The 57671-nt window shown below is 40.8% G+C and carries 54 protein-coding genes (2 of these 54 running past the window's edge); 23 read left to right on the top strand and 31 right to left on the bottom strand.

The window, feature by feature from the left end; all coding sequences use genetic code 11:
* Together ACFS5O_RS04625 and ACFS5O_RS04620 are read left to right on the top strand one after the other, a co-directional pair.
* Nucleotides 1-274: the 3' portion of an NAD(P)/FAD-dependent oxidoreductase gene (locus tag ACFS5O_RS04625; protein ID WP_205724888.1), read on the top strand. 941 nt of this gene lie to the left of the window's left edge; the window shows 274 of its 1215 coding nt (coding positions 942-1215); its start codon lies beyond the left edge, outside the window; it ends in the stop codon at nt 272-274.
* Nucleotides 275-522: 248 nt separating this feature from the next.
* Nucleotides 523-1311: a helix-turn-helix domain-containing protein gene (locus ACFS5O_RS04620; RefSeq protein ID WP_205724887.1), complete on the top strand. Its 789-nt coding sequence runs from the start codon at nt 523-525 to the stop codon at nt 1309-1311.
* A gap of 409 nt (nt 1312-1720) precedes the next feature.
* Here ACFS5O_RS04620 and ACFS5O_RS04615 read toward each other — a convergent pair whose 3' ends face one another.
* Nucleotides 1721-2518, bottom strand: coding sequence for an alpha/beta fold hydrolase (locus tag ACFS5O_RS04615; protein WP_205724886.1), 798 nt, complete (start codon nt 2516-2518; stop codon nt 1721-1723).
* A gap of 177 nt (nt 2519-2695) precedes the next feature.
* Between ACFS5O_RS04615 and ACFS5O_RS04610 the strand changes: the two genes are divergently transcribed.
* Nucleotides 2696-3193 carry a YajQ family cyclic di-GMP-binding protein gene (locus ACFS5O_RS04610; RefSeq protein ID WP_066399173.1) on the top strand — a complete coding sequence of 166 codons (498 nt, stop codon included), beginning with the start codon at nt 2696-2698 and terminating at the stop codon, nt 3191-3193.
* A 46-nt stretch (nt 3194-3239) separates the two neighbouring features.
* On the opposite strand, the gene ACFS5O_RS04605 is transcribed toward ACFS5O_RS04610, so the two are convergent.
* The 5 genes from ACFS5O_RS04605 to ACFS5O_RS04585 all read right to left on the bottom strand — a co-directional run bounded on the left by ACFS5O_RS04605 (nt 3240) and on the right by ACFS5O_RS04585 (nt 6948).
* Complete coding sequence (locus ACFS5O_RS04605; RefSeq protein WP_205724885.1) at nt 3240-3464, bottom strand: hypothetical protein; 225 nt, start codon at nt 3462-3464, stop codon at nt 3240-3242.
* Nucleotides 3465-3584: 120 nt separating this feature from the next.
* On the bottom strand, nt 3585-4307 hold the full coding sequence (locus tag ACFS5O_RS04600) for a lysophospholipid acyltransferase family protein (RefSeq protein WP_205724884.1): 723 nt from the start codon (nt 4305-4307) through the stop codon (nt 3585-3587).
* Between the two features lie 12 nt (nt 4308-4319).
* Nucleotides 4320-4694: an SLAP domain-containing protein gene (locus tag ACFS5O_RS04595; RefSeq protein ID WP_205724883.1), complete on the bottom strand. Its 375-nt coding sequence runs from the start codon at nt 4692-4694 to the stop codon at nt 4320-4322.
* A gap of 108 nt (nt 4695-4802) precedes the next feature.
* The gene (locus ACFS5O_RS04590; protein ID WP_205724882.1) at nt 4803-5348 is read right to left on the bottom strand and encodes a hypothetical protein; all 546 of its coding nucleotides are present in this window, start codon (nt 5346-5348) and stop codon (nt 4803-4805) included.
* 19 nt (nt 5349-5367) lie between these two features.
* The gene (locus ACFS5O_RS04585; RefSeq protein ID WP_205724881.1) at nt 5368-6948 is read right to left on the bottom strand and encodes a bifunctional metallophosphatase/5'-nucleotidase; all 1581 of its coding nucleotides are present in this window, start codon (nt 6946-6948) and stop codon (nt 5368-5370) included.
* Between the two features lie 274 nt (nt 6949-7222).
* Here ACFS5O_RS04585 and ACFS5O_RS04580 point away from each other — a divergent pair, with 274 nt between their 5' ends.
* Nucleotides 7223-8806, top strand: a complete 1584-nt coding sequence (locus ACFS5O_RS04580) for a hypothetical protein (RefSeq protein WP_205724880.1) — start codon at nt 7223-7225, stop codon at nt 8804-8806.
* A gap of 205 nt (nt 8807-9011) precedes the next feature.
* Here ACFS5O_RS04580 and ACFS5O_RS04575 read toward each other — a convergent pair whose 3' ends face one another.
* From ACFS5O_RS04575 to ACFS5O_RS04560, 4 genes are all read right to left on the bottom strand, one after another.
* Nucleotides 9012-9959 (bottom strand): TIGR03943 family putative permease subunit, encoded by a 948-nt coding sequence (locus ACFS5O_RS04575; protein WP_205724879.1) that lies wholly within the window; start codon nt 9957-9959, stop codon nt 9012-9014.
* An 18-nt stretch (nt 9960-9977) separates the two neighbouring features.
* Entirely contained in the window at nt 9978-10988 is a 1011-nt protein-coding gene (locus ACFS5O_RS04570) for a permease (RefSeq protein ID WP_205724878.1), read from the bottom strand.
* A 152-nt stretch (nt 10989-11140) separates the two neighbouring features.
* A complete protein-coding gene (locus ACFS5O_RS04565; RefSeq protein ID WP_318300099.1) occupies nt 11141-12010 on the bottom strand; it encodes an NAD(P)-dependent oxidoreductase in 870 nt (289 codons plus the stop codon).
* A 62-nt stretch (nt 12011-12072) separates the two neighbouring features.
* Nucleotides 12073-12387 carry a hypothetical protein gene (locus tag ACFS5O_RS04560; protein ID WP_205724877.1) on the bottom strand — a complete coding sequence of 105 codons (315 nt, stop codon included), beginning with the start codon at nt 12385-12387 and terminating at the stop codon, nt 12073-12075.
* A gap of 436 nt (nt 12388-12823) precedes the next feature.
* On the opposite strand from ACFS5O_RS04560, the gene ACFS5O_RS04555 reads away from it, so the two are divergent.
* Entirely contained in the window at nt 12824-13549 is a 726-nt protein-coding gene (locus ACFS5O_RS04555; protein ID WP_205724876.1) for a hypothetical protein, read from the top strand.
* Between the two features lie 69 nt (nt 13550-13618).
* The gene (locus ACFS5O_RS04550; protein ID WP_205724875.1) at nt 13619-14821 is read left to right on the top strand and encodes a hypothetical protein; all 1203 of its coding nucleotides are present in this window, start codon (nt 13619-13621) and stop codon (nt 14819-14821) included.
* A gap of 21 nt (nt 14822-14842) precedes the next feature.
* Here the strand turns inward: ACFS5O_RS04550 and ACFS5O_RS04545 are convergent, their stop codons facing one another.
* Entirely contained in the window at nt 14843-16189 is a 1347-nt protein-coding gene (locus ACFS5O_RS04545) for an MFS transporter (RefSeq protein WP_205724874.1), read from the bottom strand.
* Between the two features lie 567 nt (nt 16190-16756).
* On the opposite strand from ACFS5O_RS04545, the gene ACFS5O_RS04540 reads away from it, so the two are divergent.
* Together ACFS5O_RS04540 and ACFS5O_RS04535 are read left to right on the top strand one after the other, a co-directional pair.
* On the top strand, nt 16757-19159 hold the full coding sequence (locus ACFS5O_RS04540) for a S8 family serine peptidase (RefSeq protein ID WP_205724873.1): 2403 nt from the start codon (nt 16757-16759) through the stop codon (nt 19157-19159).
* An 89-nt stretch (nt 19160-19248) separates the two neighbouring features.
* Nucleotides 19249-19872 (top strand): NAD(P)-dependent oxidoreductase, encoded by a 624-nt coding sequence (locus tag ACFS5O_RS04535; protein ID WP_205724872.1) that lies wholly within the window; start codon nt 19249-19251, stop codon nt 19870-19872.
* Here the strand turns inward: ACFS5O_RS04535 and ACFS5O_RS04530 are convergent.
* From ACFS5O_RS04530 to ACFS5O_RS04520, 3 genes are all read right to left on the bottom strand, one after another.
* Complete coding sequence (locus ACFS5O_RS04530) at nt 19869-20171, bottom strand: hypothetical protein (protein WP_205724871.1); 303 nt, start codon at nt 20169-20171, stop codon at nt 19869-19871. The genes ACFS5O_RS04535 and ACFS5O_RS04530 overlap by 4 nt on opposite strands.
* Before the next feature lie 70 nt (nt 20172-20241).
* Nucleotides 20242-20775, bottom strand: a complete 534-nt coding sequence (locus ACFS5O_RS04525) for a DUF420 domain-containing protein (protein WP_066399222.1) — start codon at nt 20773-20775, stop codon at nt 20242-20244.
* 394 nt (nt 20776-21169) lie between these two features.
* Nucleotides 21170-22873: a M3 family oligoendopeptidase gene (locus tag ACFS5O_RS04520; protein ID WP_205724870.1), complete on the bottom strand. Its 1704-nt coding sequence runs from the start codon at nt 22871-22873 to the stop codon at nt 21170-21172.
* Between the two features lie 133 nt (nt 22874-23006).
* Between ACFS5O_RS04520 and ACFS5O_RS04515 the strand changes: the two genes are divergently transcribed.
* From ACFS5O_RS04515 to ACFS5O_RS04500, 4 genes are all read left to right on the top strand, one after another.
* The gene (locus ACFS5O_RS04515) at nt 23007-24254 is read left to right on the top strand and encodes a PucR family transcriptional regulator (RefSeq protein ID WP_205724869.1); all 1248 of its coding nucleotides are present in this window, start codon (nt 23007-23009) and stop codon (nt 24252-24254) included.
* 125 nt (nt 24255-24379) lie between these two features.
* Complete coding sequence (ald, locus tag ACFS5O_RS04510) at nt 24380-25510, top strand: alanine dehydrogenase (RefSeq protein WP_205724868.1); 1131 nt, start codon at nt 24380-24382, stop codon at nt 25508-25510.
* A gap of 357 nt (nt 25511-25867) precedes the next feature.
* Nucleotides 25868-27232 carry an alkaline phosphatase gene (locus ACFS5O_RS04505; RefSeq protein WP_205724867.1) on the top strand — a complete coding sequence of 455 codons (1365 nt, stop codon included), beginning with the start codon at nt 25868-25870 and terminating at the stop codon, nt 27230-27232.
* A 79-nt stretch (nt 27233-27311) separates the two neighbouring features.
* A complete protein-coding gene (locus ACFS5O_RS04500) occupies nt 27312-27986 on the top strand; it encodes a DUF4352 domain-containing protein (protein ID WP_205724866.1) in 675 nt (224 codons plus the stop codon).
* Between the two features lie 89 nt (nt 27987-28075).
* Here ACFS5O_RS04500 and opuFB read toward each other — a convergent pair whose 3' ends face one another.
* On the bottom strand, nt 28076-29590 hold the full coding sequence (gene opuFB / locus ACFS5O_RS04495) for an osmoprotectant update ABC transporter permease/substrate-binding subunit OpuFB (RefSeq protein ID WP_205724865.1): 1515 nt from the start codon (nt 29588-29590) through the stop codon (nt 28076-28078).
* Entirely contained in the window at nt 29583-30554 is a 972-nt protein-coding gene (locus ACFS5O_RS04490; protein ID WP_205724864.1) for an ABC transporter ATP-binding protein, read from the bottom strand. Before ACFS5O_RS04490 ends, opuFB begins: the two co-directional genes overlap by 8 nt.
* Before the next feature lie 244 nt (nt 30555-30798).
* On the opposite strand from ACFS5O_RS04490, the gene ACFS5O_RS04485 reads away from it, so the two are divergent.
* Nucleotides 30799-31500, top strand: coding sequence for a queuosine precursor transporter (locus tag ACFS5O_RS04485; protein WP_205724863.1), 702 nt, complete (start codon nt 30799-30801; stop codon nt 31498-31500).
* 261 nt (nt 31501-31761) lie between these two features.
* Here the strand turns inward: ACFS5O_RS04485 and ACFS5O_RS04480 are convergent, their stop codons facing one another.
* Nucleotides 31762-32724, bottom strand: coding sequence for an HD domain-containing protein (locus tag ACFS5O_RS04480; RefSeq protein WP_205724862.1), 963 nt, complete (start codon nt 32722-32724; stop codon nt 31762-31764).
* A 246-nt stretch (nt 32725-32970) separates the two neighbouring features.
* Between ACFS5O_RS04480 and ACFS5O_RS04475 the strand changes: the two genes are divergently transcribed.
* Nucleotides 32971-33795 (top strand): glycerophosphodiester phosphodiesterase, encoded by an 825-nt coding sequence (locus ACFS5O_RS04475; RefSeq protein ID WP_318300145.1) that lies wholly within the window; start codon nt 32971-32973, stop codon nt 33793-33795.
* A gap of 49 nt (nt 33796-33844) precedes the next feature.
* On the opposite strand, the gene ACFS5O_RS04470 is transcribed toward ACFS5O_RS04475, so the two are convergent.
* The 3 genes from ACFS5O_RS04470 to ACFS5O_RS04460 form a co-directional block, all read right to left on the bottom strand.
* Nucleotides 33845-34429 carry a sugar O-acetyltransferase gene (locus tag ACFS5O_RS04470; RefSeq protein ID WP_205724860.1) on the bottom strand — a complete coding sequence of 195 codons (585 nt, stop codon included), beginning with the start codon at nt 34427-34429 and terminating at the stop codon, nt 33845-33847.
* Between the two features lie 83 nt (nt 34430-34512).
* Nucleotides 34513-35013, bottom strand: coding sequence for a hypothetical protein (locus tag ACFS5O_RS04465; RefSeq protein WP_205724859.1), 501 nt, complete (start codon nt 35011-35013; stop codon nt 34513-34515).
* A gap of 91 nt (nt 35014-35104) precedes the next feature.
* Entirely contained in the window at nt 35105-35599 is a 495-nt protein-coding gene (locus ACFS5O_RS04460; RefSeq protein WP_205724858.1) for a Crp/Fnr family transcriptional regulator, read from the bottom strand.
* 85 nt (nt 35600-35684) lie between these two features.
* Between ACFS5O_RS04460 and ACFS5O_RS04455 the strand changes: the two genes are divergently transcribed.
* Nucleotides 35685-36632, top strand: a complete 948-nt coding sequence (locus ACFS5O_RS04455) for an AEC family transporter (protein ID WP_205724857.1) — start codon at nt 35685-35687, stop codon at nt 36630-36632.
* Here the strand turns inward: ACFS5O_RS04455 and ACFS5O_RS04450 are convergent.
* On the bottom strand, nt 36603-37568 hold the full coding sequence (locus ACFS5O_RS04450; protein ID WP_066399259.1) for a YbgA family protein: 966 nt from the start codon (nt 37566-37568) through the stop codon (nt 36603-36605). The genes ACFS5O_RS04455 and ACFS5O_RS04450 overlap by 30 nt on opposite strands.
* Before the next feature lie 95 nt (nt 37569-37663).
* Here ACFS5O_RS04450 and ACFS5O_RS04445 point away from each other — a divergent pair, with 95 nt between their 5' ends.
* A complete protein-coding gene (locus ACFS5O_RS04445) occupies nt 37664-38131 on the top strand; it encodes an NUDIX hydrolase (RefSeq protein ID WP_205724856.1) in 468 nt (155 codons plus the stop codon).
* Here the strand turns inward: ACFS5O_RS04445 and ACFS5O_RS04440 are convergent, their stop codons facing one another.
* Entirely contained in the window at nt 38132-39004 is an 873-nt protein-coding gene (locus tag ACFS5O_RS04440; protein WP_205724855.1) for a GNAT family N-acetyltransferase, read from the bottom strand.
* Between the two features lie 561 nt (nt 39005-39565).
* Between ACFS5O_RS04440 and trhA the strand changes: the two genes are divergently transcribed.
* Complete coding sequence (trhA, locus tag ACFS5O_RS04435) at nt 39566-40204, top strand: PAQR family membrane homeostasis protein TrhA (protein ID WP_066399265.1); 639 nt, start codon at nt 39566-39568, stop codon at nt 40202-40204.
* A gap of 40 nt (nt 40205-40244) precedes the next feature.
* On the opposite strand, the gene ACFS5O_RS04430 is transcribed toward trhA, so the two are convergent.
* The 3 genes from ACFS5O_RS04430 to ACFS5O_RS04420 form a co-directional block, all read right to left on the bottom strand.
* The gene (locus tag ACFS5O_RS04430) at nt 40245-40439 is read right to left on the bottom strand and encodes a hypothetical protein (RefSeq protein ID WP_205724854.1); all 195 of its coding nucleotides are present in this window, start codon (nt 40437-40439) and stop codon (nt 40245-40247) included.
* Nucleotides 40379-41506, bottom strand: a complete 1128-nt coding sequence (locus ACFS5O_RS04425; protein WP_205724853.1) for an MFS transporter — start codon at nt 41504-41506, stop codon at nt 40379-40381. The genes ACFS5O_RS04430 and ACFS5O_RS04425 overlap by 61 nt, the downstream gene beginning before the upstream one ends.
* Before the next feature lie 66 nt (nt 41507-41572).
* Nucleotides 41573-42175: a TetR/AcrR family transcriptional regulator gene (locus tag ACFS5O_RS04420; protein ID WP_205724852.1), complete on the bottom strand. Its 603-nt coding sequence runs from the start codon at nt 42173-42175 to the stop codon at nt 41573-41575.
* A gap of 127 nt (nt 42176-42302) precedes the next feature.
* Between ACFS5O_RS04420 and ACFS5O_RS04415 the strand changes: the two genes are divergently transcribed.
* Entirely contained in the window at nt 42303-42746 is a 444-nt protein-coding gene (locus ACFS5O_RS04415) for an 8-oxo-dGTP diphosphatase (protein WP_205725464.1), read from the top strand.
* 242 nt (nt 42747-42988) lie between these two features.
* Here the strand turns inward: ACFS5O_RS04415 and ACFS5O_RS04410 are convergent, their stop codons facing one another.
* The 5 genes from ACFS5O_RS04410 to ACFS5O_RS04390 all read right to left on the bottom strand — a co-directional run bounded on the left by ACFS5O_RS04410 (nt 42989) and on the right by ACFS5O_RS04390 (nt 50438).
* The gene (locus ACFS5O_RS04410) at nt 42989-44092 is read right to left on the bottom strand and encodes a M24 family metallopeptidase (RefSeq protein WP_205724851.1); all 1104 of its coding nucleotides are present in this window, start codon (nt 44090-44092) and stop codon (nt 42989-42991) included.
* 322 nt (nt 44093-44414) lie between these two features.
* Entirely contained in the window at nt 44415-45797 is a 1383-nt protein-coding gene (locus ACFS5O_RS04405) for a glycine--tRNA ligase (RefSeq protein ID WP_205724850.1), read from the bottom strand.
* Between the two features lie 343 nt (nt 45798-46140).
* A complete protein-coding gene (locus ACFS5O_RS04400) occupies nt 46141-47097 on the bottom strand; it encodes an aminoimidazole riboside kinase (protein WP_205724849.1) in 957 nt (318 codons plus the stop codon).
* A 58-nt stretch (nt 47098-47155) separates the two neighbouring features.
* Nucleotides 47156-47653, bottom strand: coding sequence for a PTS sugar transporter subunit IIA (locus tag ACFS5O_RS04395; RefSeq protein WP_197132936.1), 498 nt, complete (start codon nt 47651-47653; stop codon nt 47156-47158).
* Between the two features lie 412 nt (nt 47654-48065).
* Nucleotides 48066-50438, bottom strand: coding sequence for a M14 family zinc carboxypeptidase (locus ACFS5O_RS04390; protein WP_205724848.1), 2373 nt, complete (start codon nt 50436-50438; stop codon nt 48066-48068).
* A gap of 393 nt (nt 50439-50831) precedes the next feature.
* Here ACFS5O_RS04390 and ACFS5O_RS04385 point away from each other — a divergent pair, with 393 nt between their 5' ends.
* The 4 genes from ACFS5O_RS04385 to ACFS5O_RS04370 all read left to right on the top strand — a co-directional run bounded on the left by ACFS5O_RS04385 (nt 50832) and on the right by ACFS5O_RS04370 (nt 56484).
* Nucleotides 50832-51644 (top strand): aldo/keto reductase, encoded by an 813-nt coding sequence (locus ACFS5O_RS04385; protein ID WP_205724847.1) that lies wholly within the window; start codon nt 50832-50834, stop codon nt 51642-51644.
* A gap of 433 nt (nt 51645-52077) precedes the next feature.
* Nucleotides 52078-53739, top strand: coding sequence for a PTS transporter subunit IIBC (locus ACFS5O_RS04380; RefSeq protein ID WP_318300098.1), 1662 nt, complete (start codon nt 52078-52080; stop codon nt 53737-53739).
* A gap of 3 nt (nt 53740-53742) precedes the next feature.
* The gene (locus tag ACFS5O_RS04375) at nt 53743-54534 is read left to right on the top strand and encodes an endonuclease/exonuclease/phosphatase family protein (protein WP_205724845.1); all 792 of its coding nucleotides are present in this window, start codon (nt 53743-53745) and stop codon (nt 54532-54534) included.
* A 285-nt stretch (nt 54535-54819) separates the two neighbouring features.
* Complete coding sequence (locus ACFS5O_RS04370) at nt 54820-56484, top strand: glycoside hydrolase family 13 protein (protein WP_205724844.1); 1665 nt, start codon at nt 54820-54822, stop codon at nt 56482-56484.
* A 41-nt stretch (nt 56485-56525) separates the two neighbouring features.
* On the opposite strand, the gene ACFS5O_RS04365 is transcribed toward ACFS5O_RS04370, so the two are convergent.
* Entirely contained in the window at nt 56526-56840 is a 315-nt protein-coding gene (locus tag ACFS5O_RS04365; RefSeq protein ID WP_153236776.1) for a hypothetical protein, read from the bottom strand.
* 124 nt (nt 56841-56964) lie between these two features.
* On the opposite strand from ACFS5O_RS04365, the gene ACFS5O_RS04360 reads away from it, so the two are divergent.
* Nucleotides 56965-57671: the 5' portion of a nuclease-related domain-containing protein gene (locus tag ACFS5O_RS04360; protein ID WP_205724843.1), read on the top strand. It continues 277 nt past the right edge of the window; only the first 707 of its 984 coding nucleotides appear in the window; it begins with the start codon at nt 56965-56967; its stop codon lies beyond the right edge, outside the window.

The raw sequence follows: 57671 nt of genomic DNA, 5'->3' as shown, positions 1-57671 counted from the left end.
CGGTGAGCGAATTCTTCAAAAGATCAAAGAACATTTTCCCGATCTCTCGCCAAAAATCTCACATTCTTGGTGTGCGACGTTTGGAGAATCACATGACGGACTGCCCTATATCGGTGAACATCCTAACCGTCTTGGTGAGTACTATTGTTTAGGTTTTGGTGGTAACGGTACTGTCTATAGTATGCTTGGCGCTACGATCATCAAAGATTTAATCACTAAAGGCTTCCACCCCGCATCACGTCTATTCACAATCGCACGCGCTGTAAGTTTGTAAAATTAGCTTCATTCATCTTAAAAGTAGTTGATTTCACTACAAGAAATTCTTGTAATTGAAGTAAATAAGAAGCTATCCAGACCTTATTGACGACCAATCTTTCTTGGTCGTTTTTCTTATGTCTTCACACCTATTTTAGCGGATATTACATACGTGCAACCTCAAGTTGACAGAGTGCACCTGCTAAAATATAGAAAACCATACAATGTTTTACTACAATTAAACTAGTAAATGAAAGGAGCTCATTCATGACATTCAGCGAAAAACTTTTTAAGCTTAGAAAGAAAAAAGGCCTCTCACAAGAAGCGCTGGCCGAACAATTAAATACAACGAGACAAGCGATCAGCAAATGGGAAAACGGTCAGGGTTTTCCTGAAACAGAAAAGCTATTGATGCTCGGTAACATTTTTGAAGTTTCCATTGATTATTTACTGAAAGATACGGTTGAACGAAGTGGTGAAAATGAAAATGGTTATTATGTTAGCAAAGAGATGGCGGAAGGATACCTCCTATATCAAAACAAAGTTTCGAAATACCTTGCCCTTGGATTTAGCCTTTTAATCTTTTCAACGATTCCTTACTTCTTATTTAAAGAAGAGCCGATCATCTTTACACTTTTAACGATTTTAATAGCGGTTTTCGGGATTGGAACCATTACAGCCGGAATCATAAAAGAAGATCGATATAGCTTACTTAAGAAAGAGATGCTGATTTTTGACCAACATTCTTTAAAAGAATTAAAAATGAGATACGAAGAGATAAAAAGTAAATATACTTTGGTAATGATGGTGGGAATTTGCTCTATTGTTGGAGGAGCCATCTTCTTTCTAATCATAAAAAAAGAATGGGTGGAAGTAGACATTTTAACTCCTTACAAGCCGATATTTATCGCATTGATCGGCATCGGGGTCTACATTTTGGTTCGTACTCTATCCATCATTGATGCTTATCGCATTTTGGTCAAAAATGAGGAGCATGTGAACACTATTAATAATAGTTTGATGAAAAAAGTGAAAAAGAAGATCAATGATCTATAAATGAAATTAAAATACCTTAAGTGGAGTTACTACATCACTTCCAGCAGGAGGAACCAGGGCCTTGAACCACGATCAATCATTGACAAAAACTAAACCAAACGCAAAGAAACGACCCACACATTTACGGGTCGTTTCTTTTGTTTTATTTTGATTTATGTTTGTTACTCTTGCAGTTAAAGCGTTCTTTAAAACATCATTGACAGTTGATTGGAGTGTAAGGTGCGTGCCTACTACATGAGATACTTCTTGCAAGGCATGCGACGAGGAAGCTTACTACGTAGTATTAACTTGTAGACGCAGGAGCAAGAAACCTCTAAAGGTGGACAGATGAGACACGTTCGAATGTGGCTCACCGTCTGCCCCGCGGAAAGCGAAGCACCTGAAACGGAAATCAATCACTTTCAATTTTTTATGACGCATTCGGTGCAGCAGCAATCTGGTTGCGAATAAACTCAATCGAATTCTTATTAAAGAGCTCTGGCTGATCTACATTACATACATGTCCGCAATCTTTGATAGTCAAAAGCTTTGAATGCTTCTTCTTATCAATGAACGCCTGAATCGGTGGTAAGAACATATAATCTTCCTCACCCATGATGTAAAGCGTTGGAATCGGAATCTCTTTTTTACGCAGACTTTGCAAGAAAGGGTTGATCTTCAGTGTAAGCTTAAACCATCTCTTGAACTCTTTTTGACAAAGCTTTTTCGCTTCTCCAATAAACAAAGAACGCGAAGCTTCATGTCTCTTTTTCGGCATGATCACCCATGCAAATAAGCTGTAAAGCCACATGTACGGGATGAACGATTTACAAAGGTTACCCATCGCAATCAAGAACCGCGAGCGGAAATTCATTTTTGTAACCGCGCCGCCCAAAGTCATAGAAGCCACACGATCAGGATAAAGCTCTGCGATCGTTTGAATAAGAATCGTGCCTAAAGAGATGCCTACAAAGTGGGCTTTTTGAATCTTTAGATGATCCATAACCTCAAGCACATCAAGGCTGACCTCTTTAAACGAATATTTTTTCAATAAAAATTTATCGGATTGTGATTTGCCATGACCTCTTAAGTCAACAAGCAAAATATTAAAATGTTGTTTAAATTCTCTTAGCTGTTTATACCAAATGGATGAACTGCCCCCAGCTCCATGGACAAAAATCACCCATTGATGATTTTTTTCGTGTGTGTACGTTTTGTAATGAAGCAACAAGTACTCCTCCTAGTGGTTCAAACATTCTGTAAATTTTCCAGCCTTCATTTTAACATAAAACTTATATTTTGTACCCGTTTCCACGGAAAAGAATGTGTACAAACTGGAAACATAACCACAATGTATTTATACTGTAACTATATAAACGAAGTAATCGTCAGGAGGTTTCACAAAATGGCTAAAGAAAGTTCATTTGATATCGTTTCACAGGTAGATCTTTCAGAAGTAGACAATGCGATCAATATCGCAACAAAAGAAATCACAACTCGTTATGACTTTAAGGGGAGTAAAAGTGAGATCACACTAGACAAATCTAGTGAAGAGCTCGTACTCGTTTCGGATGATGAGTACAAGTTAGAGCAGCTAAAAGACGTTTTGATCACAAAGCTGATCAAACGCGGCGTGCCAACTAAAAACTTGGATTACAGCAAAATTGAGCAAGCATCAGGTGGAACGGTTCGCCAACGTGCTAAGTTGGTAACCGGAATCGATAAAGATAACGCTAAGAAAATCAATGTGTTGATCAAGAATTCTGGACTAAAAGTGAAAAGCCAAGTTCAAGATGATCAAGTTCGTGTAACAGCAAAGAGCAGAGACGATCTTCAACAGATTATTGCACTTGTTAGAGAAGCAAACCTGCCGATCGACGTGCAGTTCATCAACTACAGATAAAAAAAGGATGACCCAAAAGCAATTAGCTCTTGGGTCATCCTCTTTATTATACCGATTTCTTCTGATTCGGCGAATCGAGCAGTTTCATCTGTTCGAGTTCAATCCTCATCTTTTGGGTTTCGATTACATAGTTGTCATGCTTTAAACGTTCCAGTTCTATCTCATCTTGTAGCATCTTATGTTTAAGTTTCGTCTGTTGTTGGAAATGACCTAGTACGATTGCAATAATGGGGATCGAGAATATCATAATGACTGTGATTGTTCCTGTCATGGTATTCCTCCTAGAAATTATTACCTTCTAACCCAATAATAACAAATAGTCATGCTGTTCGTACAGGTTATTCGTTAAGCTGTTTTCGCCAACATTCGCACTTCCCTCAATAAGATGCTCTTAAGAAACGGCTTTTTTTACACCGTTCTTGATCATTTCCTCTGACAACCTTGCTAATTCTTTTGCATCTTGATGTTGATCTGGATAGATCGGTGGATGCACGGTAAGGTGAACATCAGCTGGTTTGATCCAGAACTTTTGTTGTTCCATAATTTTATAAGAACCGTTGATCGTAACGGGAATGATTGGCACCCCAGATTTAGTCGCTAGTTTAAAACTGCCGGCTTTAAACTCCGACATATCGTCGCCTTTACTTCTCGTTCCTTCAGGAAAGATCACAAGAGAGGTTCCGTTCTTCAACAGTTTAGCGCCCTCGTTGATCGCTTGCACAGACTGCCTTACATTCTTACGGTCCATGAATAAACAGTTCAACTGCTCCATCCATGTCCCGATAAACGGCATCTTCTTTACTTCGATCTTCGAGATAAAGGCTTTTGGTTTCTGGATATAGCCTAGAAGAATCGGAATATCGAAGTTACCTTGATGATTACTGACAAAAAGAACAGCTGTATCTTTCGGGATGTTTTCCTCACCACTCACCGATACACGCGTTCCACTTAGTTTAACGAGTGAAGTTGACCACTCTTTTACTTTCTCGTCAACCAATCGGTCACGCTCTTCTATCTTTCCGGCATTATAAAACTTTTTCACACGGTTTAATGAAGGGATCAATTTTAATAAAATTCCCCAAAAATAAATAAACCAAATAATCGTTCTCAACACGTTTCCCCCACTTTACTTGATGATTAATTTCCCATACTCTCGAGATGGTTGTTTTCTTAGTGATGCTGCTGGAAAAATAAACGTCCATGGCATACTTGTATCAGGAGAAATTTCCAACGTATAACGGGAAGCCATCTCACTAATCGTATGTTCCTCTTCTGTATACAGCACTTTTTTACCGATTAAAGAAAAAGGCTCTGTTGAATAATTATTTATAAGCACTGTCACTAAAAATTCTTCCTTATGATTATAAGCTGTTTTCAAGATCACAGCCTGCTGTCTCACATGTTCTTCTGAGTGCAATTCAGAAAAGACCCGTTCTATCTCTTCTCTATCTTGGCGGGCTATAGTCTTGTCCCATGCTGATTCAAACTCCAGTTTTTGCAAGATTATCCCCTCCTTTGAACCATATTATCATATTTTCTTGTAAACCACTGAATTTCAAAGATTGAGCCGCAAGAGATCACTCCCTCCACGGCCACATTTTATATAAAATTATTCAAAAACAGAACTTGCTGCTTCCACCAGCTTCGTTTTCTCCGCTTTTCTGTCTGTGTATTCCTTCATCAAATACTCCATCCTGTAGAATAAGCCATCCTTTTTCCAAGCAAGGATAGGAAGATCTGCACTACCTGAAAAATAGGCATCCGTGCCATCACTAAGCTCAACCTCATCTTGCGTTTCTAATTTCTCCGTCTTCGGGAGAAAGTTTGATACTCGATAAGCTAAATAAACATTCTGCCCCTGTTGTTCCGGATAAAAAACGGAGTCTACAAGGATATTTCGTTTTTCACCCCAATCGGAGATCTGATAGGTTGAAAGAGCAACTTTAAACGGCAATTGATCAGGCAGTTCCAATGAGAACGGAACGGCTTTTAACGTTTCTTTCTTAGATACTGGATCGTAATAACGAGGATAAGCGCCTTTTGGATGATCTTGCAGTGTTAAACCTTTATCGTTCAGCGTTCTTTTTTCTTCACTCGAACACCCAGCTAGCAAAACGGCTATGATTACGAATATAAACCAACCCCACTTATTCAACACGCTTCACCTGCTTCTTTTATTTTTGTAAGAAAGATGAAACCTTTACGCGCCAGTTATGATCACACGTTGCTTGTATCGTTCCTCTTTTCAGAATATAGTTTGCCATCAGTTCAGACATATCGATCGAAATATCCTTCACGACGCGTTTTCCTTTAAACATGTGATAATCACCGCCTCCACCCGCACGATAATTGTTCATCACTACCTCGTACAAGGAGTCTTTTTCAATCGGTTTTCCCTTATACATCAAATTCACGATTCGGTGTCCGATCGGCTTTGACAGGTCAATCGTGTAATCGATACCTTCCCACATATCGTAGTTGTAATGTTGAGGCTTAGGAATCGAAAATGCTGGATTTATGATCGGATTTCCCTCTTCATTTACAGAAAAATAAGAAGCTGACCGTTCTAGTGCATCCTTCATATCTTGTCCTGTTAGCTCAATCACTTTTAACGTGTTAGGGTACACATAGTTGGAAACGATATCGCGCATCGTTATATGTTTTGAGAACCCTTCTGAGTGGTCATCGAACAGGGCGGTACTTGAAATATCTACACCCGCTGCATCCATCTGCACTTTATTGATGAATTCAATAAACGGATGATCCTTTAGCCTCGTTAACATCGGATCAGTAATCTTCATATCTCCGTCTACTTGCCCTATAGGTTGATCCAACCATTTCTGTGTTTGACTTTCATAAGGCTGAATAAGACCCAGTACCTGTTGATCAGGTCCGTAGTCACTCACAGAAAGCAGTTTCGCTCGTTTTTCCTTCACTTTCCATGAATCACCCTCACCATCGAGCTTTACTTCTACATACCCAAGCTCAGTTCCTTGTGTTCCAGCCTGAATGATAGTGACTCCGTTCACTTCACCATCAAGCAAGCGATGCTGATGACCTGTTAAAAGCACATCGATTCCTTCAACCTCCATACAGAGCTGATACGCTTGATTCTCTTTCGTGAGCGTTTCTGTTGGTTCTCCAGTTTTAAGATCTCTCTCAAACCCACCATGATAAGAAACAATAATGACATCTGACTTCGATTGTAGATAAGGAACCCATTTTTTTGCCGTCTCCACCGCATCTAGAAAGGAAAGACCTTTAATATGCTCGGGATTCTCCCAGTTCGGTACATATTGTGTTGTTAATCCTAAGAGCGCTACTTTTATCCCACACTCTAATGTTTTAATTACAAAAGGTTTTCCGAATGCTGGTTTCTCTGTTCCTTGGTGCACGATGTTAGCTGAAAGCCAAGGGAATCTAGATTCTTCAATCGTCTTATGTAGATAGGGAAGACCATAATTAAACTCATGATTTCCTATTATTGCAGCATCATAGTTCAGTTCATTTAAAACATGAACCATCGGATTCACGTCACTTTGATCTATTTTAGCGTGATAGTATGTGAGTGGTGTTCCTTGGATGAGGTCTCCATTATCGATGAGGAAGGTGTTGAGGTGGTTAGATATGTTTTCTTTTATTAGTGCTGCAGTTTTTGCCAACCCTATATCTGCATTTTCATTATTAGCGTAAGTTAACGGGAGAACATAGCCGTGAATATCGCTTGTCACATAAATATGAATGGATTGTTTCATACCTTCTCCCCACCTTCTTTATTAACTGTTTATAACCTAAATTATACCACCAGTTTCTAACCCTCACTTTAAAAATTAGTTGATGATATTCGACAATATTTCCAGGGGAATGATTGTTATTCTACAAAAATTTACACAGACCCACTAAGAATAAATTATTTTTATCCAACAAAATCTTTTTATGAAAGATTTGAAATTTTTTACAAGGAAATACGTTTGATATAACGAATAGTATAACTTTGTCGTTTTATAGAAAATAGGGGGATCTATCATCATGAATACGAATGTAAAAACAAAAATTAAAAAGAAAAGAAATCAATCCAATTACAGAGCTTTATTACTTCCTTTTGCAGTTGTTATAATTTTGATCGCAGCAGTGATCTGGAATAACGTAAGACAAGAGACAAAGCTTCCTGATCCTGATTGGAGCCGATCGATAAGCACACCCGCTCAATCCATTAGCGCTGAACCAACTGTTATAAAAAGAGATGACCAATATTATGCTTATACTCATCAAAAAGACGGTTTACAGGTGACAACTTTAGACGAAAAGCTAAATCTACTCTCTGAAAAAAAAGAGAATCTTGCTCTCGATGAAAGAGCGAGCTATTGGACAAACGGGAAACAGATTGCCTTTATCTCTCGTGGTGAGCTCATTCTGTATGAAGATGGAAAACAAACAGTCATAGATAAAGATGTAGATCTTTTAGCTGATGCAAAAGATCGATTTGCTTATTCAAAAGGTAATGAAGTATTTGTTTATATGCCTGAAGATGGAAAGAGTCAATCTATCTTTACAGCTAAAGAAAAGCTATCAGAAATATCAGGTCACCCAGCATCTCAATCATTTATCCTGACTGTTGGTGAAAAAGTAGAAATGGAAGCTTTTTATTTAAAAGAAGCTGACGGAAAATATAGCGCTCAATCTATTACGCGATACAGCAAAACACCGACAGATAAGATCTATAACTTCCGCTTTGCTGAAGCAGATGATCAAGTTCATTTTATGTATACCTTTTATTCTTCTAAACAAGGAACGAAGACGTTTAAAACGTTTTACGGTGCAGCACCAACGGATCAACTTACAGCAATTGATTTCAGCAATGTTAAGCTATACAGCTCAAAGCTTGGTTATGAGATCGAGAATCCTTCCTACCAGCAGTTGAACGTAGAAAATAACAAACCTATCATTTTATTTGCAGCGAAAGGACCGATTTCTACTAAAAAGGAAGCGGGCAACATTTACAAAGCAACCTTAAATGGCGATAAATGGGAAGCAGCCCGAATCAGTACAACGAGTGATTTTTCAGTTTATCCGATACAGGTGGATGAAAAGACGATTGCTTGGTTAAAAGCAGAATCTGTCAGTGATTATAGACTTTATTTAGCAAGCAAAGATTCAGAGATTAAGAGTGCGAGTAAAAAAATAGGGAAACAAGATTTATATACAGCCACGTTTGACGCGTTTACGGCTTTCGTTGTATCGTTCATCGCTATGACAAACGCATTCATTTGGGTAGTGCCATCTGTATTGTTCTTAGGCATCCTCTATTTTGTAAGGATAGACGTTATTGAGGATGAAAAACCTTGGGCAAAATGGACTGCGATCGCACTTTTTGTAATTACTCAGCTTTATGTTATTCAGTCTCTGTTCAACAACACATTCTATACACTAGCACCAAAATACCTTACCTTTACCGGAAGCTCATTCATCATTCCTATGATTGTTTCCGCGATCGCACTGTGGGTGATGCAGGTTGCTAGAGATAAGGATTGGGGATTATTTGCACAAGTCTCTTATTTTATCGGACTTACGGTATTGTTCGAACTCTTTGTTGTTGGAACGTATGTGTACTAGGGCTTGTTCCTGAGTAATTTAGCGGATTGGCCGGATAATCTGTCCAATCCAATAGATTATCTGTCCATTTCACGTATTAATCTATCCAATTGATTCTGTCCAATTGAAGAGATAATCTGTCCAATCTATTTTACTTTGAGTTTACATGCATACATCTGAGAAAAAAGGACCCTGTTGAAGGGTCCTTTTCCGTTATCCTTGTATGTTAATAAGCTCCCAAACTCTCAGGGCTCGGATACACGTATGGATCTTTAATTGGTTTAATTTTTTCTAGAGACTCAACCTGCACTAATGGCAGGCGCACTTTGTTCAATTCTGTTTCGTCGATGATTCCTGTAACGGTATACCATTCATCCGCTTTAAGTTTGGATACGCCATCACCTTCAATAATGGTTCCATATACCACGGCATCCGCGCTACAGCAGTTCATGGAAAAGCGTGCAATAACAGCTTGATTCTCGCTCATCCCGTTTTCACGATACACAAATCCTGTCGTTTCAATTTCTTTTCCCTTGAACTTATCCAGGTAGATATCCAAAACAGTCATCGTATCGAGATAGTGATCAGATGTTACTTTCACTTTATCCTTCGCCAACTGTTCTTTTCCGAACTTTTTATAATACGCCGTAACATCATAAGTCTCGATCGGATTTTCTTCTTTAACGTTCTTTTCCATCTCTTTAATATAACCTTCTGGATCATCTAAATAGGCTTCCACATCAATATTTTGTGTAGTCGTTACTTTACCATCATCCGTTTTCTGAGCTGGTTTAGCATAAAGTCCCGTTCCGTAACGAATGCCACGCTTCTCAGCAACAGAGCTGTCCATCGCTTTTTCAGGGATCATGAACCCTGTAAGAAGAGGAATCACAAAGATCACATAGATAAAGAAATGCTTGAGCGGCCTACCCTTAGGTGTATGATCCACACCACATCCACATGCGTCATCATGCTGTTCATCCGATCGTCTAAAGAACTGCATCACACCTAAAATCCCTAAAATGACGATCGCAAAATAGACGAAGATATGCATTTTCGGTGCTACATAATAATTCAGCTTCCCTGTTGTGATTAATCCGATCAGCAGGAGCATGAAACCGATTAAGATGATACCTCTTAAATACGTATGAAAATCTCGACTCTCTTTATTCATTGTTTCTTCCCTCCCTTTCTATACCACAAATTGATACACCATCGTTACAGCAAAAACAGTTAGCGTTATTAATCCCATTAATACAAATACAAAACGCGTCTTAAAATAAGCGAACATCATAAGCATGTTCTTCACATCAAGCATCGGTCCATAAACCAAGAACGCAATGATCGATCCTACCGTAAACGTACTTCCAAATGATGCTGCGATAAAGGCATCCGCCTCTGAACAAATAGATAACAAGAAAGCAAGTCCCATCATCAGACCTGTTGATGACCACTCATTGCCTCCTAGCGCCAAAAGGTCATTACGATTGATGAACACTTGGAACATACTTGCTAAAAACGCACCGAAAATGAGGAACTTGCCTGTATCAAAGAATTCATCAGATGCATGATACACCGTTTGTTTCCAACGGCTCATCGTAATACCATGTGAATGATCGTGAGCGCCATGCTCTACGTGTAATCTGAGTTGATCTTTATTGCGAAAAACCCAATAGACGATCAATCCAATGATGATTGCCACAAGAAGTGCCAGTCCAATTCTTCCATATACGACTGCCATATTGTTACGAAAGGCATAAAAAGTGGATAGGATAACGACTGGGTTTACGATTGGTACGGTTAATAAGAAAACCGTTCCAAGGTGCAGCGGAAGTCCTTTTTTGATCAAGCGTCTTACGACAGGTATGATCGCACACTCGCAGACTGGGAAAATCACTCCCATAAATAGAACAACACCGATTCCTAAGAATGGATTCTTTGGAATCAACCGCTGGATATGCTGTTCTGTTACAAAGGTTTGAATCAGTGCAGAAACGAAAACTCCTAATAAGATAAAGGGAACTGCTTCTATTAAAATACTTAAAAACACCGTGTTCACATGCATGATGGAACTTGGTAAGTTATCAAATACAGAATCATTTTTTATTTCTTCCATAAATAGAAAAGAAATAATAAAGATAGCCAGCAATAAAAGCCCTATCATTTCTTTTCTTATAACATCTCTTGTTGCGAGGTCCTTCATCGTCTAATGCTCCTCTACTTCATTTGTTCTATGTATTTCTCTACTCGTTTTGTAATGAATAAATCTAGTATCTTTTTTTTTTGGAATGCACCCTATATTTAATCGTAATTATTACGCTTTGTAAAGACCAAAAAAAAAGAAACCAAGGTGAATTACCCTTGGTTTGCTAAACGTTTATATAAAGCATGTGTCCCGCTATTCTCTTCACCCATCTCAGCAAGCTCGTCGTACAGCTTTTTCGCGAGTTGTAATCCTGGTGTCAGTAAGCCCATCTCTTCCGCTGATTTCAATGCGATGTTCATATCTTTTATAAAATGTTTTACGTAAAAGCCAGGAGCAAAATCTCCTTTTAGAATTCTTGGCCCAAGATTGCTAAGGTTCCAGCTTCCTGCAGCACCCGATTCGATACTTTTCAGCACGTTCTCTGGGTCTAATCCTGCTTTTTCCGCGTAAAGAATCGCTTCGCAAACGCCCATCATACCTGAGGCGATCGCAATCTGATTACACATTTTTGTATGCTGACCAGATCCAGCTTTTCCTTGATAAACAACGTTCGTACCCATTTTAGAGAAGATTGGCTCCATATCGTGGAATGCAGACTCTGAACCGCCTACCATGATGGATAGTTTGGCATCTCTGGCACCGATATCACCGCCAGAAACGGGTGCATCAAGCGTTGCAATATTCCGTTCAGCAGCCGTTCTCTCAATTTTTTGCGCCAGTTGCGGACTAGAAGTTGTCATATCGATTAAATATGAACCTTCTTTGGCGTGAGCTACTAACCCTTCTGCACCTAAATAGACTTCTTCTACATCTTTTGGATAGCCGACCATCGTGATGATCACATCACAGTTTTGAGCGATTTCTTTTGGTGTGTCTGCCCATTTAGCTCCTTTTTCAAGAAGGTCTTCTGCTTTTGCTTTCGTTCTTGTATAAACATGGACTGGATAACCTGCATTCATCAAGTGACCGGCCATGCTTTTTCCCATTACACCTGTTCCGATAAATCCAACACTTTGCAAATTTCCTCACTCCTTTCACTCATTATAACGAAGAATAACGAAAATAAAAAAGACACCGCTTTTTAGGCGATGACCTCTCCTTGAAGAATGCGTTCGATCTTTAATTGAGCTAGCTCATAATCCATATCTAGGTTTGTTAACATCGATAGCATGTCATCGTTCGAATGCTTTTTAAAAAGTTGGTATAAGTTCGGTTTTCTTCTCTTGATCATGGTCATCATCTCAATAGTAGGTAATGTTCTGCCGGTTGGTTTAATACGTAAAAAAGAGCGGATGTATTGTGTGAAAGCGGGTATAGCCTCTACAGTGTCTGGTAGTGTGTCTAATAGCTCCTGAAGCTTCAATAATGAATCAATCAGTTCTTTATTTCTTTCCACGAATTCGTCCCTCATCTTTCTCCGAAATTGTGTTACTTTGTTAAAGTTTCGCCTGTTTAGTCATTCATAATAAGTATCGGCAGTTTCATAGAAACTTTAATGTGGGGTCTGACCCCACACAATTTATTTCCCTCGCCGATTTACTCCACAGCTCTTAAGAGAATGCTCCATTTATGATCATTCATTCTCATCTTTTCAAAATCTCGTTATCTACACGAACCTCCCATGCATCCAATCTTACTAGTGTTCCTCAATACCTTTTGACCTGTTTCTTCTCTTTTTATGTGCAGCACGCGCAGTCCTTTAGGTGTATTCTTTATTTCCCTCATAAGTCTACCCTACTGTTTATTCGTTTTCATATTTACGCGTCTGTATATAAATGGTAAATTGAACATGTCGACAAAGGGGTCCCGTATTACGGCAGGAGGTTTGGAAGATGAAAAAACATCTAGTTACTAGTGTTTTAACATTCTGTCTCGCAGCTTTTTCGGTACCAAGTGCTTTTGCTCAAGATCAGATTTCCTATAAAAAAGAAATTTTAAGGATGCAGCCTGATTTAACATCAGCTGAATTGCTTTCAAGTGTTCGATCGATCGCGAAGAACACAGGTAATACAGAGGATGCTCTACTACAACAGATCTACGAAGAATTAAAACACGACCAATCAAAGAGTAAAAAAGAAAACGGCACGATCGGTACGATGGGAAGCAGCGGAGGAACTGTATCCGTTGGACCTAGTTCGAAAGGTAATTTCTATTACACGGCATCTCAAACCGCCTACATGAACCATGGACACGTGGGCATGTACTATTCGAGCGACGTTATTGTTGAATCTGTTCCTGAAACAGGTGTACGGACAATCTCCACTACTTTACGAAAAGTGGATCAAGGAGATGCACAGGTCAAATCCGTTACAACAAGCTCTACAAACCGTAATAATGCTGCAAACTGGGCATTCAGCCGCGTAGGCATTGACGCCTATTCTTATAACTTCGTGACCAACCGAACAACTTCACATATCGGTGATAAGAACTGTTCCAAATTGGTCTGGTCTGCCTATAAATTAAATGGAAACTTAGATCTAGATGTAGATGGCGGGTTAGGTGTATATCCACGGGATGTCAGAGATGCACCAGGCACTCAGCTTGTCCGGAATATATAAAAAATAATAAGGCAATAAGGACGTAGAACTACGAACTTATTGCCTTATTTTCATAAGAAGGAGTTTACAGTGAAAAAAATAATCTTCTTTTTATTATTAATTATCTTAATCAGTGGATTGGTATATAAACTGTACCTCGACAAGAACTTTAGTGCTTCTCTTTCTATTGAGAATGAAGCAATCAAACAAACGAATTTTTTAACAGATAAGAAAGCTGTGCTCTATTTTTCAACGACAGCAGATCAAGATATGGATGGAAAAGGAGTAAGCCTTGCTGTATTCATCAAAGATTCAGGTGAAGCGGATGCATTTAAGATGAAAGGCTTAGAACTCGGCAGTGTAGCTACGAGTCAAAATGAAGTTTTGTTAGTAGATAAAAATAAAATCCGGCTAGTCGGAGACACATATAAAGAATTTGGCATGGATAAATCCCAGTATACGGGTGAAAGAACGGGATACTTGGAGAAAGAAAAATTATACTTTACTGTTTTCAATACGGGTGTAGGTGCTAAGGGCGGGTATGATTCAAACATCCTCTATGGTAACAAAAGAGGATTTCATAAAGAAAACATTCCCCATTACATTGCCGCTTCAGGAATAGATCAAAGTGAAATCGTTGTGTTAACTCAAGATAATCTGAAGGAAGAGTTTCATATCAGAAAAGTAAAGTTGTCAAAGAATGATATAACTACTCAAGATATTCTAAAAATTAATCATTCAAAAGAAACTAATTTTAGCACTATGTCTGCAATCCTAAGCGACGAAACGTTTTACTATTTTGTTGGACAAAAAACGCTAGGAGAAGTTACGGAAACGATAGATACAGATATTGTGCTTTATCGGATCGATAAAAACACGCATGCTCAAGATGAGTTCACCCTCTCTTCTTATAGAGACGAAAAGAATATCACAGCGCACTACCCATTCAATATAAAAAACTCTGCTCACTTATATAATGACGTCTTGTATTACGCAAACGGCTTAGGTGAGGTATTTGAATTTGAAACGAAAACCGGGAAAGTGAATAAAACATTGACCATGAAAAACGTTAGAAAAGACGGAGTGAGACATAACGAAGAGCTCTTTTACAAAGACGACAATCTTTACGTCTTAAGACATGACGAAAAACTAAAAGAAAAATACTACATCGAGCACTATTCCTTAACTGAAGGAAAGAAGATAGAAAATATTAAAATCAATGGTTTAAACGAGATCCTACAATCGATCAAAGGTAAGTCTATCTATTCCTATGATTTCAAGATGCTAAAATAAAAAATGTGAGTCTAGAACTTATTAAAGTTCTAGGCTCACATTTCTTTTTATCTTCACTCGATAGATCACAATGGCGATAACAACCAGAATGGTATACACGATAAACACGTTACGATAAATAGCATCTAACGCCATTCCTTGCTGTCCCTCGATTAAGAGTCCTGCAACGGCTACACCGAGCGCTCCGCCAAAAAATTGCACCAGCTGAAGCATACCCATCCCAGATCCTACTTCATCCTCGCTTAAGATTCTAGAGTTTTCATTAGCCAAGCTTGACGTTAAGCTAGAGAACCCAATGCTCGTAAACATGTAGAAGATTGCCGTGAGATAGAATGCCTTTGTTGCAAAAAGAGAAAACAGCACGACTGACAACAACAGTGCCACAAGCCCCGTGCGCATGACAGGCAGATTCCCAAATCGATCAATCCAGCGTCCCACATAGATTGCTGCTAACGCGGATAGCATAGCACCTGGAAAAATAACAAACCCAATCGTAGCTGGTTCTTTTCCAAATAAGTTCGACAACATGACGGGCATCACGAACAACAGCGCAAAATGGGTCATGAACGCGATCAGTCCTATAATTAAGAGCGACACATACAAAGTATTCTTAAACAAACTCACACGAATAAACGGATCTTCCTTCTTCTTTGAATAAAATACGAGTGTGCCAAAGAATAGTACACTCAATCCCAGCAAGTACCAAGAAAATGAAGAAAGATAGAGTAACAATGAAGTTACTCCACCGCCTGTTAATAATGCGCCCACAAAGTCGAACGATCCTTCCCGTTTTTGTTCAACAGGCAGGTAGACCTTAAATACTGGCAGCAACAGCAGCACGAGACCTGTTACGATGAAAAGAAAATTCCATCCTAATAACTGTGTGATACTGCCTCCGATTACGGGTCCTAACCCGAAGCCAAGAGATGCCGCTGATGAGATCAAGGACATGGCGCGTCCTCGCCTCGATATCGGAATGTACCTCGTTGCAAGCACCATGCCTAGACCTGGCACCGCACCCGCTCCCATCGCTTGAACCATACGACTGACCAATACAAATTCAAAACTATTTGAAAAATATCCGATGATAGAGGCAATTCCTAAGATGATGACACCTGTAAATAACAATCTTCCAATCGGTATAAAATCTGATAATCTACTGAATGTGATCGTCGATAAGGCAAATACGATCGAATAGCCTGAAACAATCCATGATCCTGCAGTCGGACTCAGGTCAAATTCCGAGATAACACTCGGTAATGCCACGTTAAACATCGTCGTATTCATGACTACAAGCCATACAGTTAGACTCCATAATGGAATAATCCGGTTCTCCTGAATCGTTCCATACCCTTCCTCTTTAGCCATTCGTTCACCTTCTTTCTCTAATAATGTTTTCTAATGGAATGTTACTTTTGAACTTTTTTTATTCACTTCATTGACGATTGATTGAAGTGGAAGATGCGAGACTCCTACGGGACGAGCGGTCAGTCTGAAAAGTGGAAGTGGCTCGTTCAGCCCCGACCAGCAGAAGATGAATGGGCTATGAAGGCGCACTTTGCCTTATTGACCGTTCAACTTTTGACCTCGAGGGGCTAGCCACTGCAACTAGACAGGTGGAGACTCCTAATGGCGCGTAGCGGCAGGAGGCTCACCGTTCGCCCCGTGGAAAGGGAGCATATGCAACGGAAATCAACTACTTTCAAGAACCACCATTTACGCTAAAACAGCCTTCTCTTAAAAAACAATATTCCCATCTTATCATGGGTCTATAGAATTATCGTTACGATTTGCTCATGAACCTTTCAGGTCAAAAGACCAGCTCATTATTTTCCAATATAAGGACCTATTATCTGTTTTTACCATGTACTCAAGGAATTAAAACACACCTATAGAATATTACCTTGATATTAAAAATAAGGGGTGTACGTTTGAATGAAAAGCTTTTTACGCAAGACATCTAGCTTCACATTAGCATGTACGTTTGTTTTTTCTGCTTTTTCTGGTGTATCTGCTGCTCCATCTACGAACAATTCAGAGCCAGAACTAGCACCGCTTTATGGGAAGTACAATTTAAACTCTTCTCATGTTACAAAAGTAATGGTGGAATTAAAAGAACCTTCTGTACTAGAAGCAAAAAAGAAGGGTCAAAAACAAACAAAATCCAATTTAAAATCAAAACGTGAAGCAGTGGTGAAAGAAATCTCCACACGCTCCAAAACATATAAAGTAAAAAAGGAATACGATCATGTTTTCTCTGGTTTTTCCCTAGAGATCGCAGCGAACGAGATTCCAAACCTGCTATCAACTCCGGGTGTAAAAGCGGTTTACCCTGATGTTGAATACCACACTACAGGTGATGACATGGGTGACCAATCATTCGACGATGTTTCGCCTCAGATGATGAATTCAGCCCCTTTTATCGGTGCCAACCAAGCTTGGGAGTCTGGCTATACGGGCGAAGGTGTGACGGTTGCTGTAATTGATACAGGGGTTGACTATACACACCCAGATTTGGATCAAGCATTCGGTGACTATAAAGGATATGACTTTGTTGATAATGACAACGATCCACAAGAAACGCCTAAAGGTGACCCTAGAGGAGCAGAAACTACGCATGGAACGCATGTAGCGGGTACAGTTGCAGCAGATGGCGGCATTAAAGGTGTAGCGCCTGATGCTACGTTATTAGCGTACCGCGTATTAGGTCCTGGGGGGAGCGGCTCGACTGAGAACGTAATTGCAGGCGTTGAAAAAGCGGTAGAAGACGGCGCCGACGTTATGAACTTGTCTCTTGGAAACTCATTAAACAACCCTGACTGGGCAACGAGTATCGCGCTTGATCAAGCGATGTCTGACGGTGTTGTGGCCGTAACGTCTAATGGAAACAGCGGACCAAACAACTGGACGGTCGGTTCACCAGGTACGTCAAGAGAAGCTATTTCTGTAGGGGCTACACAGCTTCCGTTCAACGTGTATGCAGCAACTTTAAAGGCAGGAAATGCTAGTTTTTCTTCCGCAAAAGTAATGGGCTTTCCGTCTGATGAGTCCGTTTTAGCTCTTAACGGAAAAACATTACCGATCGTTGATGTAGGCTTAGCAGGAACAACTGACTTTGTTGGGAAAGACGTTGCAGGTAAGCTCGTTTTAGCACAACGAGGCACGTATGCGTTTGTAGACAAAGCAACAAATGCAAAGAACGCTGGCGCTATCGGCATGGTCATCTACAATAACGTTGCGGGCGAGATCGTGGATGTGCCTGGAATGGCAGTACCAACGATCAAGCTAACGAACGCTGACGGCGTTCAACTTAAAAGCTTATTGAGTGCAAATCCAAACACAACGGTAACACTTGGCACCAAGTTTGATAAACAGGTCGGTGAATTGATGGCTGACTTCTCATCCAGAGGTCCTGTCATGGATACGTGGATGATCAAGCCTGATGTTTCGGCACCTGGCGTAAACATCGTAAGCACTGTACCGACTCATGACCCTGCAAATCCGCATGGATACGGTGCGAAGCAAGGAACAAGTATGGCCTCTCCACATGTTGCAGGTGCTGCCGCTCTTTTATTAGAAGCTCACCCGAACTGGGGTGTTGACGATATTAAAGCCGCTCTTATGAATACATCGGAAGATCTATATGATGCTAACGGAAAGCTATACCCGCATAATACGCAAGGGGCAGGAAGCATCCGTGTAGTCGAAGCGATTGAAACTGAGACGCTTGTATCTCCTGGCAGCCATTCTTTTGGCGTTTTCTCCAAAAAGAAAGGCAAGGAAGTTAGAGGCGAGCACTTTACGATTAAGAATTTAAGCAACAAATCAAAGGATTATTCATTTGACGTAGATCTAGAAGGAGTAAAAGTAACGACAAGCAAGAATTTGAAGATCAAAGGTAACAGCTCAAAAGACGTTAAGTTTAATGTACAAGTGGACGCTTCTAAGTTGGCAGCTGGCTATCATGAAGGAACGATTACCATCAATGACGGAAGCAACGAAATAGTTGTGCCTACGATTCTATTTGTACAAGAGCCTGACTTCCCTTCAATCACTAGCATCAGCGCTACAGCATTAGGAAATAATGCATTCACTTTTTCAGCTTACTTCCCAGCTGAAGCCGACAAAGTTGATCTGTTTCTATACGACAACAACCTGACGAAAGAGATCGGTCTGATCGGCAGCTACGAAGATGTTCCAAAACAGTATAACGATTTTCAGTGGGACGGAAAGATCTCAGGTCAGGCCGTCACACCAGGTAAATACCGTGTTGTCGCATTTGCGGCCAGAGGCGATAAGCTCGACAGTCGTTACACGGATGTGATCACGCTTCAATAAAAGAAATCCCTTGCCGAGCTTTCGGTAAGGGATTTTTTATGGTTTGCATTAGATGTTATGATAAGAAAAGAACAATCAGGAGGTATGTTATGAAACTATGCGTACTAGGTGCGACAGGAAGAGTCGGACAATATTTTACTAAAATGGCGTTAGAGAACGAAATAGCTGTTCAAGCATTGATTCGTAACCCAGATAAGTTTTCACAAACCATTTTAAATCAGATCTCTTATACAAAAGGAGATGTAGTAGATAAGGAATCCGTGGCTGAGGCGATGAAGGGCTGTGATGTCGTTTTTAGCGCTCTTTCAACAGACGGAGCTAATGTTCTTTCCGAGGGTATGCCTATTATAATTGAAGCGATGAAAAAGGAAGGCATCTCGCGTATCATCACGATTGGTACGGCAGGCATCTTACAAATTCGCACAGAGCCTCATTTACTTCGCTATCAATCATCTGAATCAAAGCGTAAATTAACAAGAGCAGCAGAGGATCATCATAAAGCGTTCACTCAGCTGCAAGAAAGCGGACTGGATTGGACCATTGTATGTCCCACATACCTACCAGATGGGGAGCCTACCGGTAAGTACCGAACGGAAAAAGACGTTTTACCGATCGACGGTTCTAAGATCAGTACTGGCGACACGGCTCATTTTGCGTTTTCTCTATTAAGTAAAAATGACTTTTTACAGTCACGAGTAGGCATCGCGTATTAAAGCCTTCGAGGCATCTCTTGAAAAAAATAGACACCAAGACCTAAGAAGCCCACTCCAATAAGGAAGATAAAAAACTTGATCAGCCATTTTGGAAATCGGCCAACTAGCTTATCTATAAATGCAACAAAGATAAACTCTACAAGAGCACCGAAAAACGTTTCTGACACACGGCCACCTTTGTAGTTCGCATCATAGCGCTTTTTGTGTTCGACCACTTCTTTTTGATAACGGATCCCATAAACAATAACGGCAATTCCGAATCCGCTCAGCACGACAGGTATGATCCAAAACCAGCTCATCTCTCATTTCCTCTCGTTACAGAAAAGACTTTTGCTGTATTACGTCTTCAGCAAAAGTCCCCTGGTTTTTTTATGAATAATACGGCGCGATCATCAAATACACAATAACACCTGTCAAACTTACATAAAGCCATAGTGGCATCGTCCAACGTGCAATCTTACGGTGCTTCTCTACTTGCATGTTAAAGCCTCTTGTAACAGTAATCAGCGCTAGTGGTACGATAACAATCGCAAGCAAGATGTGTGTGATCAAAATAAAGAAATACACATACTTAAGCGGGCCTTCACCGCCATAAGACGTAGACTCTGTAAGATAGTGATACGTTACATACGACAGCAAAAAGAAGGTTGTACTCGTAAATGCCGCTAAGATAAAGCGCTTATGCAGCGTGATGTTCTTTTGTTTAACAAAATAAAGAGCAGCAAGCAAAAATACGAAAGTAAAGCTGTTAAAGATCGCGTTCAAACGCGGTAGCAACGTTACATCAAATGCGATTTCTCCCTCATACTCCGGCAGGAAGAACAATACCGCAACAAGTACATTGATCGCGATGGATAATCCAATAATTAGCGGTGTATAGTTACGCTGTTTCGTTTCAGCCATTTGGTATTACTCCTTTTCCACTAAAAGTCTTTATAACTTCTAAGATTCCTTATTATTTTACCACTCAAGACCCTATTCACAAACATATAGGCAGCTGAAAACAGCATTCCCCATACAAGTGTCAATAATTCTTCAAAAAATAAGAAACTTATTGGACATACACCCTGGGGTATTTATGGTTGCGAATGAAGATCAATCCAGAAGTTTGCGCCATCAATCCAAAAGATTTTGCGTTGAATCCACGAGTTTCGTGCCTGAATCCACAAGTTTTGGCGATTTATCCACGAGATGTCATTGTTCGACATTTTTTGCAGCAGTTATACTCCTGCCCGTCGCCCCCAAAAAGAAAAAACCGGCACACGGCCGGTTCTCCTCATCCTATCACTTATATGAATTAAGCTTTCGCAAATTGCTCCTCATCCACTGTAGCAATAAACTTCTCTACTTCGCCAACAACGGATGCTACACATCCTTTTTCAAAAGGAGAGATCAAACCCGCTTCTTCAACGAGCTTTGTAAAAGGTAGACTTCCTCCCTTTTGACACAGTGCGAAATAATCTTCCCATGCACGCTCAGAATTCTCGCCAGCACGCTTCCAAAACTGAAGTGCACAGATTTGAGCGAGCGTGTAATCAATATAATAGAAAGGCGAGCGGAAAATGTGACCTTGTCTATGCCAAAAACCGCCGCTTTCTAAGTACTCTAGCCCATCATAATCACGATGTGGTAAATAAGTTTTTTCAAGCTCTCTCCACTTTAAACGGCGTTCTGATGGCGTCGCATCCGGGTTGTCGTATACAAAGTGCTGAAACTCATCAACTGCAACACCATACGGGATGAACTCTACAGCACCCGTTAAGTGAGAGTATAAATATTTTTCTGTGTCCTTACCAAACAACTTATCCATCCATGGGTACGTTAAGAACTCCATACTCATAGAGTGAATCTCACAAGCTTCCAGTGTAGGGAACTGGTATTCAGGCACTTCGAATCCTCTGCTCGTATACATCTGGAACGCATGACCAATCTCATGCAGCAATACGCGAACATCGTTATCTGAACCATTGAAATTTGTAAAGATAAATGGTGCCGTATAGTCCTGTAGATACGTGCAGTACCCGCCAGGCGCTTTACCGCTTTTACTTTCAAGATCCATGAGCTCATCTTCTGCCATATAGTTGAAGAATGCCCCCGTTTCTTGTGAAAGGCCACTAAAGACCTGTTTCGATTGATTAACGATCCATTCAGCATCTCCTTGAGGCTTAGGATTGCCCGTTGTAAAGCTGAACGACTCATCGTAAAACTTAAACTCATCGAGTCCGATGCGCTTTTGCTGACGCTTCTTTAACTCTGTACAAAGCGGAACGATGATTTCTTTAACTTGCTCACGAAACACTTTTACATCCGCCGCGTTATAATCCGTTCTTCCCATTCGGTCGTACGCCAATTCTGTAAACGTAGAGTATCCTAACTTTTTAGCGATTCCCGTTCGTAGCTTTACGAGCTCATCGTAGATCGAGTCAAACTTTTCTTGGTTGGAACTCAAGAAAGCATTAGCAGCCTTGCTCGCCGCTTTTCGTGTTTCACGCTCTGCCGATTGAACGTATGGAGAGAGTTGTGCTAGGTTCAACTCTTTTCCGTCAAACTCGATCTTTGCTGATGCCATCACTTTTACGTACTCTGAACTCAATTTGTTTTCTTGCTTAAGATCCTCTAATACATCTTCAGAATAGGTTTTCACTTTTAATTCTGCCAAGCGGAACAGCTGACTGCCCCATTTACTTTCAAGCTCGTCTTTAAAAGGGGATTGAACAAGCGCTTCATGAAACGCCGTAACCATACCTTGATAGACTGGCAGATTTTCATCCATGAATGCTTGCTCTTCCTTATAAAAAACATCTTCCGTATTAATCGTGTGGCGAATCTTCGCTAGCCTTGCTTTTGATTCAAAACTATTACGAAGCGCTACGACTTTTTTCATCGCTTCATTCTGCTCATTCGCCGAACTCGCGTCTTTAAAAATCTGTACAGCTTCTTCAAATTCTCTTTTTAGGCTTGCAACATCAGGTCTTTCATATGTAAATTCACTAAATTTCATTCAAAAAGCCTCCCATTCATTTACATTCCATTCCTGTAATACCAATTCTACAATCTATTGCTTTTCTCCTGTAATCACCTTCCCTTTTTCGGTAGAATGTAAGCAGAGAAACTAATGGCGGGAGACAAATGTTATGAAGAGCTTTCAATCTGATCCTTTTAAAGGAACTTTCGGCAGTCTTGAAAATTTAGCAGACAAGATCAGCGACGTTTTGTCGTGCCCTGTAACGATAGAAGATCAGAATCACCGACTCCTTGCTTACAGTACACATGAAGACGGAACAGACCCTGCGCGTATCGCGACCATCATCGGACGGCGCGTACCAGAAAAAGTAGTGAACAGTTTGTGGAAAGACGGCGTGATTCCTAGACTGCAAGAAAGCGATGACCCTGTTCGTGTAGGCACGATACAAAACGTCGGGCTTGGCGACCGGGTCGCGATATCAATTCGAAAGAACAATGAAGTTCTCGGATACATTTGGGTTCTTGAAGTAGAAAAACAACTAACAACAGACGATATGCAATTGTTAAAGCTTGCTGCTGCTTCAGCAAAAAGCCAACTTCTCCAGATGCAGATCGGCACAAAAAAGAAAGAAGAAAACCGGCAAGAGCTATTTTGGAAGATGCTTACGGGCAACCTTCCTCAAGAAGAGCATATTTTAGAAAAACTGCACGAACTCAACATCTTGCCAGTTCTTCCAGCAACTGTTTTTATTCTGCAACTGGAAGAAGAGATAACACCAGCGATTGAAAAAGATATTTTATATCTCGCTGCAGTCAACCAGAAGATCAATGTTCTCTTATCAGCGGCTGACGCGAATCAAATGCTCCTCCTCGCCTCACCTGTTGGCAAAGAGCCACCTTTGGAGCTTGCAAAGTCTTTTGTAGAATCCTTTTTCACACATATGAAAGAGCGATTTTCTGTGTCAGATATTAAAGCAGCTTACGGCAGTCTGGTATCCTCTTTTTCAAACGTGGAAAAAAGTTATAAAGAGGCTTCGAGTGTATTAGCTGTTCAGGAAAAGCTTGGCGGAGAAACGTTGGCCTTGAACGGCTATCATGAACTTGGCATCTACCAATTTTTAGATACCATTTATGAAAAACAACAAAGACAGAACTATCGCAATGAAATGATCAGAACGCTTCAAGCCTATGATGCTCAGCACAAGACAGAGCTTTATCACACGTTAGAAACGTATCTGACGTTAGATGAAAACCTGAACAAAGCATCAGAAGTGCTTCACATTCATATGAACACTTTACTTTATCGTCTTAAACGGATCAGCGAGCTTACGAATATTGATATGAAAAGCCCTCATCAAAAAATCATGATCTATCTTGATTTCAAGATGAATCGGTTATTCAAACAAGAGCGTTTGTGAATTATCACAAATGCTTTTTTTCATTTTCTAGATTCCCCACAATGAAAAGCTCATTTCCCCGAACTATACTGAAATCACAAATGAAAACGCACTCAAAGAGTTTACTTATATAGGAGGATTCACAAATGATTATTGGAGTTCCAGCAGAGATTAAGAATAACGAAAACCGCGTAGCAATTACGCCATCAGGTGTTATTACACTAACAGCAGCAGGCCACACAGTACTTGTAGAAAACAATGCAGGTGTGGGCAGCGGATTTACGAACGAAGATTATGCGGCAGCAGGCGCTGAAATCGTAGCAGAAGCACAAGATGCTTGGGCAGCTGAAATGGTCATGAAGGTTAAAGAACCTTTAGCTTCTGAGTACAAATACTTCCGTTCAGATCTTATTCTTTTCACATACTTACACTTAGCTGCAGAGCCAGCATTGGCAAAAGCACTAACAGAGAGCGGCGTTACAGCGATCGCTTACGAAACAGTAGAATTCAACCGTACGCTTCCACTATTAACGCCGATGAGTGAAGTGGCAGGACGTATGTCTGCACAGATCGGTGCTCAGTTCCTTGAGAAGCCAAAAGGCGGAAAAGGCATCCTTCTTGCAGGTGTACCAGGAGTACGTCGCGGTAAAGTGACGATCATCGGTGGTGGAGTTGTAGGAACAAACGCAGCAAAAGTTGCAATCGGACTTGGCGCTGACGTTACGATCATCGACCTTAGTCCAGACCGTCTTCGTCAATTAGACGATATTTTCGGAAACAGCATTCAAACATTAATGTCTAATCCATTAAACATTGCACAAGCTGTAGCTGAATCTGATCTAGTAATCGGAGCTGTACTAATTCCAGGAGCAAAAGCACCTAAATTGGTAACAGAAGAAATGATCAAGTCCATGACTCCAGGATCTGTAGTTGTTGACGTAGCGATCGACCAAGGTGGTATCTTTGAAACGGTTGACCGTATCACAACACATGACAACCCAACATACGACAAGCACGGAGTTGTTCACTATGCAGTAGCAAACATGCCTGGTGCTGTGCCTCGTACGTCTACGATCGCACTAACTAACGTAACCGTTCCTTATGCACTACAAATCGCTAACAAAGGTGCACAAGCTGCAATCGCTCAAAATCCATCATTAAAAGCGGGTCTTAACACGGCTGGTGGTTTCGTAACTTATGAAGCAGTTGCAACTGGCCTTGGTTATGACTATGTTTCAGCTGAAGTTGCATTAGAAAAAGCCGTTCAAACGGTATAATCGATTACATGATAGAAGCTAGCCTCAAAAATTTGAGCGCTAGCTTCTTTTTTATGTATTCCTAATGATGTACGTTTTCGACAGACGTGAATCTTTTGTTATGAGGTAATGCACTTTTATACGAGGTAAACAGCAATAATTCCGTAAATAACAGATTTATATCCGTACATAAATTTTTTTATCCGATTTTTCGCCAAGCTGAACATCGTCCCCTACATAATAACCTCACAATTAATAGTCTAAATAGCACTTTTTACCCAGTTGTTTACACAATCTTAATATTCTCATAACCTTTTCAAAATATTATCGGAGTATAATTCCACATTGTAAGACAACTCGGAAAAACAGGAGGCAATTATGACTATTTCTAAAAAGGTATTTTCAGTTGCAATGGCAGGAACACTTGCCATTAGTGGTTTAGCTATAAATCAAGCATCTGCTGATGAGAAGCATAAAAAGAATGAGATCAGAAACGTGATCTTTTTAATCGGTGATGGTATGGGGCCAACTTACACGACTGCATACCGTGCTTTTAAAGATAATCCAAAAACTCCGATGATGGAAGAAACAAAATTCGATGACTATTTAGTGGGCATGCAATCCACTTATTCACATGATAAGAAGGAAAGTGTAACAGATTCAGCTGCTGCTGCCACATCAATGTCTGCAGGAATCAAGACCTATAACGGTGCTATTGCTGTTGATATGGAAAAACAAGATGTAAAAACCGTTCTAGAACAAGCGAAACAAAATGGCAAGTCCACCGGATTAGTGGCAACATCTCAAATCAACCATGCAACACCGGCAGCTTTCGGTGCACATGATGAGTCACGTGAAAATTATAACCAAATCGCTGATGATTATTACGATGACATGGTGAATGGAAAGCATAAAGTAGACGTTATACTTGGTGGCGGTACTAGTTATTTTGAGCGTAAAGACCGCAACATCACAGATGAATTTAAGAAAGACGGCTACTCTTATGTAACGAACAAAGATCAGATGCTTAAAGATGACAATGAACAGATTCTTGGATTGTTCGCTCCAAAAGAGCTTGATAAAAAAATAGATCGCCCACAAGAACAGCCTTCTTTAAAAGAAATGACGAACTCTGCATTAGACCGCTTGAACAAGAATGACAAAGGTTTCTTTTTAATGGTAGAAGGAAGCCAGATCGACTGGGCTGGTCACGACAATGATGTAGTTGCAGGAATGAGTGAAATGGAAGACTTTGAACAAGCTTTCCAATCTGCAATCGAATTTGCTAAAAAAGACAAGCACACACTTGTAATCACAACAGCTGACCACTCAACAGGCGGTATGACAATGGGTCGTGACGGAGATTACAAATGGGATCCTGCTTCAATTAAAGCAGCAAAGAAAACACCTGACTATATCGCGAAGCAAATCGCAAAAGGTGCACCTGTAGAAGAAACATTAAAGAAATATATCGATCTTGAATTAACACCTGAAGAAGTTCAGTCTGTTAAGGATGCAAAAGAAAAAAGCGGTGATGTTTTAGAAATCGATAACGCCATCGAAAAAATCTTTGATCTTCGTACAGGAACAGGCTGGACCACTGATGGGCATACGGGAGAAGATGTTAACGTTTATGCATATGGGCCAGGTATGGAGAAATTCTCTGGCAAGATCGACAATACCGACACAGCCAAAGAGATTTTTTCAATCTTAGAAAAAAGTAAATCTTCTTTCGGAAAATAAAATTTGGACATCTAGGTCAATCTAACAAAAAAAGCATCCCGTTTCTTTACGGGGTGCTTATCTTTTAGGAGGTGCATCCATGCCTTTCAAAGGTTGGATCATGCTGATTCTGTCAGCTTCTTTAGTTACGGGCTGCGCGTCGGAATCGGATAAGAAAAAGGATACCCATGAAAACCATCAACAACATGAATCAAATAAAGCGAAAACTGAAAATCAGCCAGAAAAACAAACCTATACCGATAGCTCTCAAGCTTCAGATGATACAAACTTAACGGAAATCAATAAAGAAGTGGAAGACCAAGATGGAGTCATTACGTTAAAGAAATATGCAAAAGTTAATAAACAACTGCAGTCTGATTCAATTGCGCTTACGATCGATGAAGTGAAAGTATTACACTATGCACCATCTGTAGATCTGATCGATTTTTTTCATGGCTATACGAAACAAGATGAATTTCCTTACGTTCGTGTAAACGTAAAAATTGCAAATAAAGGTAAGGAAAGTGTTCATTTTAACCCAGTAGCTAATATTAAGACTGATCAAGGTGAAACCGTAACGTGGAAAGAAGATTTTTACCTGGAGGAACTAAACGGAGAGATTAAACCCGGAGAAGAAAAGATGGGCAGCTTAGGATTTATACTAAACAAAACGAATATTGAAAACCTAAAAACAATAACCATTACATCAAGTGAAGTGGTGGATGATCAGGAAAAATCTATCTCAGATCCTATAACTCTGACTGTTGATTTATAGACTAAAAAAACATCCATGCAGGCAACACTGCATGGATGTTTTATTTTCCGGGAAATTTTTGTCGAATCATAATGAATTACGGTAGAAGCTTATAGAAGTCCTTCCTTCTTCAAGAAATCTTCCGCTACTTTCTTAGGTGACTCTCCTCCAACATTCACTTTATAATTCATCTCTCGCATTTCATCATCTGTAATTTTTCCCGCCAGCTGATCCAACGCATCCTTTAATTCTGGGTACTTCTCTACGGTTTCTTTACGAAGCATAGGTGCACCCTGATATGGAGGAAACAGCTTTTTGTCGTCCTCTAATACGGTAAGTTTATATTGACGCAGTTCGCTGTCTGTAGAGTAAGCATCTACGACATCGATCTCTTCCTTTTTCACCGCGTTATATCTTAACTTCGGCTCCATCGTTCTTACATTCGCAAACTGAATATCGTACAGTTTCTGGATTCCTTTGTAGCCATCTTCACGATCCGAAAATTCGAGCGTAAAGCCTGCATTTAAGCTTTGGCTGACACTTTTTAAATCTGAAATCGTCTTTAAGTTGTACTCTTTCGCCAACTGTTCAGGAACAGCAAGCGCATACGTATTGTTATATTTCATCGGGCTTAACAGCTGCATATCAAACTTACTTTCCATCCCACGTCGAGCTTGTTCATATACTTTTTCGCTATCTGTACTTGTTGCGTTCTCTTTTAAAAACTCTGCGATCGCAGTTCCTGTAAATTCCGGATAGATGTCGATGCTTCCAGATTTCAATGCATTAAAGACAAATGAAGTCTTACCGAGTCCTGGCTTCAGCTCCACATTTAAATCGGTTTCTTTTTCAATTAAGAGTTTGTACATGTTGATCAAAATCTCAGGCTCAGAACCTAGCTTACCACCGATCACGATATCTTCTTGTCCGCCTTTCATTGCAAAAGGAACAATTATGACTAAAAGAGCCGCTATCAAAAATGCACTGACGGTTGTTAACGCTCTTTTAAACGATAGATGTTCAAACCTCCTAAGTAGAAAATCAAATAAGATCGCAAGCAATGCCGCAGGGACTGCCCCAAGCACGATCAACATCGTGTTATTGCGATCAATACCGAGCAAGATGATATCACCAAGTCCACCCGCTCCGATCAATGCTGCGAGCGTAGCTGTTCCAATGATCAGGACCATGGACGTTCTGATTCCCGCCATTATAACGGGCATCGCTAAAGGAAGTTCTACTTTCATCAATCTTTTCCTGCTGTTCATCCCCATCGCTCGCGCCGCTTCAATTAACGAAGAGTCGACTTCTTTAATTCCGGTATACGTGTTTCTTAAAATCGGAAGCAGGGCATAAACAACAAGTGCAATGATGGCTGGCACCTTACCAATCCCAAACAGTGGAATCAAGAGTCCTAGAAGAGCAAGTGACGGAATGGTCTGCAACACGGCGGTCACTCCGATGATCGGTTCAGCCAATCTTGGTTTTTTCGTTAAATAGATACCTAGAGGGATTGTAATCACCACAGCAAAGAGGAGAGCGATAAACGAAATCTGAATATGCTCAATAAGTGCACTTACGAGTTCACCTTTTCGATCTTGAAATACTTGTAAGAAACTATTCATCTCTGCTACCTCTTTCCTGCAATTGATCTGCAAGATATTGAATAACAGCCTTTCTGTTTAGCGTTCCTATGATCGCACCGTGATCTTCAACCGTAACTTCATTTTCACGGGTTAGCATATCGAGTGCCTCTTTTATACTCGTTTTCACTGAAATGGATGCTAATTGATAATCCAATCCAATTTCATCCGCTTTCAATGGAATGACAAGCTTTCGAAGATCCATATTTTCAACAGAACTCACACTCTCTGTTCCTACAAAATTTCTTACAAAATCATCGGCTGGGTTTTCGAGAAGCTCTTCTGGTGTTCCAACTTGTACGATAGATCCTTCGTTCATCACACAGATCCGATCTCCAAGTTTGATCGCTTCCTTCATGTCATGCGTTACGAAAACAATGGTTTTCTTGATGTTTCTTTGCAGGTTAAAAAGATCTTCCTGCAGCTTTTCCCTGCTGATCGGGTCAAGTGCACTAAAAGGTTCATCCATAAGAATTATGTTAGGATCTGCAGCTAACGCTCGCACGACACCCACCCGCTGTTGTTGTCCACCAGAGAGTTCTTTAGGCTTGCGATCTCGATATGTCTTCGGATCTAAACCGACCATCTCAAGAAGCTCGTCCACTCTCTTACGAATTCTCTCTTTGTCCCATCCTTTTAACTCGGGAACGATACTGATATTCTCTAGAATCGTCATATGAGGAAATAAAGCGATCTGCTGCAGTACATACCCGATATTCCAACGTAGTTCATCAATATTGTAATCACTGATTCTCTTGTTATCGATGGAAATCGTGCCTTTTGTAAGACTGATCAGCCGATTGATCATCTTAAGCATCGTCGTTTTCCCACAACCACTCGGACCAATCACGACAAAAAATTCTCCTGGTTGTATCGTTAAATTCAAATCGCGAACGGCAGACGTTCCATCACGGTACTCTTTAGAAACATTGTCAAAAGTTATCATACACCTGCTCCTTAGTGTGCTTTATCTATTACTAGCAGTATTTCCGTTTATTCTGTAATCAATAATCAATCTACCCTATGTATTGCACAAAGAAAGAGAATGTAAACTACTCTTGTACTATATATTTATATGGTTTATTGATTAATTACAAAAACTGCCTTATAATGGGGAACTGTTGTGTTAAAAGTGTTTCGTGTTTCGCGGTTCGCAAACTCCCGCGTTATCAAAACTAGGAGGAATTTTTATGTTTAATTTTTATTTTGGTGTAGCTTTTGCACTGGTTAATTTTATATTGTTTTTAACGTGCTATAAGTGGTTTGGCCGTATGGGGTTGTTTGCTTGGATCGCAGCAGCTACCATTCTTGCTAACCTGCAAGTTGTTAAAACGATCGAGATGTTCGGGCTTGTAATGACTCTCGGTAATGTGATCTATGGAACGATCTATTTAGCAACAGATCTAATCAACGAGAAGTACGGGGAAAAAGAAGCGAAAAAAGCCGTTTGGTTCGGGTTCTTCACGCTCATTATGACGACGATTATCATGCAGATGGTGCTCGTGTTCCAACCGCACGAAAGCGACGTCTTCCAGCCGCATCTTGAAGCCATCTTTGGTTTTATGCCTCGCCTTGTGATAGGAAGTCTCGCTGCTTACTTGATCAGTCAGTACCTAGACGTTAAACTTTTTGCGAAACTGAAGAAAAAGTTCTCACGCCCTGACCAACTCTGGATTCGCAATAACGGAAGTACGATGGTGAGTCAGCTGATCGACACGGTTATCTTTTGTACGATTGCATTTGCTGGCGTGTTCTCATGGGATGTTTGGATTCAGATTTTCTTTACAACCTATGTGATTAAATTTGTAGTGTCAGCGGCTTCCACGCCGTTTATCTATATTGCAAGAAGCTTCAACCATCCGGAAGAAGACCTTCAGAAACCAGGCGTTTAATAAACTTTGTTGCTCTTGAAGAGCAGTTGATTTCCATTCCAGGATGCTCGCTTTCCGCGGGGTGTGCGGTGAGCCTCTTAGCGCTCTGCGCTATTAAGAGTCTCACCTGTCCCACTTATCCCGCAGGAGTCTCGCACCTTGCATTCCAATCAACATACCGAGATGAAATTCAAGAGCATTAAGAGTGAAGGGTAAGACCAACTCGCATAAGGAGATGGACTTACCCTTTTTGTTATGATTGTAGAACTATGTCAGCCACTTTTATAAGACTTTTATGTAGCTTCCCTTTTCAGCACGCTTCTTTGCCTTCGCGTTCATTTCTTTGATTTTATTGGATATATGTGAACCAGTTATTGGTTTTCTGTCAATGATGACCGTTGGATCGATCAACCGGGGTTTTCCTTTTAAGTGAATTTCAAACTCAATCTCGTTTTCTTCTAGCTTCACTGGATTTATGAGCTCTTCATATCGAGCGGCTAAGGAAGACTCGCTCGATGTTCGGACTTTTTGAAGGACTTCTTCATCAGTAAGCTTAAAATCTGATAGTGTAATAACATCCAGCTCTAGAGCTTCTTTGAGCAATTTTGTTAGTCGATCATATCCGTATACGTTCAGGGGATTCATGAAAAAATCTAAAACCTCTTTGTAATACGCTTCAACGAACCATTCAGCCTGTTCCGTTCCTTTAATACAAATTAATCCTCGTGATACACACAATTTCTCCATAAAACGACCAATCTCAAGCTTTGAAAGGTAACCGTATCTATACATATCTCTTAGTGTGTAGTCGATGCGGTCCGCACACAACAACGGTAATGGTTGCTCTAATAACGAATGATCACCTTTCATGATCTCTTCAATGGAAAATCCATGATGTTTCAATATACTTGGAATTTCTGAGTCCATAATGGTTTCCTCAAAGATTTCTTCATGAAAGTCTTCTGATTCATTATCCAGTACAAAATCTATCACATGAGAAAATGCAGTGTGGGAAACATCGTGAAGGAGCCCAGCGATCTGCTCTTGAAGTGTCCCTCCTAATTTTCTGATCAATAGCATTACGCCAACCGAATGCTCATATCGCGAAACGTTCCATTCCTTGTTTACAAGAAAAGAAGCACCGCCTTGATGAATGCCTTTTAAACGTTGTACCGGTTTAGACAATATTAAATCCTGCAACACAGGTTCAACTTCGAAAAAACCATATATATCATCAACTATCATGCCTTTTCCCCTTTTTTTGTTTTTTTCATTTTAACATACCTGAAATCTCCTTCACTCCACATTTACAGAACAACCATTTGTTAAGATTTCCCCTCATATAGACCTTATTTTCTTTAGAATACTAGGGAGATTCTGACCATTCTTTCACCATTTTCCTTTGTTAGCATAATGATTGTGAAACCTGCTTGTTGCATGAGGCGAGTAGGTTCACGATCAATCAATGATAAGGGGATGAATGATTTGAGCATGAAGAAGAAAGCTGTTGCATCATTACTTTCAATGGGGATTATTGGCTCATTCTACAGTACTTCCACACTCGCTTACGACCCGTCAGAACAAGTTCAAACTGTCGCACACCGCGGCGCAGCAGGCTATGCACCAGAGAACACGATGGCGGCGTTCCACAAAGGTGTAGATATGAAAGCTGACTATATTGAAATAGACGTACAGGAAACAAAAGACGGTGAGCTTGTTGTTATTCATGACGTTACATTAGACCGAACAACGAACGGAACGGGATATGTGAAAGACCATACGCTAGAGGAGATCCGTCAACTTGATGCTGGAAGCTACTTTGGGGAAGAATTTAAAGGAGAAAAAGTTCCTACTTTCGAAGAAGTTCTTGATGAGTTTCGTGGAAAAACGGGTATACTGATCGAATTGAAAGCAACCTATTACTATCCTAACATTGAAGAAAAAGTTGCAGCAGCCATAAAGGAAAGAAACATGCATCTACCTGCTCATGATAAGATTATCATTCAATCATTTGAGTCTGAATCTATGCAACAGATGGACAAGCTTTTGCCTCAAGTTCCAGTCGGGGTACTGACTTCTCGTTCAACAGATCTAAGTGAAGCAAAACTCGATGAATTTGCTACATATGCTGAATTTGTAAACCCTAGCAGAACGCTCGTTAATTCTTCAGTAGTTGATGAGGTACATGAGCGTCATATGGGTATCATGGCTTGGACGGTTCGAAATCAACAAGAAGTTCAACCGCTCTTAGACGCAGGTGTTGATGGAATCATTACAGACTATCCAGATTATACGCCAAGACATAAATCAAAATAAATGATTATAAAAAGTGTTGAAGCTATGGGTTGCTTCAACACTTTTTTATTTAATTGATATTCTCTTTGATTATTTTGCATGGGTTACCTACAGCTACACAATTAGCTGGAATAGATTTTGTGACAACACTTCCCGCTCCGATTACGGTATTTTCACCTATCGAAACACCCGGTAAGATAACGGAATTTCCACCGATCCAAACATTGTTTCCGATTGTCACAGGCTTTGTGTTCGTTCGATATGGCGCTTCATTTGCTTGTGGATGCTTATTGATTCTTTCCATCACGCTTATAGGGTGTGTTGCCGTGTAGATTTGGACATTAGGTGCGATCAGTACGTTTTCCCCAATCGTAATCTTGTTGTTATCTAACAAAACACTGTTAAAATTAATGAAAGTATTGCGTCCTATCGATATATTTTTTCCGAATTCACATTGAATGGGTTTCTCAATCCAAACCCCTTCTCCAACGCTGCCTAATAATTTCTTTAAGATCTGTACTTTGCTTTCGGTCTCATCCACGCTTGTCGAATTAAAGGTCTCAACAAGCTTTTTGGCATCGAACGACATTTGTAAAAGTTCAGGATCTCGAGTGTTATAAAACTCACCGGATAGCATTCTGTCAAACTCTTTCATCTAATCCCCCCATGGTTATTTTTCTTATTACCATCTAACAATAAAAAAGCATAGAAGTCCAAAACTTCCATGCTTTTTGTAATTTATTTATGTTTAGCCAATACTTCATCCAACTTTGCTGATTTTTCATTAAGCTTGTTATTGATCTTTTCATTGAGACTCAACCACTGGTTCATCTTCTCTAATGCAAGCTTCTCATTATTTGCTCGGAAAGCATCGTGCATCGCTTTTTTCGTTTCATGTGCTTGGCTTTGCAGAGTTCTTAACTCCTGATGAATCTGATTCATCTCCTGCCAGCCGGCTTTATGTGAGCTTCGTTTTTCTTTTACATTCTTTTCTCCAGCCTTTACGTGCAGGTCGAAAAGCTGGTCTTTCTTTTTAACGATCTCTTTTTGGATCTCTAATCGTTCGATCTTAAGAGCGTTCGCTTTGTGAACCTGCTCCTCAAAATTTTTCATCTGCTTAAAGTGTTGACCTCTCTTATGTGCCTCCACTTGGATCTTTTCTTGGTTGGCAGCCGACACTGTAACCGCACCACTCGTTAGAACGGAAAACGCCAGTGCAAGAGGAATAAACTTTTTCATCACACTCACTCCTTTAACTTTTATACAGGTATCATTTGTTAAAGGAGCGTAAATCTTACGTTCATATGTATGTAAATTCTTTGACATTTCATCATAACTTTTTGAGTGCACGGTTGACCGTCTCTCGTCTTAGACCAACAAACTGCCCGATCTCTTCTTGAGTCAGCACTTTTTCAATCTGGATATCCGGAAAATAATTGGCGAACCAGTTTTGAAGCTTTCTAATCTTTCCTTCTGGCGTCAAAGTAGACATCTGATTGATGCGCTGCTGCATCATTCTTAATTTCGATTCCAGCAATAATGCGACTTCTTTATACTTGGATGGGTCTTTTTCAAGTGACCGATACCATTGCTGCGGTTCGATCCGCGTGATCTCACACGGTAACAGTGCTATAGCCGTTCCGTTATACTCGTTCGGACTCGTCAATGAATGATGCGGAATCACTTCGCCTGGAATAATTAAATTCAACAAAACCTGGCTTCCATCTTCATGAACACGAACAATCTTTAATAAGCCGCTATCTAACCGAAATAATGGACCTTCCTCTCCTTGCCTGAATAGAATCTCACCTTTTGCCATCAGCATGTATCGTCCTCCCCTTGCGTGTATCGTATGTATCACCTATTCTACACATCCTCCATATGCTTGTAGGTAAGGAGGATGAAGATCTATGAAACTTGCTTCGTTTATGCAAGAATTAACCCTATTGTACAGCATTGCTCTTATCGGTTATATCCTTCGAAAGAAAGAGATCTTACCATCTGGTAGTGAACGTACTCTTTCAGCACTTTTATTAAATGTAACGTTACCTGCATTGATCATCTTCGGAATGGATGTTTCCTTTTCCATTGAAAATCTTAAACAGTTCGGTTTGCTTTCTATGATGTCTGCAATCGTATTAATGATTTCCTCACTCTTTTCTTGGTGGACCGTAAAGCGGCTAACGATAAAAAACACACAGAAAAATGCCTTAGAAGGAATCATGATTTTTGGGAATCAAGGTTTTCTAGGCATCGCAGTCTGTTTTATATTATTCGGAAAAACAGGAGTGCTTTTTGCAACATTCTTTAATTTTGTTTATTTGCTGTGGATTTGGACGTATGGTATTTATCTCTTTGCTCGTCATTCCAAAGTTTTGCCGTGGCGAAGTGTCTTTTTAAACCCTGGCGTTATTTCAACACTGATTGGCTTCATTCTTTTGCTTCTGCCAGGTACCCTTCCACATGCTTTATCGAACACATTAGAAATGCTAGGAAAACCTACCGTTCCGCTTTCTATGTTATTGATCGGTGTTCTTCTAGGCGGATTGCCTTTTAACCATTTAATTAGTTTTTTTAAAAAATCACACTTATGGCTAGCGAGTTTTTACAAGCTTCTTCTGTTTCCGATTCTATTAATTCCTTATATTTTCTTTTCCTTACCACTGGAACTTGTAGTCGTAGCCGTTCTAACAGCTGGCATGCCTTCTGCTCCTACCATCTCGATGTATGCAGAGCGTTATGGAGAGGACGCCTCTTTTGCTGCAGCGGGTGTTATGTTAAGTACAATTCTTTCCTGTCTAACCATCCCACTGTTATATGCACTCGTGTTAATAATCTCTTCCTTTACCGGAGTCTGAGATCTCAAGCAGAATCTCGGGGTACGGTGCAAAGAACGTCTGACCAAGAATCTCACTGTCTTCAAAACGGATCGCGTACGACTTCAAAATCGTAGCCACACTAGAAAAGGGTTCTTTTTTGTTTGCGTACTTTTGAAGAAGCTCTTCAAAAAAGGCAATTTCTTTTACTGAAAGATGCGGCTGAAACCGTTTGAATATCTCGTACGCCACTTTCCGGTTAGAATCGCTTCTTGCCGTACGATTAAACAGCTTGTTCATGGCTTTTGCATATAGTTGTATCGTTCGTTCTTCTCCATTTTCTTGTTCTTTTTTCAAGATCCGGTTCATCACTTTTAACGTTGGGTTGCTATAGGCCATAAACAGAAACTGATTTTTCTCATGAAAGCTTTTAATCGCTTGAAGCCCCTGCGGCAGTATGTTTCTAAAAGCAGCGAGCGTAAAAAGCTTCGTATAAAAACGATCACGAATCGTAAAGTTATTTAACCTTCCTTCTTCTTCAATCGCTAAATGTGAATATAGTTCAGCAACTCTGCCGCCAAACAACCCGCTCGAATGCCCAATCGCAGGACCTTTTTCAGTAGAGGCATACACCTTCACTTCTTTTAACCCACAAGAAGGAGAACGCGTCTTCAGAATAAACCCATCTGTATCAATGATTCCAGCCAGATAACCATCTGAAAATGTACGCATTTCGTTCGTGACATCACGTTGCGTTGATGGCTGAAGAAGAAAATGATCCTCACCCTTTTTCACTATACGAATCGTTTCTCGTGGCGTTCCTAGCCCGATTTCTACTTCTGGACATACCGGAACAAAATCTACATAGTCCATCAGTTTTTTGATCACATCATTATATATGACATCACCGTTATAGCGGCATGCTTCAAATTCAAGACACTTACTTACAACTACACGTGGTCTAGCGAAGGCTTCCATTCCAAAACTCCCCTCGATCTTTTTATCAGTGTTCCACTTTTAGATGAATTATTAACATAATTTCTGTAAAATGTTGGTTAGGAAGGAGCGATTTGATGGCTTACTATGAAGATCTTCGGAAATATGTAGGAACCGCACCACTCATCTTACCTGGTTCTGTTGTTATTATTGTGAATGAAAAGGATGAAATATTATTACAACATCGGACCGATGGCGGATGGGGATTACCTGGTGGCCTGATGGAGCTTGGTGAAAGTTTTGAAGAAACGGCGATTCGTGAAGTAAAAGAAGAAACAGGACTCGATGTTGAGGGCTTGACCCAGCTTCATGTCTATTCGGGCCAAGATCATTATATAAAGAATGCAAACGGTGATGAACTATATGCCGTGACCGCAGTGTATACGGCTCATTCTGTAAGTGGCGAACTGACCATTGATCACGATGAATCACATGATTTTCAATATTTTAAACCTGATCAGCTTCCTAAAGACACGTTAGGCGGTGCACGAACATACATAACGAACTATATAGAGATGAAGAATCAGAACAAAGCTTACCGGTAATTAAGCCGGTCGCTCTGTTCTTTTTTCGTTAAATTTTAGTTCAATATAATCGCATACCGGCTCATAACCGATATTTTGATAGATTTTATTTGAAGTAGGATTTGAGAGATCCGTATAAAGGGTGCAGAACGAAAATCCTTCACTCAACAGGTAATCGCTTAGTGCAGCAACACAAGCGCTCGCATATCCTTTACCTCTAAGATTCTTAGGTGTATAAACCAAATTGATCGAAACACCTTTAATATTCGGTCGGGTCTTAGCTGCCATTGAAACCGGCTTGCCATCCTTTTCCCATATGAAAAGGAATTTGCTCTCCACACGGACTTTTGCATACTCTTTTGCTTCAGTCATCGTCATAATTTGCTTCGTTTCTTCCGTCATTTCTACGATCCAGTGAGGCAAGAAAGATAAGTCAGCTTTTGTTGCCTGTCTTAAATGGCCGGTTCGGGCTGCAGGCTGTATAACAGAAGGCAGTGTATAGAGACGCAGATCCATCAGCAATTTCTCTTCTAGATGATGAGCGGTCGTCCACTCTTGTGCAAACACCTTTCCAACAGCTTTCGGCGACATTACTTTTTGTACATAATAATCTTCATCGATCAAATAATGAACCAAATGCGGCACAGCTGCAACACCATCTGATTCCTCTTTTTCTAAAAGTAATAACGCATAAGGCGGAATAAGCATGGCTGATAGCATGATTCTTCCATTCTGTTTAACAGTAGCTAAAAAAGGCTGCTCGCCCTCCCATACTTTGTCTTGGAAACGCAGGCAGTTGCCAAGCATGATCCCTGCCCGATCCTCCTGACACAATAAGAATTCTTCTACTTCCCTATAAAACGCTGTTATAGACGAATAACGAGTTACCTCCATGATCGTGACCCTCTCTTTATCTATTAAGTCTGTAATCTTATCTATTTCCTCTCCCTTAAGAAAGATTCCTTCTTTTTAGAGATTTTTGAATGAGTTGATTTCCGTTACAGATGCTCGCTTTCCGCGGGGCAGGCGGTGAGCCACATTCGTACGTTTCACGTATAAGTGTCTCACTTGCCTACCTGTCCCGCAGGAGTCTCGCATCTTCCACTACAATCAAAAGTCGAAGAAGGAAAACTTCTTAAAAGGAATTGATATACGTTTCAGAGTCCTTGCTTTTAACCCTAAAAAATATTGAGGATCTTTTCATTTTCTCTCCCTATGCAAGTTGATTGTAGCGGAAGGTTGCCGACTCCTATGGGACGAGCGGACTGGTGGAGACTCCTAATGGCGCGAAGTGGCAGGAGGCTCACCGGTCGCCCCATGGAAAGCGCGCAACCTGGAGCGGAAATCAACTACTTTCAAAGGCAACTATGTATTTACATTTTTTTATGTTCTTTAATTGGTTAAAGGATGTCATTTTCTGATATACTGACCATAACGTAAAGGAAGGTGAACGAAATGAGTACACATGTATTTTCAAAACGCGAAGAGATAGCAAATGCCATCACACACGGACTCGGTGTCCTTCTTAGTGTAGCGGTTACTTCCATTCTGCTCGTGTTTGCCGTATGGAAAGGAACAGCGGTTCATATTGTTAGCTTCGCCGTATTCGGAGGAACGATGCTGACGCTTTATTCAGCTTCAACCCTCGTACACGCTTTTCCTAAAGGACGGGTTAAAGATTTATTTGAGATCATGGATCACGCGGCCATCTATCTCTTTATTGCAGGAACGTACACCCCAATCGTGCTAATCGTTGTAGGCGGAGCACTTGGCTGGACGTTATTTGGAGTCGTTTGGGGACTCGCGATATTTGGAGTCGTGTTCAAAGTCTTTTTTACGAAAAAGTTCGTCGTATTATCAACATTAGGTTATGTAGCAATGGGATGGCTGATCACATTTGCCTTTCAAGATATTTCAGCAAACATGCCACCAGCAGGTATCCAGCTCTTAGTGGCAGGTGGAATCATCTACACGCTCGGCAGCATCTTTTATGTATGGCGCAGCTTCCCGTTCCACCACGCCGTTTGGCACTTATTTGTTCTAGCCGGCAGTGTGATGCATTTTCTCATGATGTTTTATGTGTTGCCTAACTAAAATATTTTTTGAAAGAAGCAGAAAATGTTCTGCTTCTTTTTTATGCTGTAGTTTTAACAGCCTTCGTCTCTGCAGACTCTTCAGATCGAAATAGAAAGTGATAAATGATCAAACTAGTAAGACCCATCAAACTAAACAGCAAGGTGATCGTATTGGCTGAAAGGATTCCGCTCATCATGACGAATAGTGCGGCGACCATTCCAGACACATGAAACGATAGTCCGTAGATCGCCATGTAGGAGCCTCTAGCATCATCCGGTATGATCGAGGCAACATAAGCTTGTTTAGCAGGATATGAATCAGTTCACCAACAGACGCAATAAACATAGCTATGATTAAAACAATGGGACTCGTGCTATAGCTGATCACCACAAAACCTAAAGCGTATGCAAATCCTCCTCCAAGCATTAAAGAACGGTCTTTGAAACGCTTAAATATAGTGGCTATTACTAGACTCAAGACGACAACTAAGAGGGTGTTCTCCGCTTTCAGTAAACCGATCAACTGAAATCCATCTACTTCAATTAGTGATGTAAAAGGCAGTAACGCAACCGGGTCCTTCATATCGCTTACGAGTTTTACACCGATATATGTGGTCAGACTCTCTTCTAAAGTGATAAGAAACAACCCTGCTACCGTAAATAGGATAAATTTCCGGTTCAAAAAAATGTCTTTATAGCTTCCCTGCAAGCTTTTAGATACGTTGTTATCCTGATTCACAGCGCTCGGCAACCGCACATCCTCAAGCCATAACCAACTCACCACCCACGTGAAAAATGTAACCAATGCGATTCCTAAGAATAATTCATATGGATAGGTCTTAAAAAGGATAGCCCCTGTTATTCCCCCTGCAGCAACCGCTAAATTACTAAGCCAATAGGATATCGTATAAATGGTCTTTCTGTTTTCCTTCGTACTTGAATCAATAATGATTGCGCCATACGCAGGTCCAGCCATACCTGTAAAAAAGAGAATAACGATGAACAGTACAAAGTTCATATATGCTGAAAGAGGAAAGATCAGATTGAGAGCTCCAGCAATCAAGTAACCGAGACCAATCATGCTCTCACTTAGTAAGATAATTCTCTTTCTTCCGAATTGATCGGAACGCTTCCCGCCCAATAACGCTCCCAATATTCCGGATAGAATGACTCCGATATACATCAAACCCGTGGAAAAAGCCCCTACCTGATTAGAAAAAAAGATAGCTAGAAATGGGATTACGGCTGAAGAAGCAAAAGTCGTAATAAATTGGAGCACTAACCTTAGCTGGATGTTGCGATGAAACGAAAAGAAATTCATATTTCCCTCTCCTTTTACGATTGATTAATCAATCGTTGTTAAGATAAAAAGTAACCGAAACACCTTTTAGCGTTTCGGATATAACAGTTGGAAAGCTGGAATCTTAAACTTTTCTCTTACGCGAGATACGGCATAGTCTGTAAACGTTAATCGAATTCCTAATAGAAAGCCGAGATATGCTGTTGCTGTTAAGTCTTCATCAGATTCTTCTAGAACTCCGCTTTTTTGACCATTTCGTATGATCTTTTGAAGTTTTAAAATAAACGTCAGACTAAATTCGTCCAGAACTTTAAACGGTTCAGGAAACTTCGTATGCTGTCCGATCACTTGCACGACCAGCTGCAGATATGTACGCATCTCGATAAAAATCGTAATATGTTTATCTATCATGCTTTTAATCTCAGTCAAAAGATCTTCAGCATTTGGATTAAAATCTAACATCGCTTCTCTGTATTGTTTTTCTAAAGGCTCTGTTACAGCATGATAAAAAAGCTGATCCTTATTTTCAAAGTACGTAAATACACTTCCAAAACTAACACCTGCGGCTTTTGCCACTTTTGCAATGGTGGTGCTCTCATACCCTTGCTCTGCAAATAACAAGATCGCCTGCTCTAAAATCTTTTCACGCTTTTGTTCCATCGCTTTCATTTGTTTATGTGATAAAGGCAATTGAATAATCTCCTTTTTATGGATGATTGGTTAATCAATCATTATTATAGAGTATATGTTAAAATAAGTAAAATGATTTTGTGGAGGATGATGTGTGACGATATCTATTGAACACCGACTTTATACGATGTGCATGGTTCAGAACGGAGAGAAAGTGCTGTTGATTAAGCGGCCAGACATTCTTGGCTTTCCAGGTTTTTTAGCTCCTGGCGGAAAAGTGGATTTTCCTGAAACCTTAGTAGATGGTGCTTGTCGTGAAGTTAAAGAAGAAACAGGATTACATGTCTCAAATTTAGTTTTTAAAGGAATCGATGAGTATGTAAACCCACAAAAGAATGTGAGATATATGGTGTTCAACTATTGGACGAATACTTTTGAAGGTGAACTTTTGTTAGATCCACCAGAGGGAGAACTTTTGTGGGTGCCTATAAGTTATGCATTAGATCTTCCCATGCAAGACTGGTTTAAAGAGAGGTTTCCGTTATTCTTTGAGGAAGGTACGTTTGAGATACAAAGAGTGTGGGATGATCATAAAAATAAGCAGATTGGAATTTCAGTGATAAAAACTTAGAGAATACGGGTAACCGTTTGTCGATAATTGTCTAAGTTTGTAGACTCGTGGATATAATCCTCAAATATGTGGATTGAGGAACAAAACTCGTGGATTGAACGTCATTTTTCGTGGATTCAAAGGCAAAACTTGTGGATTGCACCTCTAAGCACCTACCAAAGTGACTATCTGGCTACTTTCTTCGACTACAAAAAAGAAAAGGATGGCTCCCACAAGTGCCATCCTTCATTATTTATCTACTTTTATTTAATAATCTGCAGCTCTTTTGGATATTTCGTCAGTGTTTCGTGCCCATCTGCCGTTACATAGACGTCATCTTCAATACGTACACCGCCGACATCATCAACATAGATGCCTGGCTCGATCGTATACGTCATTCCTTCACGAAGCACGCCATCGTTGTTGTCACTCACGGACGGGAATTCATGTACATCGATTCCAAGGCCGTGTCCGATGCGATGCGGGAAGTGATCTCCGTATCCTGCTTCCGTGATGTGTTTTCGCGCGATCACGTCAAGGTCACCGATACGTGTTCCTGGCTTAGAAGCTGCTAACGCCTTTAATTGTGCCTGAAGCACAGTATCATAAATCTCGCGGCGCTTTTCATTCAGATCGCCAAACGCTACTGTACGCGTGATGTCCGAACAATAACCGTCAAGGACTACTCCTAGATCGAATAAAACAAAGTCGCCGTGCTGAAGTTTTCTCAAGCCTGGTTTACCATGAGGCTGTCCCGCTTTTTCACCGAATAGTACCATTGTAGAAAACGACATCGCACTTATGCCTTTTTGCTTCAATTCGTATTCGATTTTCGCAAGTACTTCCATCTCTGTTACACCCTCACGAAGTGCTGCAACTCCAACTTCAACCCCATAGTCAGCAAGTCTAGCTGCTTCACGCAACGTCTTTAACTCGCTTTCTTCTTTTATGAGACGAAGCTCGTTCATCAACTCTTCAGCTCCGACCAAGTTCGCACCATCAAACATACCAAGTAGCTTTTCGCCACGTGCGTATGGAAGTGTTTCTTTTTCAACGGCAATCGTTGATGCTGCAGTTACTCCACGGGTAGCTAAAGCTTCTTGTACCTTCGCCCAAGGATCTTCAGAATCGCTGTATCCAACAATCTCATACGTCCAGCCCGCGTCTTTAGCTTGCGAACGCTCCATGCCTGGACAGATCATGAATGGCTCTCCTTCTGCAAGTACAGCTACACCCAACACACGTTCATGCGGATCCGAATACAATCCTGATAGATAGAACACGTTTGCTGTCGTGTGAATGAACGCGAAAGTATGCCCTTCTTGCTTTAACCAGTTCTGTACCTTTTGAATACGTCCTTCGTTCATGTATATACCTCCAATAAAAGCCCGAGGGCTATAAATTAATCTCTCATACTCTATTGTAGAATAAACTCCTGCGAAAAAACAGAAGCACACATCGCAAGACGCAAATGTGTGCTTAAAATTTTAAAGCTTGAAAGAGGTTGATTTCCGTTTCAGGTGCTCGCTTTCCGGGGGGCGTGCGGTGAGCCACCTAGCGCTCTGCGCTGTTAGGTGTCTCACCTGTCCCGCTGATCCCCTAGGAGTCTCGCACCTTGCACTCCAATCAACTTGCTAATGATGCCTTTTGTGAGTTTTAACCAAAAGCAACATTGCTTCTTTCAAAGAATTAAAACTGAACTTTTTCCTCAATAAAGCTTTTAAGATCTGCAATCTTCACGCGCGTTTGTTCCATCGTGTCACGGTCACGTACGGTTACCATGCCGTCTTCTTTGGAATCAAAGTCATACGTGATACAGAAAGGTGTACCAACTTCATCTTGACGACGGTAACGTTTACCGATCGATCCTGTTTCGTCATAGTCCACATTGAAATCTTTCGCAAGTGAGCTAAACACTTCTGTTGCTTCTTCAGATAGCTTCTTAGATAGTGGCAAGATCGCTGCTTTATAAGGAGCTAGTGCAGGGTGCAGGTGCATAACCGTTCTTGAAGTACCATCTTCAAGCTGCTCATCTTCGTACGCATCAATCAAGAACGCCAACGTTACGCGGTCAGCACCTAGAGATGGCTCGATGCAATAAGGAACATAACGCTCGTTTGTTTCTTGATCGATATAGTTGAAATCTTCACCTGAGAATTCCATATGACGCTTCAAATCGAAATCCGTACGAGATGCAACACCCCAAAGCTCTCCCCAACCGAACGGGAACTTGTATTCAAAGTCAGTTGTTGCATTGGAGTAGTGAGAAAGCTCATCTTCGTTATGGTCGCGAAGACGAAGGTTTTCTGACGCCATACCCAATGATTTCAGCCAGTTTTCAGCTGTATCTTTCCAATAGTTGAACCATTCGATCTCACTTCCTGGCTTACAGAAGAACTCAAGCTCCATCTGTTCGAACTCACGTGTACGGAACGTGAAGTTACCAGGTGTGATCTCGTTACGGAAGCTCTTACCGATCTGCGCGATACCGAACGGTAATTTTTTACGCATCGTACGTTGAACATTTTTAAAGTTAACGAAGATTCCTTGCGCTGTTTCTGGACGCATGTAGATTTCGTTTGAACTTGATTCCGTCACACCTTGGTGTGTTTTGAACATTAAGTTGAACTGACGGATGCTTGTGAAGTCATGGCTTCCGCACTCAGGACAAGCGATGTTGTATTCTTTCACTAACTCTTCCATCTTCTCGAAAGGAAGACCGTCTACGATAATTTCTTTTCCATCTTGATCAGCAGCGTCTTCAATCAATTTATCAGCACGGTGACGCGCTTTACAGTTCTTACAGTCCATCATCGGATCGTTGAAGTTTCCGATGTGGCCAGATGCTTCCCACGTACGAGGGTTCATCAGGATCGCTGCATCAAGACCTACGTTGTAAGGTGATTCTTGGACGAACTTTTTCCACCAAGCTTTTTTTACGTTGTTTTTCAACTCAACACCTAGCGGGCCGTAATCCCACGTGTTTGCAAGACCTCCGTAAATTTCAGATCCCGGAAATACAAAACCGCGGTGTTTCGCATGATTTGTGATGGTTTCCATGTTTTTTGTCATTGTTATTCCTCCCATTTAGGTTTTGCCTTATGGGTCGGCCGTTTTTTTTAAAAAAAATAAAAAACTCCCGTCCCAAGGCGCTATGCCCAGGGACGAGAGTTGTATCTCCCGCGGTTCCACCCTAGTTGATCCGTATGTAAAGAACGAATCCTCTTTTCAAAAAGCAACTCCGGATTGCCGTTTCACTAATGTCTCTTACCGGGCTCTCACCATCCCCAGCTCGCTAAAAAGAGTGTACATTTAGCTACTATTCATCCTTCACAGCTGCATATCATCTTTTATAATAAAATAATATTACCAAAAAACAAAAACATTAGTCAAAAGATTTTCCTATTATATGCAGTTATTGTTTATTTTGTGCAAGCTCTTTTTCAATTTGCTCTAAAGTAGGCAGTGCGGTCATTGCTCCTTTAACAGAAACTGCAAGTGCTCCAGAAACGCTTCCGAACAACGCCATATCGCTCGCTTCATCAAGTGTCAGGTCATGAAGTGAGCCCTCATATTCATTCAGTTGATGCAGAACTCCCGCAACATAAGCGTCTCCTGCTCCGGTCGTATCTACCGAAGAGACACGCTTTGCCGGGATATACTCTCCACCCTCTTTCGTGACCACGTAACTCCCGTCATCGCCGAGTGTGATGAACAGTAAGGGAATATCATATTCTTGCAGCACTTTAATGCCTTCTTCGACCTTTTTTAAACCTGTGATAAATTCAAGCTCTTCTTCAGAGATCTTAACAATGTCAGCGTGCTGCAGCATCGAGAGAATCGTCTCACGCGCTTGTGCAGGTGTCTTCCAGAGCGACAACCGCAAGTTCGGATCGTACGAAACCCACATGCCGTTCTCTTTTGCGAGTCTTACCGCTTTTTCAGTAGCGCTTTTAGAAGGCTCACCGATTAAAGAGATCGAACCAAAATGAAGAATCTTATGCTCTTTAAAGAGACTAGGCTGTACATCCTTTTCTTCTAAGAAGCGGTCTGCGCTCGGGTTGATATAAAAGTCGAACGATCTCTCACCGTTCTGATCAAGCGTTACAAAGACAGCGCCTGTTCTCACTTCTTCCGTCTTGTACACATGAAACGCATTTACGCCATAGCTCTTTAAAGTATCGATCATGAACGATCCTAGAACATCGTCCCCAACTTTTCCTAAAAAAGTAGACGCTGACCCTAATCGAGCAACTCCAACTGCTACATTGGCAGGTGCTCCACCAGGACTTTTCTGGTATGTTGTGTTCGTTTCATCCGTTGGAATAAAATCAACAAGTGCTTCTCCTAAAGAAATGACGCCTTTTTTCATCGTAGCCTCCCCCTTTTTATTGGAAAAAAATCAGGCATGGTTAGCCTGATTTCCTGATTTATTTCATTTTAACCTGCAATAATGACGTTTCACCTTTTGTCGCTTCAGACGCTGCACGCTTGTCTAAAGATTCTACCGCATCACCGTTTGTGATCACGATTGGTGTCACCGTGCTAGCCGCTTTTTCTTTAATCAAGTCCAGGTCAAAGCTTAAAAGCTTGTCTCCCGCTTTTACTTTATCTCCAACGTTCACATGACCCTCGAAACCTTCACCGTTCATGCTAACCGTTTCAAGACCAACATGAATAAGGATTTCTGCGCCAGCTTCTGATTGAATGCCGATCGCATGCTTTGTGTGGAAGAACTGAACGATTTCTCCATCAACTGGAGAGACTACAACACCTTCTGTTGGTTCTATCGCAATCCCATCGCCCATCATCTTCTGAGCGAACGTCGGATCTGGCACCTCTTCAATGTTTACGATTTTTCCTGTTAATGGAGCGATTAGTGTTTCTTCTTTTTTAACTTCTTTTTTTCCAAATAGTTTATTGAACATAATTTTTCACTCACCTTTCAGTTTGCTTTACTTTTATAATTTACACCTGTCTGAACGCTTTAAAACATTCCAGCTCTATTTGGGCATTTTTCTGGAGTAGTTTCTTGTAAGTTGTTGATTTCCGTTTCAGATGCTCGCTTTCCGTGGGGCAGGCGGTGAGCCACATTCGTACGTTTTACTTTTAAGTGTCTCACCTGCCCGCCTGTCCCACAGGAGTCTCGCATCTTACACTACAATCAATTTGTCAAAGATGACTAAAATAGCCCCAACAAAAATTTCATTCTGACTAAATACAAAGAAAGACCAAAGAGCAAGAAACAAGTTCAATGCTCTTCAGGTCCTATTAAACAGGGTAAACTTTCCCTATAAAAGTAATGCAGTGCTTATCTGGTTGTCAACGAGAAAGGCTCTATTACTGATATAGCGCGTTGGACAATAAGCGGAACAGATAATCCGTGTGATCACGGAATCCTGCTTCGAGTCCGATCAACGTAACGTCTTTTTGTGCTTCTTCCACAATCACGGCTTGGCCAGCTGCTTGTTGATTATTTTTCCAGTGTCCCGCAACAAAAAAGTCACCTTCTCCTAACGTGGCGATAGCTTTTGAGTTTCCTAACTCCGTAAACCAAACTGGTCGATAAACAAATCCGAGATCTGCCTCTTTATAGCCAGCTGTCACTTCATCTTTTTCATAGTTCACATTGACAATTCCGTTGCTGTTGGAGCCGCCCGTATATACTTTTATCGTTGTTAATCCAAGCTGACTTGAAGCTTTAGCACCACCAGCGCCTACCGAAATGTATTTTCCGCCATTATTGATAAATGTTTGTACGTTATTTTTAAAATTGTCATAAGCTTGCTTGCTGCCAATCACGAACGGCTTATTCGCTTCTCTTACATTCTCGTATTGAATCAAGGCATCCGTTCCGGCATACAGGAACGCATCGTAAGAAGATAGACCTTTCTCTGCCACTTCTTTCGGTGTCACTTCTGTAACAGAGAAACCGAGTCGTTCTAATGCGAGCTTCGTACCCGCATGACTTTGTGCTTTATTCATGCCACCATCTTTTAATACAGCTACATTCAATGTAGATAGCTTTTCTTTTTGTGCTGGAAGTTTTGCTGTTTGCAGCTTGATTCCGGATTCTTTTACCAGTTTTTTATTTATCGATGATAGGTTTTCGATATAGAAATTTCCTGCATCGTCTTTATAAACACGCTCACCTGTTTTCATAAGATCGTTCACTAGCTTTACCGCTTGGACAGAGCTGTTGGAAATTACATACGGCCCCTTCCCTTGTATCGATCCTTCATATTCAGCCTCTTTAACAGGCTTTGTTTTCGCATTCACTTTTTCATCTACTTCAATCGCTTCAAAGCCCCATAATTCTGGAAGACTCCAAGCTGAAATGTCGTACATCGCAGGCGTATCGTTCGTGATATCCTCACCATCCCACAGCATCGTGTTTGCGAGCCCAGCCTTCGCTTGGCTCATATTTACGATATACGTGCCAGCCGGATAGGTTTGTCCTTTTACTGAAAAAGGTTTAACGGCTTTTTCTACAGAAATATCATTTTCAATGAGGTGGTTCACCGCTTTTTCAGTAACTGTTGGATCTTTTTCATCGACGGGCAGTACATACGCATTCGGGAAGAATCCTTCCTCGTGATACGGATGATCAAAGTTGATGCCACGTTCAAAGATCTCAATTTGATCGGTAAGCATTCCTTGTTTGTTCTGAACAGCAAACTTCAAAGCTCCCATGACTGCATCGTTCGCCCATCTCACACCATCCCAGTTGTTTGTTGGTGCTTCTAACGTGTAGCCGTATGCCCCGTGGTACATTGCGTACATCGGTGTAAAGATCGGCGGATAATCATCCCAACCCGCACTGTCATCACGCTGAGGAATATAAGTACCTGTCATATTTTTATAGAGATCTGTTTCATAGTTTGCCTTATTACCAACAATCTCTGCTTCCATCGCTTTCGCTTGATCTAATGCCCATTTAGAGAACAGATCATATTCATAGTTCGGGTTATGAGGTGGTGTACATGGCTCGATCAACCCAGGTTTTCCATCATCACTGTTCACATAGCCGTGAAGATCTAAGAAGACCATCGGATTCCACTCTGTGATCAGATCAACGGTTTGTTTCGTTTCCTCTTGCGAAAGTGTGATGAAGTCACGGTTCAGATCGATTCCATTTCCGTTAAAACGAGTCCCGTCAACACGACCATCCGGATTCGCCACCACATTAAAGATAAGTATGTTGCTGTCTAGAATTGCTTTTGTTTCTTCGTCATTGTCATTAGCAAAACGATCGATCAGCTGAAGAACAGCATCAGACCCTATGTATTCCGTTCCGTGGATGGATCCATTGATCATCACGGGTACTTTAAAATCAGGATTTTCAGCGATCCAATCTTGTGCTTTCTGAGGATTTCTGAACATCTCCTTTCGTAGTTTCTTATAATGTCCATACTTGCCCTTATCCCCTGTATTAGAGATCGTGACCACGTACATCGGATATCCTTTAGATGAAACCCCTGTTTGTTCAAGTGTTACACGTTTACTTTCTCTCTCAATCTTCTTTAAAACTGAACCAATCTTTGAATATTTCACAAAATCATATTGCTCAGAGTTAAATGGACTTCCATCTGCCTCTTCGAAACTATTAACATTCGTCCACTTTTTTTGTGGTGCTTCTGCCGATACAGCAAATGGCATTGATGTCAGTAAACTCAAACTCATGACACCTGCTACCCAATGTTTTTTTAACATGTTGTTTCTCCCCTTCCTCTATCAAAAACAAAATAATTATACTTAAATATGAATATTAATACAATTACTTTTTAAAATTATTACACCAGAATTAGTATTCAATAGACTTCAGTTGATACCTCCACGAAAAATACAAAGAAATACAAATGAGTAAATATTCATGGTTCTTTATTCTTATAAAGAAGGATTCAATAAAAATTAGCGAGAGATAATGTTATAATTTGGATAACGAGTGAGGGGGGAATGCATGGATTTAAGTGAGGTTTCAAGAATAGCCATCGGCACACATCTAGGGGAAATGAATGATGAAGATTCACTTCTCTATCAACAATCTATAGAATATGCGCTGTTAAACGGCATCAACTTTATTGATACAGCACTCAATATCGAGGTATGCGCTCTGAGCGAGATGTTGGAAGTGTTTTATCGAAACTTGTTCGTAAGGATGAGCAGATCGACAGAAAGAACGTTTTCTTGTCTACAAAAGCCGGAATCATACCAGGTGATATTGATGCTCAACTTCGTCCTGACAAATACCTGCAGGAAGTTTTAGTGGAAAAAGAAATTCTTCAGCGCTCTGATTTACAGATCATCGACCATCACAGACACGTGATGGAGCCTTCTTTTTATGAATTTGCTATCCAGCAAAGTTTAAAACACATGCATGTAGATTACATCGACGTCCATTACATTCATAACCCTGAGGTCTCATTAATCGTTTTAGGTGAAGAAATCTTTTATCAGAAGCTCCAACAATTATTTTCGTTCTATGAACAACAAGTTGAAAGAGGTTTGATTCGTTATTACGGCTTAGCGGTCTGGTCAGCTTTTGCAGAGTCTCCTAACTCACCTGGTTACATCTCACTTGAGAAAGTGTTGGATATGGCACATTCTGTTGCAGGAAAATCCCATCATCTGCGTTTTATACAAGCTCCGTTAAACCATTCGAATCAGATCGCTGCAACCGATCTGAACCAGCAAGTGTATGGTAGATGGAGAACACTGCTTCAAGCTGCAGAAGAGTTAGGAATTCATGTTACAACAAGTGCTCCATTAGATTGTGGTAAGCTTACTGATCATCAACACGGACATGTAGATGAGCTGTTATCTTTTGTTTTAAAAACACCGGGTATTTTGTCAACGATGATCGGTATGCGAAAAATAGACACGGTAAAAAAGAATTTAAAACAATTGGCAAGGAACTAAGCTAGCTCAATGCATGAGCTGGCTTTTTCTGTTTTTACGGTACGTGTTTTTATAATTTGTTACACGTCCACCGGTAAATCGTGACTAACCACCTGAGATGTGTCTCGTTTCACCTATAAACGCTCTTATCCACCTGAAAAGGTGCATCTTTCACCTGAAACCTAATCAGCATCACCGCTAACTAATAAAACGACGTCATTCTGAACAGCTTCCCCGCGCAAATAAGCTTAAAAAGACCTGTTGGAAAAACTTTTATATATTTTTTAATCATTTTGACTTGTAAATGAAACCGTTTTATTTTACAATCACTAATGCAAACGATTGCACCAACATGCATATACAAATATGTAAGCGATTCAACTTTTTTTCGCAATCTACTGAATGCGATTTCAAAAAGACAACGAAAGATATATACTTTAAGGAGGAAATCGTTTTGAAACAACGTGGAAAACTCATTTCATTTGATTTCTGGCAAAAGCTAGGTAAAGCGCTTCTTGTAGTAGTAGCGGTAATGCCAGCTGCCGGTTTGATGATATCACTAGGTAAAGTTATTGCTATGTTCGGTGGCGACATGACATTAGTGCAAACGATTGCTCGTGTTATGGAAGACATCGGATGGGCGATCATTACAAATCTGCACATCTTATTTGCGGTAGCAATCGGTGGATCTTGGGCGAAGGAACGTGCGGGTGGTGCATTTGCAGCCGTAATCGCGTTCATTCTGATCAACCGTATCACAGGAGCGATCTTCGGCGTTAACAGCGCGATGATGCTTGAAGAAGGCGCAAAAGTAAAATCACTTTTTGGCAGCGAACTCGTTGTTGGTGATTATTTCACATCTATTCTAGGTGCTCCTGCTCTAAACATGGGAGTGTTCGTCGGAATCATTTCCGGTTTCCTAGGGGCTGTATTGTTCAACAAGTACTACAACTACAACAAGCTTCCAAATGCATTAGCATTCTTTAACGGAAAACGTTTTGTACCATTCGCTGTTATTTTATGGTCAGTGGTTACAGCTTTACTACTAGCTTTAATTTGGCCGTTTATCCAGTCTCTACTTAATGACTTTGGTAAATGGATTGCAACATCTCGTAATACGGCTCCAGTAATCGCTCCATTCGTGTTCGGTACACTAGAGCGACTATTGTTACCATTTGGTCTTCACCACATGTTAACGGTGCCGATCAACTATACGGAGCTCGGCGGAACGTATCAAATCATGACTGGTTCAGGAGCAGGATCTTCTGTAGCTGGACAAGATCCACTATGGTTGGCTTGGATCAACGACCTTAACAACTTCTTAGCTGCTGGAGATACAAAAGCGTATCAAGCACTTTTAAATGATGTAGTACCAGCTCGTTTTAAAATGGGACAAGTTGTTCTTTCAACGGCATCTCTTGTAGCGATCGCTCTTGCGATGTACATGAACGTTGATAAAGACAAGCGTAAAAAGTACAAGTCTATGTTCTTATCTGCAGCTCTAGCTGTATTCTTAACAGGTGTAACTGAGCCGATCGAATTCATGTTCATGTTTGCTGCTCCACTTCTTTATGTAGTGTATGCGATCACGACTGGACTTGCGTTCGCAGTAGCGGATCTTATCCACGTACGTGTTCACGCATTTGGTTTTATCGAGCTTCTTACTCGTACACCATTGCTTGTAAAAGCAGGATTAACACGTGACTTAATCAACTTTGCAGTAACGTGTATCGTATTCTTTGGATTAAACTTCTCGATCTTCTATGTATTGATCAAAAAGTTCAACCTGCCTACTCCAGGTCGTGCAGGTAACTATATTGAAACAACAGAAGCTGATGCTGCACCTGCTAAAAACGAAGCAGCAGCAGGATCAGACAACTCTCAAGCTTCAGCGATCATCACGCTTTTAGGTGGAGCTGACAACATTGAAGACGTTGACGCTTGTATGACTCGCCTTCGTGTAACCGTTAAAGACACAACGGGTGTTGGTACGGAAAAAGAATGGAAAGAGAACGGCGCACTAGGTCTGATCATCAAAGATAAAGGTGTTCAAGCGATTTACGGACCAAAAGCTGACGTATTAAAATCTGATATTCAAGATCGTTTGGGGATGTAATTCATGAAGCTATTAACGTTAAACGTTCATGCTTGGCAAGAAGAGAACCAGATGGAAAAATTAGAGATGCTTGCTCGCGATATCGCGAGCGAGCGTTATGATGTTATCGCACTTCAAGAGGTCATGCAGTCGATCGACTCTTCTCTTGTCAAAGACAATATCAAAAAAGATAATTATGCCCTTGTTCTTTTAGAGCTATTGAAGAAACTTGGCGTTGAAGATTATGACTTTGTATGGGACATGGCCCACTATGGCTATGTGACGTACGAAGAAGGATTGGCGATCATCAGCCGCCATCCGATTACTTCTCATGAAAGCTTTTTTGTTTCTGATCTACAAGATATGCACAACTGGAAAACACGCAAAATCGTAAAAGCAACCATCTCTTATGAAGGACAAGATATTCAATTCTTCTCCGGGCACTTTGGCTGGTGGGAAGATGACATCGAACCCTTTAAAGGTCAGTTCGATCGTTTGATGCAGTACATTCCTGAAGAAGGTCTTTCTTTTATCATGGGTGACTTAAACAACGATGCGAACGTTTGTGGCGAAGGCTTTGACTACGTAAAAGAAAAAGGGCTTTACGATACGTACGAACTGGCTGCAGAGAAAGATGACGGCCTAACAATTATCGGATCAATTGCTGGCTGGGATGATAATGAGGCTGGCCGCAGAATCGATTATATCTTAAGCAGCAAGCCTGTTGATGTGGTTCAATCATCTGTTCGTTTTAACGGAAAAGAAACACCAGTGGTCTCCGATCATGCAGGTGTGGCTGTGACGGTTAAGTTATAATCTTTGTTGTTCTTGAATGTGGTTGATTTCCGTTCCAGGTGCTCGCTTTCCGGGGGGCGTGCGGTGAGCCACCTAGCGCTTTGCACTGTTAGGTGTCTCACCTGTCCCGCTGATCCCCCAGGAGTCTCGCACCTTGCACTACTATCAACTTGTCAGTGAAGTGTGCTAGAAAACACCGCATGGAATCAAAATCTATAAAAGAAATAAAAAATCAAACAAACCATGGGGAGCCGTTTTGCGGTATCCCCTGGCGTGTTGTTAAAGAGAAAACATGGAGGTAACATTATGGAAAAAGTTTGGTGGAAAGAAGCCGTTGGCTATCAAATTTACCCTCGCAGCTTCCAAGATTCTAATGGAGACGGAATCGGCGATCTAAAAGGGATCATTCAACGCTTAGATTATATTAAAGACCTTGGTATCGACGTGATCTGGATCTGCCCAATGTACAAATCGCCAAATGACGATAATGGTTACGACATTTCCGATTATCAAGATATCATGGACGACTTTGGAACGATGGAAGACTTTGATCTTCTTATGGAAGAAGTTCATAAGCGTGATATGAAGCTGATCATTGACCTAGTTCTTAACCATACGAGTGACGAGCACCAATGGTTCATCGAGTCTCGTTCATCTAAAGAAAATCCGAAGCGCGATTGGTACATTTGGAGAGACGGTAAAGACGGCAAAGAGCCAAACAACTGGGAAAGTATTTTCTCCGGATCTGCATGGCAATATGACGAAAAAACAGATCAATATTACCTCCATGTTTTCTCAACTAAACAACCAGATGTGAACTGGGAGAACCCTGAAGTGCGTGAAGCTCTTTATGACACAGTTAACTGGTGGTTAGATAAAGGAATCGACGGTTTCCGTATCGATGCGATCAGTCATATTAAAAAGCGCGATGGCTTCCCTGATATGCCGAACCCGAAGAACGAAAAGTACGTGTCTTCCTTCGACATGCATATGAACCAAAAAGGCATTCATACGTTTTTACAAGAGTTCAAAGACCGCACGTATGCAAACTATGATGTCATGACGGTTGGTGAAGCGAACGGCGTTAAGATTGACGAAGCGGATCTTTGGGTAGGAAAAGAAAATGGAAAGATGGACATGATCTTCCAATTCGAACACCTCGGCCTTTGGGATGCGGAAACAAATCCAGAAGTAGATATCGTTGAACTGAAAAAAGTGTTAACACGCTGGCAGAAGGGTCTTGAAAAAGAAGGCTGGAACGCTCTATTCATCGAAAATCATGACAAGCCTCGCGTTGTTTCCACTTGGGGCAATGATGGTGAGTTTTGGTATGAAAGTGCAACAAGCTTCGGTGCGATGTATTTCTTGATGCAAGGAACACCGTTCATCTATCAAGGTCAGGAGATTGGTATGACGAACGTACAGTTTGACTCAATCGAAGACTATGATGATGTCGCTGACAAAAACCGTTACCGCATCAAGCGCGAAGAAGGCGTTTCACACGAAGATATCATGTCTGTGATCTGGGCATCTTCTCGGGACAACAGCCGTACTCCGATGCAATGGAACAGTGATGAAAACGCTGGATTCACAACGGGTACGCCTTGGATGAAAGTAAATCCAAATTTCACAGAAATCAACGTCGAGAAGCAAGAACAAGACGAGCATTCGATCTTAAGCTTTTATAAGAAAATGATTGCATTAAAGAAAAAGAACGAAGTCTTCACGTACGGTGTGTATGATCTGATCCTTGAAGAAGATGAGCAGATCTATGCGTACACTCGTACACTTGGAGAGGAAAAAATCGTTGTAATCACGAACCTTTCTAAGACGGAAGCGAAGTTCGAAACGAAATTGAAGTTGAACGCTAAAGATCTGTTATTAGCAAATAAAGAAGTTGCAGCTCATGACGATGTAACAAGCGTGACATTACAATCTTATGAAGCGCGCGTATATCGCGTGAAAGCGTAACAAACAAAAGCGTGCTATCCGATTAAGGAGAGCACGCTTTTTTAATGTGGCAGTCTTTTTTCAAACCGAATAAAGGAATACAGTCGCAGAAGTACAATCAACGTACCCACAATCGTTAAAACAGGCGATATATTCGTGAATAGAGGTAACCACGCTAAAATAAACGCAACAAGCGCTGTAAAATTTCCTGAAAATCCATTGATCGGCTGAGTTCCTACAAGCCCCGCCCCTCTTAAGGAATTTTCGTAACACGATCTATGGTACGGTCGCAACTTAAAAAAGGCCCACACCGTACGCAACTCGTCTCTTTGTTTGATCGGCATCAAACAGCTATCACAGTTTAGTTCTTTTTTCATCATTTCTTCTCCTTCAGCAGCAAATCACTCTCCCTCCATTCTACCAATCCTTTAATCAATCCTATAGCTTTTTTAAAAGGACTTTTCGCGATGAAAGGAGAATTTTAACGTGAGGAGTGATGCTATGATAAAAAAGGTAAGATTGAAGCCCATTTATATGAACAAAATCCAGCTCTTGATGAGCCGTTTAGAGGACGCTCTTGTTAAACAGAGTCTTGAAATAGAACTGAGTAAGATGACAGCCGGCTTTCGCGGTGAAGACTCTATCAACTATTTTTTAAACATGCTTCCGAACAAGAAAGAATGCCACGTACTGCACGACCTCCGAATTCCCCATGAATCTACTTTTTTTCAAATCGACACGCTCATCCTTAACCACGCGTACATTCTTATTATTGAAGTGAAGAACATCTCCGGAAACCTTTTCTTCGATCATACCTTCAATCAACTATTACGTACCAAAAACGGTATAGAAGAACCCTTCCAAGATCCTATCGCACAAGTTGAACGCCAAAAATACCAGCTTGAACATTGGCTGAGTAAAAATAAGTTTCCCTCAGTTCCAATCGAGACTCTTGTGGTTATGACTCATTCCCAATCTGTCTTGAAGACGAACGACATGTCGAGTCGCATATCGAAAAAAGTGATTCATAGCGTTCAACTGCTAGACCGTATTCGGCACCTTCAACGGAAATATAAACAACATGTCATAGTTTCGGGAGATGTAATGAATAAGATCACCCGGCGATTAATCAAGGAACACACCCCACGGGATGTCGATGTAATGGAGCGTTATAAGATTAGTAAGGAGATGATTATAAAAGGGGTGCA

Origin of the sequence: Fictibacillus nanhaiensis, assembly GCF_042686385.1 — a bacterium.
Classification (GTDB): Bacteria; Bacillota; Bacilli; order Bacillales; family Fictibacillaceae; genus Fictibacillus; species Fictibacillus nanhaiensis.
The sequence above is the reverse complement of the archived record's forward strand: the minus strand, read 5'-3'. Positions and strand labels throughout refer to the sequence as shown.

Bases quoted from the DNA above. Each gene is read 5' to 3' on its own strand.
- ACFS5O_RS04620 (WP_205724887.1), top strand. From the start codon at position 523: ATGACATTCAGCGAAAAACTTTTTAAGCTTAGAAAGAAAAAAGGCCTC.
- ACFS5O_RS04610 (WP_066399173.1), top strand. From the start codon at position 2,696: ATGGCTAAAGAAAGTTCATTTGATATCGTTTCACAGGTAGATCTTTCA.
- ACFS5O_RS04605 (WP_205724885.1), bottom strand. From the start codon at position 3,464: ATGACAGGAACAATCACAGTCATTATGATATTCTCGATCCCCATTATT.
- ACFS5O_RS04585 (WP_205724881.1), bottom strand. From the start codon at position 6,948: ATGAAACAATCCATTCATATTTATGTGACAAGCGATATTCACGGCTAT.
- ACFS5O_RS04580 (WP_205724880.1), top strand. From the start codon at position 7,223: ATGAATACGAATGTAAAAACAAAAATTAAAAAGAAAAGAAATCAATCC.
- ACFS5O_RS04575 (WP_205724879.1), bottom strand. From the start codon at position 9,959: ATGAATAAAGAGAGTCGAGATTTTCATACGTATTTAAGAGGTATCATC.
- ACFS5O_RS04570 (WP_205724878.1), bottom strand. From the start codon at position 10,988: ATGAAGGACCTCGCAACAAGAGATGTTATAAGAAAAGAAATGATAGGG.
- ACFS5O_RS04555 (WP_205724876.1), top strand. From the start codon at position 12,824: ATGAAAAAACATCTAGTTACTAGTGTTTTAACATTCTGTCTCGCAGCT.
- ACFS5O_RS04545 (WP_205724874.1), bottom strand. From the start codon at position 16,189: ATGGCTAAAGAGGAAGGGTATGGAACGATTCAGGAGAACCGGATTATT.
- ACFS5O_RS04540 (WP_205724873.1), top strand. From the start codon at position 16,757: ATGAAAAGCTTTTTACGCAAGACATCTAGCTTCACATTAGCATGTACG.
- ACFS5O_RS04535 (WP_205724872.1), top strand. From the start codon at position 19,249: ATGAAACTATGCGTACTAGGTGCGACAGGAAGAGTCGGACAATATTTT.
- ACFS5O_RS04530 (WP_205724871.1), bottom strand. From the start codon at position 20,171: ATGAGCTGGTTTTGGATCATACCTGTCGTGCTGAGCGGATTCGGAATT.
- ACFS5O_RS04525 (WP_066399222.1), bottom strand. From the start codon at position 20,775: ATGGCTGAAACGAAACAGCGTAACTATACACCGCTAATTATTGGATTA.
- ACFS5O_RS04520 (WP_205724870.1), bottom strand. From the start codon at position 22,873: ATGAAATTTAGTGAATTTACATATGAAAGACCTGATGTTGCAAGCCTA.
- ACFS5O_RS04515 (WP_205724869.1), top strand. From the start codon at position 23,007: ATGAAGAGCTTTCAATCTGATCCTTTTAAAGGAACTTTCGGCAGTCTT.
- ald (WP_205724868.1), top strand. From the start codon at position 24,380: ATGATTATTGGAGTTCCAGCAGAGATTAAGAATAACGAAAACCGCGTA.
- ACFS5O_RS04505 (WP_205724867.1), top strand. From the start codon at position 25,868: ATGACTATTTCTAAAAAGGTATTTTCAGTTGCAATGGCAGGAACACTT.
- ACFS5O_RS04500 (WP_205724866.1), top strand. From the start codon at position 27,312: ATGCCTTTCAAAGGTTGGATCATGCTGATTCTGTCAGCTTCTTTAGTT.
- opuFB (WP_205724865.1), bottom strand. From the start codon at position 29,590: ATGAATAGTTTCTTACAAGTATTTCAAGATCGAAAAGGTGAACTCGTA.
- ACFS5O_RS04490 (WP_205724864.1), bottom strand. From the start codon at position 30,554: ATGATAACTTTTGACAATGTTTCTAAAGAGTACCGTGATGGAACGTCT.
- ACFS5O_RS04485 (WP_205724863.1), top strand. From the start codon at position 30,799: ATGTTTAATTTTTATTTTGGTGTAGCTTTTGCACTGGTTAATTTTATA.
- ACFS5O_RS04480 (WP_205724862.1), bottom strand. From the start codon at position 32,724: ATGATAGTTGATGATATATATGGTTTTTTCGAAGTTGAACCTGTGTTG.
- ACFS5O_RS04475 (WP_318300145.1), top strand. From the start codon at position 32,971: ATGAAGAAGAAAGCTGTTGCATCATTACTTTCAATGGGGATTATTGGC.
- ACFS5O_RS04470 (WP_205724860.1), bottom strand. From the start codon at position 34,429: ATGAAAGAGTTTGACAGAATGCTATCCGGTGAGTTTTATAACACTCGA.
- ACFS5O_RS04465 (WP_205724859.1), bottom strand. From the start codon at position 35,013: ATGAAAAAGTTTATTCCTCTTGCACTGGCGTTTTCCGTTCTAACGAGT.
- ACFS5O_RS04460 (WP_205724858.1), bottom strand. From the start codon at position 35,599: ATGCTGATGGCAAAAGGTGAGATTCTATTCAGGCAAGGAGAGGAAGGT.
- ACFS5O_RS04455 (WP_205724857.1), top strand. From the start codon at position 35,685: ATGAAACTTGCTTCGTTTATGCAAGAATTAACCCTATTGTACAGCATT.
- ACFS5O_RS04450 (WP_066399259.1), bottom strand. From the start codon at position 37,568: ATGGAAGCCTTCGCTAGACCACGTGTAGTTGTAAGTAAGTGTCTTGAA.
- ACFS5O_RS04445 (WP_205724856.1), top strand. From the start codon at position 37,664: ATGGCTTACTATGAAGATCTTCGGAAATATGTAGGAACCGCACCACTC.
- ACFS5O_RS04440 (WP_205724855.1), bottom strand. From the start codon at position 39,004: ATGGAGGTAACTCGTTATTCGTCTATAACAGCGTTTTATAGGGAAGTA.
- trhA (WP_066399265.1), top strand. From the start codon at position 39,566: ATGAGTACACATGTATTTTCAAAACGCGAAGAGATAGCAAATGCCATC.
- ACFS5O_RS04430 (WP_205724854.1), bottom strand. From the start codon at position 40,439: ATGGCGATCTACGGACTATCGTTTCATGTGTCTGGAATGGTCGCCGCA.
- ACFS5O_RS04425 (WP_205724853.1), bottom strand. From the start codon at position 41,506: ATGAATTTCTTTTCGTTTCATCGCAACATCCAGCTAAGGTTAGTGCTC.
- ACFS5O_RS04415 (WP_205725464.1), top strand. From the start codon at position 42,303: ATGTGCATGGTTCAGAACGGAGAGAAAGTGCTGTTGATTAAGCGGCCA.
- ACFS5O_RS04410 (WP_205724851.1), bottom strand. From the start codon at position 44,092: ATGAACGAAGGACGTATTCAAAAGGTACAGAACTGGTTAAAGCAAGAA.
- ACFS5O_RS04405 (WP_205724850.1), bottom strand. From the start codon at position 45,797: ATGACAAAAAACATGGAAACCATCACAAATCATGCGAAACACCGCGGT.
- ACFS5O_RS04400 (WP_205724849.1), bottom strand. From the start codon at position 47,097: ATGAAAAAAGGCGTCATTTCTTTAGGAGAAGCACTTGTTGATTTTATT.
- ACFS5O_RS04395 (WP_197132936.1), bottom strand. From the start codon at position 47,653: ATGTTCAATAAACTATTTGGAAAAAAAGAAGTTAAAAAAGAAGAAACA.
- ACFS5O_RS04390 (WP_205724848.1), bottom strand. From the start codon at position 50,438: ATGTTAAAAAAACATTGGGTAGCAGGTGTCATGAGTTTGAGTTTACTG.
- ACFS5O_RS04385 (WP_205724847.1), top strand. From the start codon at position 50,832: ATGCGCTCTGAGCGAGATGTTGGAAGTGTTTTATCGAAACTTGTTCGT.
- ACFS5O_RS04375 (WP_205724845.1), top strand. From the start codon at position 53,743: ATGAAGCTATTAACGTTAAACGTTCATGCTTGGCAAGAAGAGAACCAG.
- ACFS5O_RS04370 (WP_205724844.1), top strand. From the start codon at position 54,820: ATGGAAAAAGTTTGGTGGAAAGAAGCCGTTGGCTATCAAATTTACCCT.
- ACFS5O_RS04365 (WP_153236776.1), bottom strand. From the start codon at position 56,840: ATGAAAAAAGAACTAAACTGTGATAGCTGTTTGATGCCGATCAAACAA.